We start from the raw sequence: 56,606 nt of genomic DNA on the forward strand, positions 1-56,606 counted from the left end.
TGGGGAAGTAGCCCGGACCCATGCGGCCGGCGGTGCCCATGGAATACTCCTGGCCGATCAGCACGGCGGCCAGGCCGAAGCCTATGAAGATGGCCCCTGACCAGAAGTCCTTGGGGTTACGGATGAACGATGCCACAGTAGTCTCCTCCTCGATCTTTGCATTCGTTGGTAAGGCGTTGTCTCAATTTTTGTATCTGCGTTGCGCCTGGAATTGCCGAGGCCGGACGCAACGCCGGATACCCATCCTAAGCACTGGGAGTGTCTTATCAGGATGTGGATGCATGATGGTCCCGTGGTTACGGGCATCAAAACACTATGCCTGCATCTGTTGATTCAGGCAACGTATATTATCAATCCGGCTTTCCGCAGAACAGCGTCCCGAATCATCGACATGCCCGGCGACTGCTGCGGGCGCCGGGCTATGGGACGCTGCCGCCAGGATTACTTGACCAGCACTACCGGAGCGTTGGCCAGATGGATGATCCGGCTCGCTACCGAGCCGACCAGCAGGCCGCCCAAGGCCGAAAGGCCGCGGGTACCGACCATGATTTCATCGCATTTCTGCTCGGCTGCAAAGCGGGCGATCACTTCCGCCGGCTGGCCCACGAACAGGTGCTGGGCAAAGGGCACGCCTGCGGCCTTGAGCGCGTCGGCGGCGCCTGCCAGCACTTTCATGCCTTCTTCATGATGGTACTGCTTCACCTGTTCCACATTGATGAAGCCGGCGACGCTGCCGTGCAGCGGATGTTGCACGTTGACCAGTTCGACCTGGTATTGGTCTTTGGCTGACGATGCTCTCCTGATGGCGTGCTGCACTGCACGCATCGCATTTTCAGAGCCGTCGACCGCCAATAGAATCTTGAACATTGCCCATCTCCGTCTAGTTGAGAGGACCGGTCGCAGCCGGCCACTCGCCGGGACGCCGCAGCGCCCCGTTGTTCTCGTTGTTATTTGTGTCCTGCTTCGCTGGAATGCTTGGTGTCGGCAAGGTCTTCCAATGCGGGCTCGCTGGCCTGAGCACGCGCCGCGAGCATCTTGCCGACGGCAACCACGAGCAGTGCGCCGACGACCGGGCCGATCCAGCTGGCTGCGGGCATGTTCGCATCGAACCATTCCTTGACTGCCACGTCGCCGACCGCCATGCCGCCGGCGATCCAGCCGAGCAGCGCGCCGCCGGCCACGATGACGACAGGGAAGCGGTCCATCAGCTTGATGACCAGCTGGCTGCCCAGCATGATGATCGGAATGCTGAGCAGCAGGCCGAAGACGATCAGAACCTTGCTGTCGCCTGCGGCGCCGGCGATGGCGATCACGTTGTCCAGGCTCATCACCGCATCCGCGACGATGATCGTCTTGATGGCTGCCGCGAGAGTCGCGCCGGCCTCGATGTTGTGGCCGCCCTCGTCAGGCTCGGGCAACAGCAGCTTGACGCCGATCCACAGCAGCAGTGCAGCGCCGACCAGCTTCAGGTAAGGCACGGCCAGCAGGGTGACCGCAAACAGGATGAGCACGACGCGCAGGCCGATCGCGCCGACCATGCCCCAGATGATGCCCAGCTTGCGCTGATGCTCGGGAAGACGGCGGCATGCGAGGCCGATGACGACGGCATTGTCGCCGCCCAGCACGATATCGATTGCAACGATTTGCAGAACAGCTACCCAGAACTGGGGGTTACTGAAGTCCATGATTACCTCTGGCGCTGAAGAGTTGTGGAAGACATGACGCTGGCCGGTGCCGGCTCTCCGCAGGGAAGATCATGTCGGATGGGCAAGAACGCCCGCCGAATAGTAGACGCGAGAGTATACAAGACGGCAACATCCGATTATTCGAGGACTTCCTGCGGAAAAAACTCAGCCTGCTTTCATGCAAGCTCCAGATTTCGACGAACGACATGCAGAGCCATTGCTTCGCGCTCATATCAAAATCCGACTTGCAAGCCCGCGCGCATTTCCGCGCCGGCACCCATTGATCCGGCCCAACATGTTCTCGGGCCGGACCCATAGGTTAAGGATAGACAGTCGGATCAGGTTCCGTCGAACTTGATGTTCTGCTTCTTCACCAGATTGCTCATCTTCTCCAGTTCCGCCTTGATTTCGGCGGCATGTTCCGACGGAGAATTGCCAACCGGCTCGGCGCCGCTCTGCAGCAGGCGCTCGCGCACTTCCGGCATCGCAAGCGCTTTCACCGCGGCGGCATTGATTTTCTTGATGATGTCGTCCGGCGTCTTCGCAGGCGCCACCAGGCCATACCATGCGGGATCGTTCACCTGCTTGAGGCCGAGCTCGGCGAAGGTCGGCACGTTCGGCAGGGCATCGAGGCGCTTGTTCCAGGCGATCGCAAACGGCTTGAGCTTGCCGGACTGGATATGGGACATCGACGAAGGCAGGTTGTCGAACATCATGTCGACCTGTCCGCCGAGCAGGTCATTGAGCGCCGGGCCCGCGCCGCGGTAAGGAATATGCAGGATGAATGTGCCGGTGGAAAGCTTGAACTGCTCGCCCACCATGTGCTGGATGCTGCAGGTGCCGGAGGTGGCGTAGTTGAGCTTGCCCGGATTCTTCTTCACGTATTCCAGGAAGCCTTTGAAATCCTGCGCGGGAAACTTGGGATTGACCGTCAGCACGTTGGGCGTGCGCGCAAGATTGGTGATGGGCGTGAAGTCGGTCAGCGGGTTGTAGCCGAGCTTGGGATTGCACGCCGGATTGACCGCATGCGTGGACACGGTGGAAATGCCGATGGTGTAGCCGTCGGGGTCCGCCTTGGAGATCGCGGTGGCACCGATGCTGCCGCCGCCGCCGCCGCGGTTCTCGATCACGACCGCCTGTCCGAGCTCCTTGCCGAGCTTGTCGCCGACCACGCGGGCGACGATGTCGGTCGTACCTCCCGGAGCGAAAGGCACGATCAGGCGGATCGGCTTGTTGGGATAGGACTGCGCGAATGCGGACGCCGCAACTGCAAATGATGCAACGACTGGCACGACTAGCTGGTGAAACTTCATTCCTGGTCTCCTGTTTTTAAACATCCTATGATCGACAGACTGCATGACGAGCCGATCATTCCTGCAAATGAAGATGCGAACATGCTCAACATGCGGACACGCCAGCGCCCCTGCGCCCGCGTGCGTGGTGCGAAGTATAAGCGCTTCAGGACATCGTCCTGTTGCTCCGCCTCCAGCATGCTGTCGATCTCCTCGTCAATTCCGGAAGAAACCGTCGGCTTGCCTTTCCTTACTTCAATGCTGCGCCGGCGATTTCCTTGTTGATCGAGGTAATCAGATCCTTGCCGATGCGGCCTTCCATTTCCTTCTGCACCGGCAGCAATGCCTTGCGCCACTCGTCGCGCTCCTTTTCATTGAGCACGTACACGACCGACTTTCCGCTCTTCCTGACCGCATCGAGAGCGGCATCGTTTTCCTGCTGGGAAATTGCATTGGCATAACGGGTCGCTTCCTTCATCGCTCCTTCCAGCGCGGTGCGAATGTCGGTCGGCAAGCCGTCCCAGAATTTCCTGTTGACGATGACCGCATACCCCAGGTAGCCATGGTTGGAGACGGTTACATGCTTTTGCACCTCGTGCATTCTCTGCGTATACAGATTGGACGGCGGATTTTCCGTGCCGTCCACGACGCCGGTCTGCAGCGCCTGGTAGACATCGGCGAAGCCGAGCACCTGGGGATTGGCGCCAAGCGCCCGCATCTGCGCATCCAGCACCTTGGATGACTGGATGCGCATGTTGAGTCCCTTGAAGTCGGCCGGCGTTCTCAGCGGCCGGTTGGCGGACATGACCTTGAAGCCGTTGTCCCAGTACGCCAGCCCGGTAATGCCCTTGGATTCCAGTTTCTTGAACAGGTCGCGTCCGACCGGCCCTTCCGTCACCCGGTACAAGGCTTCCTTGTTGGGAAACAGGTAAGGCAGGTCGAAGATTTCGAATTCCTTGATGCCGAAGGGGCCGAACTTGGCGAGCGACGGCGCCAGCATCTGCGCGGCGCCCAGCTGCAGGGCTTCCAGCTCTTCCTTGTCCTTGTAGAGCGTGCTGTTGGGATAGACTTCCACCCTGACGCGCCCTTTTGTTGCCGCTTCGGCAAGCTGCTTGAATCGCTCGGCCGCCTTCCCTTTGGGAGTGTCGCTGGCGACGACATGGCTGAACTTGATGACGATGGGCGCCTGCGCGGCCGCCTCGGCACTCATCGCCATTACGGCCGACAGGGCCATTACCAAGGCTTTGAAATGCTTGAACCGCATGAGTGTCTCCAGGAGCGCTGTGTTCGTCTAACCATCCGGAGAATTGTCATCAGACGATATACATCTGGCAAGTGTGGTTAACCACAACCGCTGCGGAAAGGGCCTTGATGCACTTCAGGCAAGTTTTGCCCGCGCAGGAATCGCGCCAAGCGCCCGATGTCGCCTTACAATATTCCCCAGCCCCCCTTCCCCGCTACCATGAGCCCCAAGCCATTTCGCCGGAAATTCAATCTCACATGGCCCAGCCGCCGCCAGGGCTGGCGCTGGGTGCTGCCCGTCCTGCTGGTGCTGCTTTTCCTGTCCACGCTGCTGTGGCTGCCGTGGCAGACGCAGCGCATGGAGTCCAGCGAGCGGCAGGAACAGCTCATCGCCGATACGCTGTGGGTGGAACAGACCATACGTTTCCAGCTTGGGCGCCATGAGGAAAACCTGCGCCTGATCGCCAATGAAATCGTTTCCGGCTACGGCTCGGAGAAACGCCTGCGCGACCGCCTGGTCACCATGGTGCGCGCCAACGGCGAGGTCGTGCGCATCGTGCAGTTCAGGGACGACGGTTCGGCCGCGATGTCTTCGGACGACACGCCGATACGTCTGGAAGAGCTGTCGGAGAACTCGCGCACCACCGCCGAGCGGGCGCGCAAGTCGAAGACGGCGCTGTACGCGCAGCCGGCGCCGGACCTGGCGACGCCGATGACGCTCGACTACCACGTGCCGCTCTATTCCGGCGACACCTATATCGGCATGCTGACGGCAAGCTATTCGATTTCCAGCATCCTCAGCGAAATGGTGCCGTGGTGGTTCGCCCAGGACAATGAAATCCTGCTGACCGACCAGGACGACAATGTCATCGACCAGCGGGCCGCCGGCGGACCGGGCCGCGGCGTCTATACGCACCGGCGCGCTCTCGACCTGCCCGGCGTCACCCTGACGCTGCGCACCAACAGCGTCAAGGGCGAGCCGAAGCTGCTGCCCAGCCTGCTGGTCGGTTCGGTGATTGCGCTGTCCCTCGGCCTCTTGTGGAGCCTCGGCGCATTGTGGCGGGACATCAACCGGCGCCTGGCGGCGGAAGGGGCATTGCGGCAGCAGGTGGCATTCCGGACCGCGATGGAAAATTCCCTGATGACCGGCCTGCGGGCACGCGACCTCACCGGCCGCATCACCTACGTCAATCCCTCGTTCTGCCGCATGGTCGGCATTCCCGCCGAGGAGCTGATCGGCAAGGCGCCGCCCATGCCCTACTGGGCGCCGGAAGCAATGAACGAATACAACCAGCGCTTTACCCGGGTGCTGGCAGGCACGGTGACGCCGCAGTTCGAGACTATTTTCCTGCGCGCCAACGGTGAACGCTTTCCGGTGCTGATCTTCGAATCGCCGCTGGTGGACGACAGCGGCAAGCAGACCGGATGGATGGGCTCGATCCTGGACATTTCCGACCGCAAGCAGGCCGAAGACCTGAACCGGCGCCAGCAGGAAAAGCTGCAGGCCAGCGCGCGGCTGGCCACCATGGGCGAAATCGCCTCCACCCTGGCGCACGAACTCAACCAGCCGCTGGCCGCCATCTCCAGCTACACCACCGGCGCGCTCAACATGATCCAGCAAGGCGCCGCCGATCCGGGCAAGCTCAATCTTGAACTGCTCAAGCCGGCGCTGGAGAAGGCCGGCACCCAGGCCCAGCGCGCCGGCCAGATCATCCGCAGCGTCCATACCTTCGTCAAGCGCCGGGAACCGAGCCGGGAACCGACTACCGTGGACACGCTGATCAACAACGTCATGCCGCTGGTCGAGCTGCAGGCGCGGCAGTTCTTCGTATCGACGCAGACCGACATCGACGCCGGCCTGCCGCCGGTGCTGGCCGACCGGGTACTGCTGGAACAGGTGCTGCTCAACCTGACCCGAAACGCCATCGAAGCGATGCAGGGCATTGCGCCCGAGCGACGCATCCTGAAAATCGTCGCCCGGCGCGCCGACGGATCGGCTTCGGGCCAGAACGTGGAAATCGCCGTCATCGACAATGGCCACGGCATTCCGGCCGAAGTCGCCGAACGGCTGTTCTCGCCGTTCTTCTCCACCAAGGCCGAAGGCATGGGCATGGGCATGGGCTTGAACATCTGCAGGACGGCGGTGGAATTCCACGGCGGGAAGCTGGTCCATGCCGACAATCCCGAAGGCGGCACCATTTTCCGCTTTACGCTGCCCGCGCTGACGGAGGGGGTGCCTGCCGACGGAGATTCGGCGATAATCCGTGAAACCTGAGCTTGCCGGATGACCGCGGACATCCGGAAAACAGCGGCCACAAGCGAACCAGCGAACGCCAGAGGAGACTGAATGCTGCATATTGTCGATGACGAAGAAGTGATCCGCGACTCGCTGACCTGGCTTGCGCAGTCGAGAGCCATCAGCGCAACCGCCTACGACAGCGGGGCCGCCTTTCTCGCGGCGCTGGACAACGCCGCCGGGTTCGACCCTGCCGGCGACTGCATCCTGCTCGATGTGCGCATGCCCGACATGAGCGGTTCCAGCCTGTTCGACACGCTTGCCGCACGCGGGCTGACCCGGCGCATTCCCGTCATCTTCCTCACCGGCCACGGCGACGTGCCCATGGCAGTCGACACGCTCAAGCGCGGCGCCTTCGATTTCTTCGAGAAGCCTTTCAACGACAACAAGCTGATGGATCGCGTCGAGGAAGCGCTGGCGGCATCGCGCGAAGCCGGCGCCAGCGCGCAGGTGCACGAGCGCCTCGCCACGCTGTCGGCGCGCGAACGCGAAGTGCTCGACCTCATCCTGGCCGGCAAGATGAACAAGATCATCGCCGATGAACTCGGCATCAGCATGCGCACGGTCGAAGTGCATCGCGCCCATATCTTCGACAAGATGAACGTGAAAACCGCGGTGGAGCTGGCGCGCCTGCTCAAGTAACGCACCGGTCGGATAAGGCACCGATGCGGGCGGCGGCGGCCGAACCTCTGTAACATTGCGTTTTTTTTCGCGTTGTCCACGTTGTCCGACTCTCCTGCCGCCCCATGTCCATCGTCACCATCCTGTTCCCCGATTTCGCGCTGATCCTGCTCGGCTTCCTGCTGATGCGCTATACCGATTGGGGCACGCCGTTCTGGAGCGGGCTGGAAAAGCTGATCTATTATTTCCTCTTCCCTGCCCTGCTGTTCTATTCCACCGCCCGCACCGCATTCGACTTCGCTGCCACCGGCACCATGCTCAAGGTGGCGCTGCTGACGATTTGCGCCGGCATCGCGCTGGGCTGGGTCGCCAAGCCGCTGTTCAACGTGCCGCCGATGATGTTCGAGTCCGGCGTGCAGACCGCATTCCGCTTCAATTCCTATATCGCCCTGGCGATCGCCTCGCGTCTGGGCGGCGAACAGGGAACCTCGATGATGGCGCTGATCATCGGCTTCGGCGTCCCGCTGTGCAATATGGCGGCGGTGCATGCGCTGGTGAAGAAGGGCGGCGGCCTGCTGCGCGAGATGGCGAAGAATCCCCTGCTGGTAGCCACCGCCTGCGGCATGGCTTTCAACCTTGCGGGCCTGCAGCTTCCCGAGGTCGTCGGCGCCACGTTGTCGCGCATGGCCAATGCCTCGATCGCGGTCGGCCTGATCGCGGTCGGCGCAGGACTGAGGCTGTCGGGAGTGCATGAAGCCAAGGGCATGGCGCTGTATTTCACGGCGGTCAAGCTGCTGGCGCTGCCGGCGGTGGCGCTGCTGCTCGGGCGGTGGCTGGAACTGGCGCCGCTGCAGCTGCAGCTGGTGGTGATATTCGCCGCCCTGCCCACCGCATCGAGCGCCTATGTGCTGGCTGCGCGCATGGGCGGCAACGGGCCTTTCGTGGCTGTCCTCATTTCCGGCGGCACGGTATTGTCGGCCTTGACCATTCCGTTCTGGCTCGCGCTGGCGAGGTAGACGGACGGCGAAGGCCGGGGATGAAGGGGATGATCAAGACCGCTCTTCGTCGCGGCCGCCCTCACCCCAGCCCTCTCCCGCCTGCGGGAGAGGGAGCGGAATACGTTCAGCTACCTGCGCCAGCGCCCAGGTCACATGTTCGCGCACCATCCCGGATGGATCGTTCTCGCGCGTCTTCAAGGCAGCGATCAAGGCTTCCGACTCCGGGGCGCCGCGCAAATCCCGCAAGCCATTGCCCAGGCCGACCGCCAGGTTGCGCAGCCAGCGCTCATGTCCGATGCGCCGTATCGGACTGCCTTCCAGCCGGCGGTTGAAGTCGTCCTCGGTCCAGGCGAACAGCTCGACCAGGGTCGGCGCATCGAGGCCGTTGCGAACGTCGAAATCCGCCAGTACGGACCGCTGCGCGAACTTGTTCCAGGGGCAGACCAGCTGGCATTCGTCGCAGCCGTAGACGCGGTTGCCGATCAGCGGCCGCAGCTCGACGGGAATGCTGCCCTTGAGCTCGATGGTCAGATAGGAAATGCAGCGCCGAGCATCGAGCCGGTAGGGTCCGAGGATGGCCTGCGTCGGACAGCTGTCGATGCAGGCATGGCATTGTCCGCAATGTCCGCTGGCCGGTTCATCCACCGGCAGCGGCAGGTCGGTGTACAGCTCGCCGAGGAAAAACATCGATCCTGCTTCGCGGTTGAGGAGCAGCGTATGCTTGCCGCGCCAGCCGATGCCCGACTTTTCGGCCAGCGCGACTTCCATCACCGGCGCAGAATCGGTGAAGACCCGGTAGCCGAAGTCGCCGACCTCGGCGCGGATGCGCTCGGCCAGCTGCTGCAGCCGGGCGCGCAGGACCTTGTGATAATCGCGGCCGCGCGCGTAGACGGAGATGACCGCAGCCTGCGGATCGCGGGCGCGCGTTTCTTCGGTAACGCGCCACCCCTCTTCGGCATCGCGCGGAAGGTAATCCATCCGCGCCGTGATGACGCGGATCGTGCCGGGAACCAGCTCCGCCGGGCGGGCGCGCTTCATTCCGTGGGCTGCCATATAATCCATCTCGCCATGGTGCCCTGCGTCCAGCCAGGCTTGCAGGCCGGCCTCATGCCTTGACAGATCGATATCGGCAATGCCGATCTCCGCAAAGCCGAGTTCGCGCCCCCATGCCTTGATAGCGAGGGCCAGCGTGGTCAAATTGTCATTGGAAACTGTCATGGCTATGGCATTTCCCGGCCGCTCCGCATCGCATGCGGGCCGGCCGGGAAACAGAATGGCGTCCAGGCGCCGTGTTCCAGCACCTTCAAAGAAGCCATTTTACGAGATGCAGCAATTTCAGACTCATTTACGCGACGAAGCCGACACCATCGCGCTCGGCAAGGCCCTCGCCCGGGTGCTGGCGCCGGGACTCACCATCTATCTGCATGGCGACCTCGGCGCGGGCAAGACCGCGCTCACCCGGGCCACGCTGCAGGCTGCCGGCCATGCCGGCAACGTCAAGAGCCCGACCTACACGCTGGCCGAACCTTATACCGTCAAGATTGCCGGAGCCCCGGTGGAAGTGATTCATTTCGACCTGTACCGTCTCGCCAGTCCCGAGGAATTCCTCGATGCGGGCTTCCGCGAATACTTCAACGCAGAGTCGATCTGCATCATAGAATGGCCGGAAAAAGCCGAGGGAGTGTTGCCCTCGCCAGACATCAACATGCATTTGAGCATTTCCGGCAATGGTCGTGATATAAAATGTGAGGCCTTGTCCGTCCAGGGTACTCAATGTCTCGATCGTCTGAAATTAGCGCTGAACTTGTAACTTCCTCCGCGAAGTCCAGACGCCGCCGCACCGTTCTGAAGGCCGGCGGCACCCTTCTCCTCTCCGTCTTCTCGTCCTTGCCCGCCCGCGCCGCCCAGATCATGGCGGTACGCGTCTGGCCCGCCGAGGACTACACGCGCGTCACGCTGGAGAACGACACCAACCTGAAAACCAGCCACTTCATCGTCAAGGATCCGGAGCGGCTGGTGGTCGACATCGAGGGTCTGGAGCTCAATCCCACCCTCAAGCAGCTGGTGGCCAAGATCCAGTCGAACGACCCGTACATCAAGCAGGTGCGCGTCGGCCAGAACCGGCCGAACGTGGTGCGCCTGGTGTTCGACCTGAAGGAAGAAGTCAATCCCCAGGTCTTTACCCTGGCCCCCGTCGGCGAATACAAGCACCGCCTGATCTTCGACCTGTATCCGGTCAATCCCGTCGATCCGATCGCGGCCCTGATCAACAAGGGCGAATGGTCGCGCGAGAAACCGGTGGAAAGCGTGCCGCCATTGGCCCAGGCCGGACCGGAACCCAAGCCGGCTGCGCCCGCGGCGCCTCCTCTGCCAAGCCTTCCCTCCGTTCCGCCGGTACAGGCGCAGCCCGAGCTGAAGCCGCCGAAGGCCGAGGCTAATGAAGAACCGTCAAGGCCTGCCACGCTCACCCGCATGATCACCATCGCCCTCGACCCCGGTCACGGCGGCGAAGACCCCGGTGCGCTGGGACGCGGGGGCAGCAAGGAAAAGGACGTGGTGCTGGAGATTGCCAAGCGCCTGAAAGCCAAGATCGAGACCCAGCCCAACATGCGCGTCATGCTCACGCGCGACGGCGACTTCTTCGTGCCGCTCAATATGCGGGTGCAGAAGGCGCGCAAGGTGCAAGCCGACCTGTTCGTCTCCATCCATGCCGACGCCTGGGTGGAACCGACCGCGCGCGGCTCGTCCGTCTTCGTGCTGTCGGAAAAAGGGGCTTCATCCACCGCCGCCCGCTGGCTGGCGAACAAGGAAAATGCCGCCGACCTGATCGGCGGCGTCAATATCAAGTCGCACGACCGGCAGCTGGCCAGCGTGCTGCTCGACCTGTCGACGACCGCGCAGATCAACGACAGCCTCAAGCTGGGCAAGGCGGTGCTGACGGAAATCGGCGGCATCAACCGGCTGCACAAGCCGGCGGTCGAACAGGCCGGCTTTGCCGTGCTGAAGGCGCCCGACATCCCCAGCATCCTGATCGAGACCGCCTTCATCTCCAATCCCGAGGAAGAAGCCAAGCTGGGCGACGACAAGTATCAGGACCAGATGGCCAATGCCGTGCTGCGCGGCATCCAGAAGTATTTCGCCCGCAATCCGCCGCTGGCCAAGAACCGCATGACCTGATCGGCAGCTTCCTTCGCCTGGATGCAGGGGCATCGCTCCCGCATCCAGGCGGTTTCCCGCATTACCTTCAAACATCCGCACCGAAGTGCCCAACTGCCGGCTTGAGGCTTGCCCGCGCATCAAAACAGTCGCTATCCCAAATCAAATCTGCTACTCTTTATTGCAACAAGGCAATTAAATGCCTCGTCGCCGCGTTTTCGATGCATCCTCAGATAAGGATCGATCATGATGCAAGCCACCACTACGGAATCCAGCCAGACCGCCATGTCGGCACATGAATTCCTGGCCTTCACTTTGGGCAAGGAAGAGTACGGCATCCATATTCTCAAGGTGCAGGAACTGCGCGGATACGAAGCGCCGACCCGCATCGCCAATGCGCCTGCCTTCATCAAGGGGGTCGTCAACCTGCGCGGCATCATCGTGCCGATCGTCGACATGCGCATCAAGTTCAATCTCGGCACGCCGACCTACGACCAGTTCACCGTCGTCATCATCCTGAACATCGGAGGGCGCGTGATGGGCATGGTGGTCGACAGCGTCTCGGATGTGATCACCCTGTCGCCGGAACAGGTCAAGCCGGCTCCTGAGATGGGCACCGCCCTGAATACCGACCACCTGATCGGTCTCGGCACCATCGACGAGCGCATGCTCATCCTCGTGGACATCGACAAGCTCATGTCCAGCGCGGAACTGGGGCTGATGGAAGAAATCACCGCCTGATTCCTGTCTCCCTTTCAAGCCTTCCTCCTGCCGCAAGCGGCTGATTGCGGCAGGGAAAGTCCGTCCCTGCGTCTGGCTGGCCCGCCCGGAAAGCAATCGGGCGCGACGGTATAATTTCGCAATGAATGCCCCGCACACCCCGCCCCGCCCGATCCAGGCGCTTCCCGACCAGCTGATATCGCAGATCGCCGCCGGCGAGGTGGTCGACCGTCCTGCTGCCGTCGTCAAGGAACTGCTGGAAAACGCGCTCGATGCGGGCGCGACGCAAGTCACCATACGGCTCGAGGAAGGCGGCGTGAAGCGCATTGCCATCACCGACAACGGGCGCGGCATTCCTCCGGACCAGATGCCGCTGGCGCTGGCCAGGCATGCAACTTCCAAGATTGCGTCGCTGGCCGATCTCGAGAACGTCGGCACGCTCGGCTTTCGCGGCGAAGCGCTGGCCTCGATCGCCTCGGTGGCGCAGGTCACGCTGACTTCGCGCACCGCCGATGCGCCCCATGCCTGGGAAATTTCGGGCAGCCAGGCCGGCCAGGTGACGCCTTCTTCCGGCGCCCTCGGCACCACGGTCGACGTGCGCGACCTGTACTACAACACGCCTGCGCGCCGCAAGTTCCTGAAATCCGACCAGACCGAATACGGCCACTGCGCCGAGGTAGTCCGCCGCATTGCGCTGTCGCGCCCGGATGTCGCCTTCTCGCTCTCGCACAACGGCAAGACGGTCGATCACTGGAACGTCAGCGAAATCGAGAAGCGCAGCGCGATGATCCTGGGCGGTGAATTCGCCACCGCCCGCCTGCCGCTCGACGAAAATTCCGGCCAGCTGCGCCTGCACGGCTTCGTCGGCTTGCCGACCGCGTCCAAGGCCCGTGCAGACGGCCAGTACTTCTATGTCAACGGCCGCTTCGTGCGCGACAAGCTGCTCGCCCACGCGGTGCGCGCCGCGTATCAGGACGTGCTGCACGGCGACCGCTATCCCTGCTATGTGCTCAGCCTGGAGCTCGACCCGGCGCTGGTGGACGTCAATGTCCATCCGTCGAAGATTGAAGTCCGCTTCCGCGACGGCCGCGCGGTGCACCAGTTCATCTTTCATGCGGTCAGCCGCGCGCTCGCGCAAACCTCCGCGACTTCGCACGGCGCCGCTCCGGCGCCGGTGACGGCAACCACCGGCGTGCTGCCCTGGCTGCGCGAGCAGAAGCAGACCGAATTCAGCATGCCGTTCGCCACGGGCAACGGTGGTAGTGGCGGCAGCAGCGGCGTGGCGCAATCAACCGCGGCCTATGGCGCCTTGTTCGCGCAGTCAGCTCCGCGGGAGGCTGCCATACCTGCCGGCGCGGGTTTGTCGCCGGCCAGCGGACCCTCGGCGCTGTTCGCCGCGACGGACACCGCATCACCCTACCAGGCGCAGGTCCAGGAACGGGCAAGCTTCCTGTCTGCGACGCCTTCACAATCCCTGCCCGAGCATGAGTTTCCGTTAGGCTTTGCGCTGGCCCAGCTGCACGGCATCTACATCCTTGCACAGAACAGGAAGGGGCTGGTGCTGGTCGACATGCATGCCGCGCACGAGCGCATCCTGTACGAGCAGCTGAAGAATGCGCTCGATGCCGATGCGCTGCAGATCCAGCCCCTGCTGATTCCGGTCAGCTTCTACGCCGATCCGGTCGAAGTCGGCACGGTGCAGGAAAACCGGGACGCCCTGCAGGCTCTCGGCTTCGACATCAGCGCGCTGTCGCCGACCACGCTGGCCGTGCGCGCGATTCCCGCGCTGCTCAAGAACGCCGATGCGCAGTCGCTGGCGCGCGACGTGCTGCGTGACATCCATGAATTCGGCGGCTCGCGCGTGCTGGTCGAACGCCGCAACGAAATGCTCGGCACCCTGGCCTGCCATACCGCCGTGCGCGCCAACCGCACGCTGACCATACCGGAAATGAATGCGCTGCTGCGCCAGATGGAAGCCACCGAACGCGCCGATCAGTGCAATCACGGCCGGCCCACCTGGGTGCAGCTTGCGCTGTCCGATCTCGACAAGCTTTTCCTGCGCGGGCAGTAATAACCTTGGACAACCGAACCCTACCGCTTGCGCAGTTCGCGCATGTTCCGCTGATGCCGCTGATCATTGCCTTCATGATGCTGCAGCCGCTGTCGACCGACCTCTACCTCGCTTCCCTGCCCAGCCTCGCATCCACCTTCGAGGTGCCGGCATCGACGGTGCAGCTCACGCTGTCGCTGTTCGTGATCGGCTTCGGCGCCGCCCAGCTCATCATCGGGCCGCTGTCAGACCGCTTCGGCCGGCGGCCGGTCCTGCTCTGCGGCCTGCTCCTGTACATGCTGGCCAGCGCGCTGTGCGCATTGGCGCCGTCGATCGCCCTGCTGATCGCGGCCCGTTTCCTGCAGGCGCTCGGCTGCTGCGCCGCGGTCATCATCGCACGCGCCATCGTGCGCGACGCCTATGCGCCCGAACACAGCGCCCGCGTCGTGGCGGCCGCCAGCACCTGGCTGTCGTTCGCCCCGCTGCTCGGCCCCATCCTCGGCTCCTACCTGCAGGTCACGTTCGGCTGGCGCGCCGCCTTCGTCACCCTCGGCCTGCTTTCCACGCTGGTGATGGCGGTGAGCGTCTGGCGGCTTCCGGAAACCAACATGCACCGCAATCCGCGCGCAACCGAACTCTCCGGCCTGATGGCCAACTACCGCATCGTGCTCGGCTCGCGCGAGTTCTGGGCGCATGCGCTGCCGGGCGCGCTGTCCTACGGCGCCATCTTTGCCTTCATATCGGGCTCCTCCTTCGTGCTGATCCGCGTGCTGAACGTGCCGACCGCCTGGTTCGGCTACTGCTTTGCCTTCGGCGTGAGCGGCTACCTGAGCGGCACCATCGTCTGCCGCCGCCTCCTGCCGCGCATCGGCGTCCACCGCGCCTTCCGCATCGGCAGCGCACTGTCCCTGATCACCGGCATCTTCTTCCTGGCGCTTGTCGGCACCGGCATTGCGCATTGGGGACTGATGCTGGCCGCCATGTTCCTGACCATGCTCGCCCACGGCATCAACTTCCCGATTGCACAGTCGGGCGCCGTCTCGCCGTTCCCACAGCAGGCAGGCACCGCGGCCGGGCTGATGGGCGCGCTCTACATGAGCATCGCGTTTGCAGTCGGCACGGTCGTCGCCAGCACTCTCGACGGCACGCTGTATCCGTTGGCCATCATCGTCTGCACCCTCGGCGCGCTCATTTTCATTTCGGTCCGCGCCCTGGCTTCCAGCGCGGCGAGAACGGCATGACGCGGCCCGCAGGCAAGCCGCTCGCGGTCGCCATCATGGGGCCTACCGCCTCGGGCAAGACCGCCGCCGCACTGGAGATCGCGCGCCAGATTCCTGCCGAAATCATTTCCGTCGATTCGGCTCTCGTCTACCGCGGCATGGACATCGGCACGGCAAAACCCACTGCGGCCGAGCGCGCCGCCGCGCCACATCACCTGATCGACATTCTCGACCCGGCCGAGTCGTATTCTGTAATGCAGTTCAGGCAGGATGCAATCAGGCTGGTCGGCGAAATCGCAGCCCGCGGCAAGCTGCCGCTGCTGGTCGGCGGCACCATGCTGTACTTCAAGGTGCTGCGCGACGGCATAGACAGCCTGCCGCAGGCCGATCCGGAACTGCGTGCGCGCCTCGATGAAGACGCTGCCCGCCTCGGCGTGCCGGCCCTGCATGCCAGGCTGGCAACCATCGATCCGGAAACGGCAGCACGCCTGAAACCCAACGATTCGCAGCGCATCCAGCGCGCGCTGGAAATCCACGCGCTCACCGGGCAGCCGATGTCGCAGCTGCTCGCCCGTGCGCCGAAGGAGGACTTGCCCTTCGACTTGCTGCCGCTGTCGCTGGAGCCATCGGACCGCAGCGTGCTGCATGCCAGGATTGCAACGCGCTTCGATGCCATGCTCTCGGCGGAGGGCGGACTGCTTGACGAGGTGCGCAGGCTGAGAACAAGAGACGACCTGCATCTCGGCCTGCCCTCGATGCGCTGCGTCGGCTACCGCCAGGCCTGGGAGTATCTGGACGGCGTCTACGGTTTTGCGGAGCTGAGGGAAAAAGGCATTGCAGCGACAAGGCAGCTGGCCAAGCGCCAGATTACCTGGCTGCGCTCGATGCCGGACCGGATCATCGTTGATTGCATCGCATCCGATGCCGGTTCGCAACTATTGGAATTGACCCGCCGCGCCCTGGCGGACCGGAAAAATCCGGCCGGCTGATATTTTCCAGCCGCCCAACTTGACAGAAGTAATCAATGTCAGCATAATTGCGGGCTTCTTGGTGATATAGCTCAGTTGGTTAGAGCACAGCACTCATAATGCTGGGGTCGGTGGTTCAAGTCCACCTATCACCACCAGAATTCAAGGCGGCAAGTCGTTAATCAATGACTTGCGGCCTTTTTGGTTTACGTTCGCTGCATACCCATCGTTCGATTCGCCTCGTCGTTGTGGTGAATCTGAACGGAAGAGCAAAATCAAAGGTCAGCGCGCGATCTGGTTACGAATCCACGCATACGCGGTTCGAGCATCGCAAGCATGAGCAGCAAAACCGTTATGGCCAATATGGCATAAAGTTCTTGAGGGGAATGTGATAGCGCGAGCGGCGCACGCGGGTCGTTGTAATTTGCAGGATAGGCGGCAATCGAAAACAAAGTAAAGCCGACGCATATCGACAGCGAAACGATGAGTATCCATCGCGCGGCGAACAAGCGCAGGGTCTGTCCAATCAAAAGCAATGCTGCCCCACCACACGCAATCCAGAAGAAGACTTGATACATGAAGAATGAACCCATCTTCATGCTCATCGTATCGACGACGTTTGCGTAACCAATGAAACAGAACACGGTAAGGACGCTGGTCGGCAAAAGAAGCACGAGAATCAATATCCAGCGCATGGAGCCCCCTAGATAAAGATTGCAAGAGGTTGCGCGGGTTGTTTCATCATCACGTCCGAAGGCATGAGATTGTCTCTGCGGACTACCCTCCTTAAAACCACCTGTCGTCCTTCAATCCAGCAAAAATTAAGAAAACAGCAATATATCACTGCAGACAAGCCGATTTCGCTCTGCCGCCGTTCTTCATGCGCTCTGATTCAAGCCGGCTGTCTCAATGCGTCCTGCCCGGCTCCTGACAGTCAAACCGATACACCCCCGCATCCACCCCATCCTTGCGCAGGCTGAGCTCCACGCTGCAGCTTTCCCGGTCCGTCATGCCGACCTTCACCTGCGCCAGCGGCATCGCCTGTGCCGCCGGCACATGCACCTGCCCCTGCTGGCTGACGCGGGAACTGCCGCCGCGCCCCTGCTGGACCACCTGCATCCTGAATTCCAGCAGCACATCCTTCATGCTTTTCACATACGGAATGATCCGCATCTGGCCCTGGTTGGCATGGGTATCCAGCCACACCTGGAGATCCGCGTCGGGCGTCATGGTCATCGTTTTTTCCTCATCACGTTCATGCAAAAAAGGCGGACAGCATCTGTCCGCCTTTGCGTTTCGGCTGCCCGGTCTTTCAACCGTTCAGCCACCAACCCGTTCGAAGCGCCGCGCCGCCGCTTGGGAGCGGTTGCGCGGCTATCCGATCAGTGCTGCCAGATGGCTGCGTGGTTGGTGTTGCCGGTCTGCGTGATCGCTGCGGCATGGCCGTTGCCGGTCTGCAGGATCGCGGCCGTGTTGCGCGCTGCATAGCTGACGCCGTCGCCAGCCTGGGCGATGGTCGCCAGATTGCCGTTGCCGGATTGAGCGATGTTCGCATAGTTCCAGTCGCCTGTCTGCGCAACCGACGCGGTCAGCAGGGAACCGCCCTGGCCGATGGAGGCATCATTGTTGGTGCCGCTCTGGGCGATCTTGGCCAGCGAGCTGGATGCGTTGTTCTGCGTGACGGATGCCAGGTTCAGCGAGCCGTCCTGGGCGATGATCGCGGTGCTGGTGTTGCCGCCGTTCTGGGACACGGATGCAGTCTGGAACGAACCGTTCTGCGTGACCGATGCCACATCCTTGTAGCCGTTGGTCTGGCTAACGCCGGCGATGTTGCTGCTGCCGGACTGGGTCACGGTCGCGTCGAACAGGCCCTGTACCACGCCGTTGCCTGCGGAAACGGTGCCGCCGCTCTGATGCACGGAGGCGACCTGGTTGTTGCCCGACTGCTCGACGGTGGCCTTGCTGAAGTCGGCCAGGCCGCCCTGGGTCACGTTCGCTGTCTGGACCGAGCCGGACTGTGTCACCGATGCGGTGCTCGACCAGGTGTTGGTCTGCAGGACGTTGGCGCTGCTGCCGTTGCCCGATTGGGTGACAGTGGCGCTGCCATCCTTGGCGCCGTTGTTCTGGGTGACGACCGCATTCTGGTTGTCGCCGGTCTGGGTAACGGTAGCCTGCTGGTTGAAGGTGCCGTTCTGGTTCACCAGCGCGGTGCTCTGGTAGCCGTTGGACTGGGTCACGGTTGCCTTGTTGGCAGCGCCGGCAGTCTGGTTCACGGTTGCCTGGAACTTGCCCTGAGAGATGGCGCCGCCCGGGAAGTAGGATGCGCCGCTCTGGCTGACGGTTGCAGCCTGGCCTGTGCCGGACTGGAACACGGTGGCGGAGCTGTAGTCGGCGAGGCCGCCCTGGGTCACGGAGGCTGTGTTGGAAGAATCCTGCTGCGTGACGGTAGCGTTGCTGAACCAGGTGTTGGTCTGCAGGACGTTGGCGGCATTGTTGCTGCCCGATTGCGTGATGGAGGCGCTGCCTTCGCGGCTGCCGGAATTCTGCGTCAGGGAAGCGGTCTGGCCATTGCCGAACTGGTTGACGTTGGCCGACTGGTTGGTGACGCCATCCTGCAGCACGGTTGCGGTATTGCCGGCAACGACGCCGTCAGCCTGGAATACGTTCACTTGGCCGTTGGTGGAGTTGGAGGTCGTCACGGTCGCGGTCTGGTTGGCGCCGCTCTGGATCACGGATGCCTTGTTGACGCTGCCCGACTGGGAGACCGAGGCGCTCTGGCTGTTGCCGGTCTGCGATGCGGCGGCTTCATTGCCGGTGCCGGACTGGGCGACGGCGGCTGCGCTGTTGGAAGCGGCGTCTTGCGTGATGCCGGCCACGTTGCCGTTGCCCGACTGGGTCACGGCAGCGGAGACGGATGTGCTGTTCTTTTGCAGGATGCCCGGTACGGAAGCCGGGTCGCTCGGTGTTGCGCCGGGCACGCCGGCACGGTTGTTGTTGCCGACCTGGGTGATCGACGCCGACGCGGACGACGATGCGTTCTGCTCGATGTAGGCGTCATTGCCGGAGCCGGTGGAAGAGATAGTGGCTTGAGCGAAAGCGGGGGATGCAGCGTACGCCAGGCTGATGCCGAGCGCGAGAGCAGTCAGTTTTGTTTTCAATTGTTTCTCCTAAATGGAAAGGGCTGTAAAAACGACGTGATCCGGCGCCCCTAATACTGGATCACCTTTGCAGCGAGACCGTTGCCGTGTTGCTGGACCAGCAGGTTCGGGCTGAGCGGCCCCTGCTGGATGTTCACTACGTTGGAATTGCCGGCCTGCTCGACGGCTGCGGCGTTGCCGCTGCCGGCCTGGGTGACATTGGCGCGGTTGTTGCGGCCGGCCTGCACCACGGAGACCTCGTTGCCGTCGCCGACCTGCTGGGAAAAGACGCGGTTGTCCCTGCCCTGCTGGATCGTCTCGACGCCGTTGCCGTAGCCGGACTGGCTGATCTCGCCGGTGTGCCGGTTGCCCTGCTGGCGCAGGACGGCTTCATTGAATTCGCCGGACTGCATCACGCTGGCCTGATGGCCCTGGTTGCCGTGGTTGGCCCCCATGCCGAATTCGGCGGGCCCGAGATCGGATTTGAGCGACATGTCCGCAGCCCCGGCGGCTGGGACGAAGCAGCAGGCAAAGGCAAACGGCAACAGCAATCCTGCCGCGCGCCGAAGCACGGCGGCGTTAGTCAGTAGTCTCACGATGGAATGACCTTTCAAGAAAGGGAAAATGACGCCCCTGCTCAGTGCCCCGCGGCGTGTAGTTGGGCATGTGCCTGCTCCTGCAGCGGCGTCTTCGCCTCGGGAAGTCCCAGGTACTCGGCGCTCTCCTGCAGGTAGGTGCGCAGTACCGGCGACTGCCAGTCGCTCTCGCGCTTGAGCGCCCAGATCTTGTCCTGCAGCCCCTGCACGATGAGGTGCCCGACCGCGGCTTCGATGGCTTCCCTGACGCAGAGCTGCGAGGGTTCGTTGCGGGTGTAGCCGCCTTCGAGTTCGAGCAGTTCCTTGAAATTGACGAAGCGGAAGACGCCGGTCGACAGCTCGTAGGAATAGATGGTCTTGGTGGTGGAGACGCTGTTGAGGATCTGTCCGCTGCGGATATCGACGCTGCGCAGGCTGATGGTCACCTGGTCGACCCGGTACTGGGTCTTGGCGCCGATGCCGAGATAGCGGGCGCCTGCGCCGCCGGTACGGACATTGGTTTCGTAGGCGACGATGCCGCCTTCGATGATGATGGTGGCCGGCACCAGCGCGGGCAGGTTGATCGTCTGGGCGCCCTTGTCCTGCGGCGTTTCCAGCGCGCGCACGATCTTGCGCTCGGTCAGCAGGTTCTGCAGGTTTTCACGTTCAACCGGGGTGAACCAGCCGGAATCCTTCAATGCCTTGACCAGCATCGTGGCCGCGCCCTGCGTCACCGCCGTCGAGAAGGAACTGTCCGGCGCCGGCTTGTACTGGCCGGTCTGGTCGCGGAAGCCGTAGACCGCGGCCACCACCTTGCCCTTGGGCTCGGGCAGGCGCAGCAGGTCGCGGGTGGCGCCGGTGGCCGGCGTCAGCTTCGCATTGGCGGCAACATCCGAGGGAAGCTGGGTCGATGCGCAGCCGGCCAGCGCCAGCAGCAGCGGAACGGCGAACAGGGACCGGAAAGTGCGGCCGCCGGGCACGCGGGAAAAAGAAAGCTTCATGGCTGTCCCACCTGGAAGGATGTGCTGGCGCCGGTCACCTTGTCGGTGGTGGTGACCAGCAGCAGGCCGCCGCCGAGATCGGAAATCTGGATCGAGAAATTGCCGGTGCTGACCGTGCCGGGCACCAGCTGGCCGTTGGCACCCATGATGCCGGACGTGGCGGCCGAAGCGAGGCGGCTGAGTACGGAGCGCTCGAGGATGTCGTTGAACTGCTGCAGGGAAGTCTGTGTGCTGCCGGTGGTCGGTTTCGGCGCATCGGGATCGGTGGTCTTGTTCTGGGCCTGCGCGGCGTTGAGAAGCACGGCGCCGTTCAGCGGGCTGCCGCCGAACGCCGGATTGACGGGCGTGTAGACAAGCTCGGTCGCATGGCATGCGGCTGCGCTCAACAAGGCACCGGATGCACCGAGCGCGCCCAGCAGCACGGCTGCGGAAAAGTGTTGCCTCGATCTGTTCCTGACTCTCATTCCACCCATCCCATGTTCATCAAAACTCGTCGGCGCCGAGATCGGCATCCCGAAACAGCAGCCGTTCGGCTTCGGTGTCGATGACCGTCTGGTAGACGAGATCGACCGCCTGTTCGCTCAGGCTCCTCAGCCCCGACCGCGCGCTGGACAAGGGCGCCTGGAATACCCGCCGTTGCGCAAACTCGACCCAGACCTGCCCGCCCCAGCGCGCCGAGGGCCGCTCGATCACCGTGATGGCGAAGCGCTCGCTCAGCTCGCGCTCGCGCCAGAGCGCCACGAAATACTGAAAGAATTCCTGGCCGGCGACGGTGATTGTCTGGTTGACCACCACGCCGCCATAGCTCTCGGCCAGCCCGCGCTCGACCTTGGCCGGCGCCGCAAACGCAGCGGGACATGCCGCCGTGATGCCTGCAAGGCAAACCATCGCCAAGGTCGAGAATGTCTTCAAAAAGCTTTCACCTGGAGTTACAAGTTGAAACAAAAACAACTGAATGGGGCGAATGATGATGGTCGAATTGACAATTGTCAATAACTCAATTGACCAATTTGAAACTTTTTGAGGAAGGTGTTGTCGCGAGCAGTGCAGCATCGGTTGCCTGCGCCGAGGAGGCGCTTTTGCGCAGTGGTATAATGCGCACGCTTGTCTGCGCCTCTCTTCGGCAACCATCGCGCCAATGCAGCATCGCTGGCCCGACCCTCGCTTCTGGCGGCAATGCAAGTCAGGGCTGTTTCCTTTCCTTCGTCCGCACACGTTTTTGATGAAACGGGGTCCGAGATGTGGCTTCGTCCCCTTCTCCTCTTGCTGCTTTCGCTGCTTTCCATTGCAACGCTCTCGACCGCGCATGCCTTCGAGCGGCCATTTCCCGCGCATGCAAAGCGCGGCAAGATGACGCCGGCCTCCTTTCCGGACATCGTGATCGAAGGCAAGACGCGCCAGCTCGCACCCGGCGCGCGCATCTGGAATGAGGACAACCTGCTGCAGATGCCGGCGTCGCTGCGAGGCAGCGGCCTGACGGTCAATTACACCGAAGACGCCAACGGCCATATCGACCGCGTGTGGATCCTGACCTCGGCCGAGGCAGGCGAGCCGATTACGAAACAAACGCAAACGCAACCGAACAGCAAGGCCCCTTAAGTCATGCCGAAAAAAGTATTCATCAAGACCTTCGGCTGCCAGATGAACGAGTACGACTCGGACAAGATGGCAGACGTGCTCAATGCCGCCGAAGGCCTGGTCAAGACCGACACGCCGGAAGACGCCGACGTCATCCTGCTCAACACCTGTTCGGTGCGCGAAAAGGCGCAGGAAAAGGTGTTCTCGGATCTCGGCCGCCTGCGCGAACTGAAGAAGACCAAGCCCGACCTGGTGATCGGCGTCGGCGGCTGCGTCGCTTCCCAGGAAGGCGAGGCGATCGTCAAGCGCGCGCCCTATGTCGACGTGGTGTTCGGTCCGCAAACCCTGCACCGACTGCCCGACCTGATCAGCCAGCGCCGCAGCAGCGGCCGCTCGCAGGTCGACATCAGCTTCCCCGAAATCGAGAAGTTCGACCATCTGCCGCCGGCGCGCGTCGAAGGCGCGACCGCCTTCGTGTCCATCATGGAAGGCTGCAGCAAGTACTGCAGCTATTGCGTGGTGCCCTACACGCGCGGCGAGGAAGTGTCGCGCCGCTTCGAGGACGTGCTGGCCGAGGTGGCCGGACTGGCGGACCAGGGCGTCAAGGAAATCACGCTGCTCGGCCAGAACGTCAATGCCTACCGCGGCGCGATGGCCGACGGCGAAATTGCCGACTTCGCGCTGCTGATCGAATATGTGGCGGAGATTCCGGGCATCGAGCGCATCCGCTTCGTGACCAGCCATCCGAAGGAATTTACCCAGCGCCTGATCGATACCTATGCGAAGGTGCCGAAGCTGGTCGATCATCTCTACCTGCCGGCGCAGCACGGCTCGGACCGCATCCTGATGGCGATGAAGCGCGGCTATACCGTGCTGGAATACAAGTCGGTGATCCGCCGCCTGCGCGAGGTGCGCCCGAACATTTCGGTGTCAAGCGATTTCATCGTCGGCTTCCCGGGCGAGACGGAGGCGGACTTCGAGGCCTTGATGAAGCTCATCAACGATATCGGCTACGACACCAGTTTCAGTTTCGTCTTCAGTCCCCGCCCCGGTACGCCCGCGGCGAACTTGCCGGACGACACGCCCTACGAGGTGAAGCTCAAGCGCCTGCAGCATCTGCAGGCCACCGTCGAAGCCAACGTGCGGCGCATCAGCGAAGCAATGGTGGGCAGCGTGCAGCGCATCCTGGTGGAGGGTCCGTCGAAGAAAGACCCGCAGGAGTTGCAGGGACGCACCGAAAACAACCGCGTGGTCAACTTCGCCGGCGGCCCGAATTCCGCAAGGCTGGTCGGCCAGCTGGTCGACGTGAATATCGTGCAGGCCTTCCCCTATTCGCTGCGCGGCGAACTAGTCATCAAACAATGAATCCTAGCGAGACGAACAACTCACTTTGAAACCCAAAATTCCTGCCCAAACTCAACAATTCATTCCCGAGCCGCTGGACAACAAGCGGCTCGCGCATCTTTGCGGACCGATGGACGAGAATCTGCGGCAGATTTCCGCCGCGCTCGACGTCACCATTTTCCGGCGCGGTGAAAAATTCGTCATCAGCGGCAACAATTCGCCGCGCGCCGTAGAGATTCTCGAAAACTTCTACCAGATCGCGGACAACCCCATTTCCGTGGAAGACGTGCAGCTTGCCCTCGTGGAACAGCGCGCCGTGGAACAGGAAGAAACCGCCAAGAAAACGCCGTCCGCTGCCGGCGACACCGATGTGGAAAGCGACGAGGCATCCCAGGTCGCGCCGGTCCTGAAGACGCGGCGCAGCGACCTGCGCGGACGCACGCCGCACCAGAACCAGTACCTGAAGGCGATCCTGGAGCACGACGTCACCTTCGGCATCGGCCCGGCCGGCACCGGCAAGACCTACCTTGCCGTGGCCTGCGCGGTGGATGCGCTGGAGCGCGACGCCATCAAGCGCATCGTGCTGACGCGTCCGGCCGTGGAAGCCGGCGAGCGCCTCGGTTTCCTGCCGGGCGACCTGACGCAGAAGGTCGATCCGTATCTGCGCCCGCTGTATGACGCCCTTTATGACCTGCTCGGTTTCGACCGCACGCAGAAGATGTTCGAGAAGCAAGTGATCGAGATCGCGCCGCTGGCCTACATGCGCGGACGCACCTTGAATCATGCGTTCATCATTCTCGACGAAGCGCAGAACACGACGCCGGAACAGATGAAGATGTTCCTCACGCGCATCGGCTTCGGCAGCAAGGCCGTCGTCACCGGCGACGTCACGCAGATCGACCTGCAGCGCACGCAGAAAAGCGGCCTGGTCGATGCCGCGCATATCCTGAGAAACGTACGCGGCATCGCCTTCACGCAGTTCACCAGCGCCGACGTGGTGCGCCATCCTCTGGTGGCCCGGATTGTTGACGCGTATGATGCGGCAACACCCAAAAGCGCAACCTTGAGAAATGTCGCAAAAAAATAAGCTGAGCCTGTCAGTCCAGTACCCCGATGCCCGCCTGAAAGAAATCGTCACCCGCGCCGACCTGAGGCGCTGGGTGCAGGCGGCGCTGTTTGCCCCGGCGGAACTGACCATCCGTTTCGTCGATGCCGAGGAAGGCCGCGCCCTCAACCGTGAATACCGCGGCAAGGACTACGCGACCAATGTGCTGACCTTTGCCTATACGGAAGACGAGGAAAGCGAAACGACGCAGGCCGACATCATTCTCTGCACCGATGTGCTGCAGCGCGAAGCCGACGAGCAGAAGAAAACGGTGCAGGCGCACACTGCCCACCTGGTCGTGCACGGCGTGCTGCATGCGCAGGGCTACGACCATGAAACGGATGAGGAAGCAGCCGAAATGGAAGGCTTGGAAATTGAAATCCTGGCAAGCCTGGGGCAGTCGAATCCCTACGTGAGTTAGATTTTAGACAATGCCGGGACGGGCTTTTTCCTCGTCCGCCGTCCCATTTGTTGTATCCTATAAGCCTTCCAACTACGGCTTCCAGCCATATGCAAGATCACCCTAGTGGTGCCAAATACCTTGACACCAAACCCCAGCGCTCCCTGTTCGAACGACTGAGCGCGCTCATTTCCCCCGAACCAGAGAATCGGTCGGAGCTTCTTGAAATCCTGCAAGATGCCCATGAACGCAACCTGATCGACGCCGATGCGCTGTCGATGATCGAAGGCGTGTTCCAGGTGTCCGATCTTTCCGCGCGCGACATCATGGTGCCGCGTCCGCAGATGGATGTGATCGACCTGAACAAGCCCATCGAGGAATGGATGCCGCTGGTGCTCGACACCGCCCATTCGCGCTTTCCCGCCATCGACGGCGACCGCGACAAGGTGGTCGGCATCCTGCTGGCGAAGGATCTGCTGCGTTATTACGCCGAGGAATCCTTCGACGTGCGCGACATGCTGCGCCCGGCCGTCTTCATTCCGGAATCCAAGCAGCTCAACGTGCTGCTGCGCGACTTCCGCGCCAACCGCAACCACATGGCCATCGTGGTCGACGAGTACGGCGGCGTTGCCGGCCTGATCACGATCGAGGATGTGCTGGAACAGATCGTCGGCGATATCGAGGATGAATACGATATCGATGAAGAGGAAGACAACATCATTCCCGTCAGCAACGGCTCGCTCGGCCTGCGCTGGCGCGTCAAGGCGCTGACCGAGATCGAGCAGTTCAACGAATCGATGGGCGCGAATTTCTCCAACGAGGACGTGGACACCATCGGCGGCCTGGTCGCCAACCACCTCGGCCGTGTTCCGCGCAAGGGCGACATTTTCGATATCGACCATCTCCGCTTCGAAGTTCTGCGGGCGGATGCGCGTCAGGTGCATGTGCTTCTGGTCGAGAAGCTGCCGGAAGCACGCGTGGAAGTGGTGTCCTGAAGGTGCTTTTGCCCACGGGACGGCATGGTTCGGCAGGCGCATCGGATGCCCCAGACATCCCGGTATACTGCGCTGCCGACGCGCAGGTTCCTCTGCGCGAAAAGCCGCCGACGAACCCACAAGAAAAACCCCGCGTGAACAACCGCCCCGCTTCGCTTTTTCCCGGACTGATTCCTCCTCTTGCCGCGCTGGCTGCCGGCGGCCTGACCGTGTTCGCGTTCGCGCCGTTCGGCCTGTGGCCGCTGCAGATCCTGACGCTGGCGGCGGTATTCCTGCTGACGCTGCGCGCCTCCGGCTTTGCGCAGAGCGCATGGATAGGCTGGGCCTACAGTTCCGGCGTCATGATTGCCGGCGTGCACTGGCTGTACATCAGCATGCACCGCTACGGCGGCATGCCGGGCTGGATGGCGGCGCTGGCCGTGGTCCTGTTGTCGGTAGCCTTGAGCACCTATGCGGCACTCGGCTTCGGTCTTGCCGGCTGGCTGAGGCGACGCGCCTCGCTCGGCGCTTCGGTCCTTGCCCTGCTGGTGTTGCCGTCGGTGTGGACGCTGGCGGAATGGCTGCGCGGCTGGGTATTCACCGGCTTTCCCTGGGTCAGCGCCGGATATGCGCACACCGGTGGGCCGCTCGCCGGCTATGCGCCCCTAGTGGGCGTCTACGGCCTGGCCCTGATTTCCGGCCTGGTTGCCGGCTGCATCGCACTGCTGTTTGCGGGCAAGCGCGCAGTTCCGGTCGGGCTTGCGCTGGCCATCCTGGCCGGCGGCATCATTCTCAAGCCCGTCCAGTGGACGACGCCGCACGGTGAGCCGATCTCGGTGCGCCTGCTGCAGGGCAATGTGCCGCAGGAAATGAAATTCGCGCCCGAACAGCTGCAGGCAAGCCTGGCGCTGTATCACGCGTCGATCACGCGCCGCCCCGCCGACCTGATCGCCACGCCGGAAACCGCGATTCCCCTGCTGTCGACGCAGCTTCCGCCGGATTATCTGGGTCTACTGGCGGAGTTCGCGCGCAGCTCGAACAGCCATATCGCGCTCGGCATACCGGTCAGCGACGGCCCGCGCCAGTATGCCAACAGCGTGCTGGGCCTGGGACCGGCCGCAGCGCAGCCGTATCGTTACGACAAGCACCATCTCGTTCCCTTCGGCGAATTCATTCCGCCCGGCTTCCGCTGGTTCGTCGACATGATGCATATCCCGCTGGGCGACTTCAATCGCGGCATCCTGCTGCAGAAGCCGTTCGCGGTGCGGGACCAGTGGGTGATGCCCAACATCTGCTACGAAGACTTGTTCGGCGAGGAGATCGCCGCGCAGTTGGCGGCAGGAAAAGATTCAGGCATGCCGCAGGCCACCATCCTGCTCAACATGTCGAACATCGCCTGGTTCGGTGACTCGATCGCACTGCCCCAGCACTTGCAGATATCGCAGCTGCGCGCGATGGAAACCGGCCGGCCGATGCTGCGCGCCACCAACACCGGCGCGACCGCCCATGTCGGCCCCGACGGCGCGGTGATTGCGCAGCTCGCGCCTTTCACGCAGGGCGAACTCGATGCGAAGGTGCAGGGCTACACCGGCCTGACGCCCTATAGCCGGCTTGGCAATTATCCGGCTGTCATTGCCTCGCTGCTGGCGTTGTGCGCGGCCGCATGGCGGCTCCGCAAGGGCGGCAAGAATGCGCCTGATGCCGGCAAAACCCGCTAGAATCTACGGTTTTGGCAAATTCCCCTCTTTGAATCCGGCGTGTCCTTCCCGCCGGTCACGACACGATGCTCACATTTCAACAAGTCATTCTCAAGCTGCAGGAATATTGGGATGCGCAAGGCTGCGCCCTGCTCCAGCCCTACGACATGGAAGTCGGCGCCGGCACCTCGCATACCGCGACCTTCCTGCGCGCGATCGGACCGGAACCCTGGCGCGCCGCCTACGTGCAGCCATCGCGCCGCCCCAAGGACGGCCGCTACGGCGAAAACCCGAACCGCATGCAGCACTATTACCAGTATCAGGTGGTGCTCAAGCCGGCGCCGGAAAACATTCTCGACCTGTATCTCGGCTCGCTCGAAGCGCTCGGCCTGGACCTGAAGCAGAACGATGTGCGCTTCGTCGAGGACGACTGGGAAAACCCGACGCTGGGCGCCTGGGGCCTGGGCTGGGAAGTCTGGCTCAACGGCATGGAAGTCACCCAGTTCACCTATTTCCAGCAGGTCGGCGGCCTCGACTGCAAGCCGGTGCTCGGCGAAATCACCTACGGCATCGAGCGCCTGGCGATGTACCTGCAGGGCGTGGAAAACGTCTACGACCTGGTCTGGACCGAGTGGCAGGAAAACGGCGTGACCAAGCGCCTGACCTACGGCGACGTGTTCCACCAGAACGAGGTCGAGCAGTCGACCTTCAACTTCGAGCACTCCAACACCGAATTCCTGTTCTCGCTGTTCGGCAACTACGAGTCCGAAGCCAAGCGCCTGATGGAAGTGCCGCTGGCCCTGCCCGCCTATGAAATGATTCTCAAGGCCGCGCATACCTTCAACATGCTCGATGCGCGCGGCGCCATCTCGGTGACCGAGCGCGCCGCCTACATCGGCCGCATCCGCAACCTGTCGCGCGCGGTCGCGCAGGCTTATTACGAATCGCGCGAGAAGCTCGGCTTCCCGATGTGCGGAGACACGCGCAAGGCAGCGTAAGCGCGCGCCGTGGCGCCGCACGGCGGCGTCATGGCGTCCCGAGAACCGTATAGATACGACAGGCCGGCAACGCGCCGGCACGACGGCAAACATATGAACCAAACACTCTTAGTCGAACTGCTCACCGAAGAACTGCCGCCGAAGGCGCTGGCAAAACTGGGCGAGGCTTTTGCCGCAGGCATCCTCAACGGCCTGAAGGCGCGCGATTTCATCGAATCCGATTCCACGGCGACCGCCTACGCGACGCCGCGCCGCCTCGCCGTCTCGATCACCAAGGTGCGCGCCACCTCGCCGGACAAGTCCATCCGCGAAAAGGTGCTGCCGGTCTCGGTCGCGCTCGACAAGGACGGCAATCCCGCCGCGCCGCTGGCCAAGAAACTGGCCGCGCTCGGCTTTCCCGACCTCAAGGTCAGCGATCTGGAGCGCGCCTCCGACGGCAAGGCGGAAAGCTTCTTCTACACCTACACCGCACCCGGCTCCAACCTGCAGGCAGGCCTGCAGGCCGCGCTGGAAGACACGCTGGGCAAGCTGCCGATTCCGAAACTGATGAGCTACCAGCGCCCCGACGGCGAGACCGTGCAGTTCGTGCGCCCCGCGCACAAGCTGATCGCGCTGCACGGCGCCGACGTGGTGCCCGTCGCCGTGCTCGGCCTGGCCGCCGGCCGCGTCACCCTCGGCCACCGCTTCCTGTCGGCCGGCGAACTGCAGATCGACCATGCCGATGCCTACGCCGCCACGCTCGAAGCCAGGGGCCGCATCGTTCCTTCGGTGGCCGCGCGCAAGGAGCGCATCCGCGCCTCGCTGCAGGACAAGGCCAACGGCGACCAGGTGCTGATGCCGGAATCGCTGCTCGATGAAGTGAACGCGCTGGTCGAATGGCCGGTGGTCTATGAATGCCGTTTCGAGGATGCCTTCCTGAGCGTGCCGCAGGAATGCCTGATCCTCACGATGCAGACCAACCAGAAATACTTCGCCCTGACCGACGCCGCCGGCAAGCTGCGCTCGCGCTTCCTGATTGTGTCCAACCTGGAAACCAGCGATCCGCAGCACATCATCGGCGGCAACGAGCGCGTGGTTCGCCCGCGCCTGTCCGACGCGAAATTCTTCTTCGAGCAGGACAAGAAAAAGAAGCTGGCCGACCGCCTGCCCGGCCTGGGCAACGTGGTCTACCACAACAAGCTCGGCACCCAGGGCCAGCGCACCGAGCGCGTGAAGGCGCTGGCCGGCAAGATCGCCGCCGCGCTGGGCGCCGACGTGGCGCTCGCCGAACGCGGCGCGCTGCTGGCCAAGGCCGACCTGCTGACCGACATGGTGGGGGAATTCCCGGAACTGCAGGGCATCATGGGCACCTACTATGCGCGCCATGACGGCGAGCCGGAAGACGTTGCGCTGGCCGCCTCCGAGCACTACCAGCCGCGTTTTGCCGGCGACGCCTTGCCGTCGACGCAGACCGGCACCGTGGTCGCCCTGGCCGACAAGCTCGAAACCCTGGTCGGCATCTGGGGCATCGGCCTGCAGCCGACCGGCGACAAGGACCCGTTCGCGCTGCGCCGCCACGCGCTCGGCGTGCTGCGCATGCTGGTGGAAAAGCGCCTGCCGCTGTCGCTGAACGATCTGCTGCGCGATGCCGCCCAGCTGTTCGCCGGCAATGCCAACTTCAAGGATGCCGCCGGCGACGTGTTCGCGTTCATGCTCGACCGCCTGCGCGGCCTGCTTCGCGAGCGCGGCTATGCGCAGAACGAGATCGAAGCCGTCGTCGCGCAGAACCCCGACCGCCTCGACAACATCCTGGAACGCCTCGATGCGGTGAAGGCCTTCGCCGCGCTGCCGGAAGCCGAATCGCTGGCGGCCGCCAACAAGCGCATCGCCAACATCCTCAAGAAGAACGACGGCGAAGCCGCGGCTGCCTCCGTGCAAAGCGATCTGCTCAAGGAAAGCGCCGAGGAAGGGCTGTATTCGGCGATGTCGCAGCTCAGGCCGCAGGTCGATGCCGCTTTCGCCCAGGGCGATTTCGCCGGCACGCTCAAGTCGCTGGCCCGGCTGCGCAATGACGTCGACGCCTTCTTCAACGACGTCATGGTGATGGCAGAGGACGAGCAGCTGCGCAGGAACCGCATCGCGCTGCTGTCGGACCTGCACGGCATGATGAACCAGGTCGCCGACATCTCGAAACTGGCCGCCTGACCATGAAACTGATCATCCTCGACCGCGACGGCGTGATCAACCACGACTCCGACGACTTCATCAAGTCGCCGGAGGAATGGGTGCCGATTCCCGGTTCGCTGGAGGCGATTGCCAGGCTCAACCAGGCCGGCTACCGCGTGGTGGTGGCGACCAACCAGTCGGGCATTGCGCGCGGCCTGTTCAACATCGTCACGCTCAATGCCATCCACCAGAAGCTGCATACCGCGGCGCACCAGGCCGGCGCCGACATCGACGCCATCTTCTTCTGCCCGCACCTGGCCGATGACAACTGCGACTGCCGCAAGCCCAAGCCGGGCATGCTGCAGGATATCGCGGCGCGCTTCGACGTCAACCTGAGAGGCGTGCCGACGGTGGGCGATTCGCTGCGCGATTTGCAGGCGGGCTTCGTGGTCGGCTGCGTTCCCTATCTGGTCCTGACCGGCAAGGGGGAGAAGACGCGCGACAAGGGCGGCCTGCCGCCGGGCACCACCATTCACGCCGACCTCGCCGCCATGGTCGATTATCTGCTCAGGACAAGCGCGGACGTTGCCGCCGCCGCATGAGCATTGTTGGTGAAAGACTGTAATAAAAAGGCCGTCATCACCGGCCGCTTCTGGTTTCTGGAGAGTTGATGTCACATCCCGTTCTTTTCCTGCGTTCGCTGGTCTTTGCCCTGCTGATGCTGGTCGCCACCCTCGTCTGGGCGCCGCTGTGCTTCCTGTTCGCGCCGCTGCCCTACAACCAGCGCTATTTCATGACCGGCCTCTGGAACAAGTTCATCATCGGATCGGCGCGCGTGGTCTGCGGCATCCGCTACCAGATCAAGGGCGCGGAAAACCTGCCCGACAGCCCGGCCATCCTGCTGTCCAAGCACCAGTCGGCCTGGGAAACGATCTTCCTGTTTTATGCGATGCCGCGCCCGCTGGTCTATGTCTTCAAGAAGGAACTGCTCTACATCCCCTTCTTCGGCTGGGGCATCGCCCTGCTGCGCATGATCCCGATCGACCGCAGCAAGACCAAGGATGCGTTTGCCCAGGTGGTCGAGCAGGGCAAGAAGCGCCTTGCCAGCGGCCAGTGGATCATCATGTTCCCCGAAGGCACCCGCTCGAAGGTCGGATCGAAAGGCAAGTACAAGAGCGGCGGCACCCGGCTCGCGGTCGAGACCGGCGCCGTCGTGGTGCCGATCGCATTGAACGCCGGCGAATGCTGGCCGAAGAATTCCTTCATCAAGAAGCCGGGCCTGATCACGGTTTCGATCGGCAAACCGATCTCCTCCGAAGGACGCCATCCGGCCGAGCTCATGCAACAAGTTGAAAATTGGATAGAATCCGAGATGCGGGTGATTTCCTCGCCCGGCACTTACGCCAACCACAAGGTCACCGACTCCTTTGAAGCTGCTACGCCAGACTCCGCCTGAACCCCAACAGCTTGCGCTGCAGCTCGACTTCTTTTCTTCCGATGCATCGGCCCGGCCGGCGGTAGACCAGCCGGCGCCGAAGCATGTGCCGGGGTCCGGCAAGATGCCTCAGGCCCCGGCAACCGAATCCTTCCTTACGCCCTCCGAACCGGCGCCAGCCGGCAAGCCGTCGTCATCGGGACATCGCCGGCTGCAGGTCGGCGATCATCTGCTTGAATACCGGCTGCAGCGCTCCAAGCGCCGCACCATCGGTTTCCTGATCGATGAAGACGGATTGCGCATTACCGCGCCGCGCTGGGTGCCGCTGGCCGAGATCGAAAGCGCGATCCATGAAAAGCAGCGCTGGATCCTTGCCAAGCTGCGCGAACGACGCGAGCGTTCCGCGCGCCGGCTGCAGCCGCAGATGCAATGGTGCGACGGCGCGACGCTGCCCTATCTCGGCAACGACATCACGCTGCGCATCCTCGCCGCGCAGTCGGCCGGCGTGGCTTTCGATGCCGACGCGCGCGAACTCGCGGTCAGCCTGCCGCCGGGCGCCGGTGAACAGCAATTGAAGGACCGGGTGCAGGGCTGGCTGCAGACGGAAGCAAAGCGCATCTTCGCCGAGCGCCTGCCTGTCTATGCCGAGCGGCTGGGCGTGGTCTACAAGTCCTTTGCGCTGTCTTCCGCCACCACGCAGTGGGGTTCCTGCACGGCCGAAGGGAAGATCAGGCTGAACTGGCGGCTGGTGCACTTCGCCATGCCGATGATCGACTATGTGGTCGCGCATGAACTGTCGCACCTGCGCGAGATGAACCACAGCCCGCGCTTCTGGGCGACGGTGCAATCGGTGTTTCCGGAATTCCAGGCGGCAAAGCGCGTGCTGCGCGAAAGCGGGCCGGACACTTTGCCGGTATTCTAGAGTCTGGTGCCTTTGATTCGGGATTGGCAGCCGCGCTGCCATCCAAACGCATCCATCACTCGATTTTCAACAAAAGCCAAGTAGCCGCACTGCCAACGGCGCGGTGCGCATCATTCATCAAACGGAGCAACCATGCGCATTCTTCACACCATGCTGCGAGTCGGCGACCTGCAGCGTTCCATCGATTTCTATACCAAGGTCCTCGGCATGAAACTGCTGCGCACCACCGACCGGCCCGAGCAAAAATACACGCTGGCCTTCGTCGGCTACGGCACCAATCCCGATCATGCGGAGCTGGAGCTGACCTACAACTACGGCGTAGAGAAGTACGACCTGGGCACAGCCTACGGCCATATCGCACTTCAGGTCGAGGATGCCTACAAGGCCTGCGATGCGGTCAAGGCCCAGGGCGGCACCGTGACGCGTGAAGCCGGCCCGGTCAAGGGCGGTTCCACCGTGATCGCATTCGTGCAGGATCCGGATGGGTACAAGATCGAGTTTATTCAGCGGGATTGAGGGTTTCTGGGAGCAGAGGCAGCAGGAGTTTTGCGGTGTATGCTTGTGCCTGCGGATAAAGAACACTCCTTCCCCTTCAAGGGCGGCCGGCGAGGTGGAAGGCTGGGATGGGGATGGGTTTAGCAACATGCGTTTAACCCATCCCCACCCCCAACCCTCCACCTCGCCGGCCGCCCTTGAAGGGGAGGGAGCGAAGGGCACAAGGCGTGCGCCACGCATACAAACTTGGAGCCGCTTGCAAGCGGTGAGGTGAAGGGAGCACGAAATCACTATCTCCTCTACATCGACCCTACGTTGAAAGCCGATTCGCCAACGCCACAAACTGCTCCACCGGCACCGCCTCAGGCCGCGCCTGAGGATCCACTCCCGCATCGATGAGATCGTTTTCCGTGAACATGCCGGCCACGCAGTTGCGAATCACCTTGCGCCGCTGCGAAAACGCCTTGGTCACCACCTGTTCCAGTTTCCGTTCGTCGCAGGGGAGCGGGTTCGGCAACGGAATCATGCGCACGATCGCCGAATCCACCTGCGGCGGCGGATCGAAGGCCGTGGGCGGCACCACGAACAGCAGCTCCATGTGATAGCGCCACTGCAGCATCACCGACAGGCGGCCGAAGCTCTTGCCGCCCGGCTCGGCCACCATGCGCTCCACCACTTCCTTCTGCAGCATGAAATGCTGGTCCTGTACCTGCGGCGCGATGGCGGCCAGATGAAACAGCAAGGGGCTGGAAATGTTGTAAGGCAGATTGCCGACGACACGCAGCTTGCCGCCTTCGGCCACCGGGATCGAGGCGAAGTCGAACTTCAGCGCATCGCCCTCGTGCACGATCAGGCGCGCGGGATCGAAATTCTTCTTCAGGCGGGTGACCAGGTCGCGGTCGAGCTCTACCACATGCAACTGGCGCAGCGACTCCAGCAGCAGGCTGGTCATGGCCGCGAGGCCGGGGCCGATTTCCACCATCGTGTCGTCAGGCCGAGGATCAATCGCGCGGATGATGTCGTACAGCACCGTTTGATCGGTAAGAAAATTCTGGCCGAAGCGCTTGCGTGGAATGTGTTTCATTGAATGCCGAATGAATGGGAAGATTGACCGCAGGCTCTCAGGCCGCCGCGGCCTTTGCCATCTGCGCCGCGACATTGATGGCCACGACCATGCTGCCATGGTCGGCCTTGCCGACGCCGGCGGCAGCCAGGTCGAGCGCAGTGCCGTGATCGACCGAAGTGCGGATGATGGGCAGACCGAGCGTGATGTTGACGCCGCGGCCGAAGCTCGCATGCTTGAGCACCGGCAGGCCCTGGTCATGGTACATGGCCAGCACGCAGTCGGCGTCCTGCAGGTACTTGGGCTGGAACAGGGTATCGGCCGGATAGGGGCCGGTAGCATCAATGCCCTTTTCCTGCGCCGCCTTCAGCACCGGCGTGATCACGTCGATTTCCTCGCGGCCGAGATAGCCGCCCTCGCCCGCGTGCGGATTCAGGCCGGTGACCAAAATGCGCGGTTGCGCCAGGCCGAACTTGCGCCGCAGGTCGGCATGCACGATGTCGATCGTGGTCATCAGGCTGTCGAAGGTGATGGCTGCGGAGACGTCCTTCAGCGGCAGATGGGTGGTGGCCAGCGCCACCCGCAGCAGGGGTTCGCCGCCCGCCAGCATCATGACGACCTGCGGCGTGCCGGTCTTCTCGGCCAGATATTCGGTGTGGCCGGTGAACGGCACGCCGGCATCGTTGATGGTGCTCTTCTGCAGCGGCGCGGTGACGATGGCATCGAAACGGCGCTGCATGGCGCCTTCGATCGCCACGTCGAGCGTCTGCAGCACCGCATGGCCGTTGCGCGCATCGAGTCTTCCGGGCACGGCTGGCTCGGCGAGCGGACAATCGATTACCGCGATGCGGTCGGTTCCGAGATTGGGCAGCCCGCCGTGGCCGAGCGCCATGGTCGACAGCGCCGTCAGCCGGATCGCCGGATCAATGTCGCCGGCGATCATGGACAGCAGCGCGGCATCGCCCACGAGCACGCTGCGCACCTGCTCGCGCAGCTCCCAGGCGGCCCGGATGGAGATTTCCGGACCGATGCCCGCGGGTTCGCCGCAGGTGATGGCGATGGTCGGCCTGGTCTTCATCCGGAATCAGGAACGGGAATCGGCGTTGTCGAAGCGGTATTCGACATAGGCGCGGTCGCGCAGCTGGCGCAGCCAGTCCTGCGTGGCTTCTTCCAGCTTGCGCTCGCGGATGGCCTGGCGCGCGATCAGGCGCTGGCGTTCCTTCGATACGTCGTCCTTCTTGCGTTCCACCACCTGGATCAGGTGATAGCCGAACGGCGACTCGACCGGCTCGCTCACTTCGCCCGGCTTCAATGCATCCATCGCGCGCTCGAATTCGGGCACGGTATCGCCCGGATAGATCCAGCCGAGGTCGCCGCCGCGCGAGGCGGACAGATCGTTGGAGAACAGCTTCGCCAGCTCTTCGAAGGTGGCTGCCTTGTTGTCCAGGCGCTGCTTCAGTTCGGTCAGCTTGCGGCGCGCCTCGGACGGCGTCACGATCTGGTTGGTCTTGATCAGGATGTGGCGCACATGGGTCTGCTGCACCGATGCTGCTGCGGCAGCGCCGCCTTTCATCACGCTGGGGGTACGTTCCGCGGTCAGCTTGACGATATGGAAACCGGTATTGCTCTTGAGCAGCTGCGACACTTCGCCCTGCTTCATGGAGGACAGGGCATCGACGAACAGCTGCGGCAGGCGCTCCGGGCCGCGCCAGCCGAGGTCGCCGCCGGTCAGGGCATCGGTGGCATCCGAATAAGTGGCTGCCAGCTTGGCGAAATCGCCGCCGCCCTGGACCTGGCGCAGCACTTCCTCCGCGCGGCGCCGGCGCTCGGCGCTCTGCTCGGGCGTGGCATTTTCCGGAATGCGCACCAGGATGTGCGATACGTTGTATTCCTTCTGGCTGGCCGCCGCGCTCTGCTCCGCCGCGAGGTAATTGTCGACCTCGGATTCGGAAATCTGGATCTTGTTGTCGACTTCGCGCTCGCGCAGCCGCTGCATGATGATGTCTTCGCGGATGTCTTCGCGGAAGCGCGCATAGGGGGTGCCGCCCTTCTCCAGCTCGGCGCGGAACTGCGTCAGGCTCATCTTGTTCTGTTCGGCGATGCGCGCGATCGCCCGGTCCAGCATGGTGTCGTCGACGCGGATGCCGACTTCCTTTGCCAGTTGCAGCTGGGCGCGATCGACGATCATGCGTTCGAGCATCTGCCTCTGGAACTCGGGCTGCGGCGGCAGGGCGATATTCTGGTTGCGCATGCGCTGCTCGACCTGCCGCAGCCGCTCGACCAGTTCCTGGCGCGTAATGACTTCATTGTTGACGACGGCGATGATCGCATCGGCCAGGTAGATGCGCGGTGCGCTCTGGGTCTGGGCCGCCGGTGCGGGTGCCGGAGCAGTCATGCCCCCCGGAGGAGCGACCTTGAACTGGGCATGGGCCTGCGGCAGCAGGCCGGCGCCGCAGACCAGTGCCGCCGCCAGCGCAATGCTGCGGACCGGGTTCTTTGCAACTCGCAGTGTCGGTAATGTCTTCATGGTTCGCGTACTTCGTTAGGGGTTACTGGGTTGATTCACCAACTGGTAGCCGGGGATGTTGGCCCGCAGCGCATCCAGCGGATTGGAGCCGAGCCGGGTCAGGCCGGTCAATTCCAGCTGGAAGAAGAGAGAGGTGGTGGCCGCGGTGGTCGCGGTCGGGGTGCGCTGGCCGACGATGCGGAAGATCCAGCAGTCGGCCTTGTATTCGAGACCGAGCAGGCCTTCGGCGACCTTGCTGTCCGGGATCGAATAGTTGACCCGCGCCACGCCGTACCAGCGGTCGGAGATGGGCCATTGTCCGGACACGTCGACCTGCTTGAGTTCGTTGACCAGATCGTTGACGCGGTCGAGCCGGTACTTGACGTTGAGCACCTTTCTCGGCGCCGGGCTCCACTGCATGCCGTAATTGGCGCGAATGACGGAGTTCAGCGTCTGGCTGTACTGCAGGTTGGTGTCGACGCTGATGGCCGGGGAGACGCGGCCGTAGATCGACAGCAGCAGGTCGGAGCGGCTCTGGCTGCGCGGGGTGCCGAGGTTGACGCGCTGCTCGTTGAGATAGAAGCGCTGGCCGACGGCAAAGCGCATGCGCTCGGTGCCCGAAGGTTCGATGTAGCGCGAAACTGCCGCCGCGGTGACCTGGTTGGCGTCGCTGATGCGGTCGTTGCCGATGAAGCGGTTCTCGCTGAACAGCTGGGCGAAGCTCAAGTCGGCCAAGGCCGTGTCGAACAGAGGAAATGCGCTCTGGTCGCGGTACGGCGTATACACATAGAACAGGCGCGGCTCGAACGTCTGGGTCATGCTGTTGCCGAGGAAGTTCGCATCGCGCTCGAACACCATGCCGCTGTCGACCGATACCGTCGGCAGGAAGCGCGACAGGCTGTCGGGCGCACCGGGCGCGGTATTCTGCAGGCTGTACTTGGTGCCGTGCAGCGACACCCGGGGCGTGATGAAATAGCCGGGACGGATGATCGGATACGAGAGCCGCGGATTGATCAGCAGGCGGTCGCCGCGCACCAGGTCCGGATGGTAGAAATTCGTGAATTCCGCATCCGCGTTCCAGTCGAATCCCTTGATGTCCTGGCGGCCGCTCTGGAAAGTAAGCTGCGGCAGGCGGTCGTAGGGACGCCCGATCGGCACGATCGGATCCTGCAGTATCTGAAAGCTCGATGCGCGCGCCGACGCGGTCCAGAACGAGCCGTAGTAATTGAAGGACAAGTCGCGCGGCAGCAGGCGCTGGCTGGCCGCCGTGCGGGTACGCGTAATGTCGTCCGGATACTGGTCGTCGGAGGCGCCGTTGAGATTCCAGTTGAAGTTCAGGCTGGGCGTCAGCGACTGGGAATGGATCGAGGAATACGCATAGCGCGTGGTGCCGGTGCGCCTGTCGTCGGGCAGGTATTCGACGCGCGTCTGGCCGGTATAGGTTTCGCCGAGGTAGCGCGCTTCCGCGCCCAGCTGCAGCCCGCGCCGCGCGAACAGCCGCGGAAACAGCGTCAGGTCGCGGTTGGGCGCGATGTTGAAGTAGTAAGGCACCGTCACGTCCAGGCCGCCCTTGTTGGTCGTGCCGATGGTCGGCGGCAGCACGCCGCTCTTGCGGGCATCCGACAGCGGGAAGGACATCGCGGGTGCGGCCAGGATGGGCACGCCCTTGAAATAGAGGACGGGACTGCGCGCCAGGCCCTCTTCGCGGCCGGCATCGAGATTGAGCTTGCTCGACTTCAGGTACCAGTCGGGATCGGGCGCCTCGCAGGTGCTGTAGGTGCCTTCGGTGACGGTGGCGCGGTCCTCGCCTTCGAAATCGATGCGTTCGGCGCCGCCCCGGGCATTGTTGATCTGCAGCCGGTAGGTCGGATGGGTGACATAACCCTCCTGGGCTTCCAGCCGCAGGCGCATTTCATCGCCGGTATAGGTATCGCCGAAGCGGCGCATGCGGATATTGCCGGAAGCCTCGACCTCGTCCTCGACGACGCGGTAAGTGGCGCGGTCGGCATTGACGGTGGTCGGGCCGCGGATGATTTCGACATCGCGCTCGAGAATCACTTCCCGGTCGGGCCGGCCGCTCATCTGTTCGGCGCTGACCGTGGCTGGCGCATTTTTCTCATCTTCCGCCGCCCGGCCGGCAGCGGCCTGCGCCGATGCGAGCGTCGGCGTTGCGGCAACGGCAATGGTGGCGGCCAGAAGCCGAAGCAAAAGTTGCGAAGGGGGAATTGCGGGATACCGGTTCATGAAAAGAGAGGTCGGCGGGCGCTTTTTCGAGATGAATCCCTTATTATATGGGAACTCGTATGCCCTAACGGATTGATTCCGGATTGTATCCACTCCCAGGTTGTTTCATGTCTGTAAATATTCCCTCCGATATTCGACTTTCCGAAGTAAAACAATGGCTTGCAACACAGCCTGACCTCAAGGTTTCTCCCGAAACGATCCGCCCGGCGTCTTCCGACGCCAGCTTCCGCCGCTATTTCCGCGTCGATGGCGAAGATGGCAACACCTATATCGTGATGGATGCGCCGCCGCCCCAGGAAGACGTGCGCCCGTTCATCCATGTCGCCGAAGTTTTCGGAGAATCCGGCGCGTCGGTGCCGAAGATCCTGGCGCGAGACGTCGAACGCGGCTACCTGCTGCTGAGCGACCTCGGCAACACTACCTACCTGCACCAGCTCAACCACGACACCGCGCACAAGCTCTATCTCGACGCGATCGAGTCGCTGGTGCTGATCCAGACCCAGAGCAAGCCGGGCGTGCTGCCGGAATACGACCGCGCCCTGCTGCACCGCGAACTGATGCTGTTCCCCGACTGGTATGTGGGCAAGCATCTCGGCGTCACGATGACGGAGAAGCAGACAGAGAGCCTGAACAAGGTCTTCGACGTCCTGCTGGCCAACAACCTGGCCCAGCCGCAGGTCTACGTGCACCGTGATTATCATTCCCGCAACCTGATGGTGGTCAGCCCGGGCAATCCCGGCATCCTCGATTTCCAGGATGCGGTGTACGGACCGATCACCTATGACCTGGTGTCGCTGCTGCGCGACGCCTACATCCAGTGGGACGAGGAAATGGTGCTCGACTGGGCGATCCGCTACTGGGAACGGGCGCGCCGCGCCGGCCTGCCGGTGAGCCACGACGTCGATGCCTTCTACCGCGACTTCGAATTCATGGGCCTGCAGCGGCATCTGAAGGTGCTCGGCATCTTCGCCCGGCTCTATCACCGCGACGGCAAGGATGGTTACCTGAAGGATTTGCCGCTGGTCATGGAATACACCCGCAAGGCCGCCGGCCGCTACAACGCGCTGGCGCCGCTGATCCGCCTGCTCGACGAACTGGAAGAAAAAGGTCCGTCGGTCGGCTATACCTTCTGACGTGCGTCCTCTTCCGCAACTGCAACTACCGATAGAATAGGCGGCAGGCGCTCTGCTTCGATCCTGCTTCGACGCGGGCCTCCGCCGCCATCCATGCATTGAAGAAAGTCATCGAATGAAAGCCATGCTCTTCGCCGCCGGACGTGGCGAGCGGATGCGTCCGCTGACCGATACCTGTCCCAAGCCGCTCCTGACGGTGCGCGGCCGGCCGCTGATCGTCTGGCACATTCTCAACCTGGTGCGCGCCGACATCCGCGACATCGTGATCAACCATGCGCATCTCGGCCACATGATCGAGGAGGCGCTCGGCGACGGTTCGAAGTTCGGCGCGCGCATCAGCTACTCCGCAGAAGGCACGGCGCTGGAAACGGCAGGCGGCATCGCCAAGGCGCGCCATCTGCTCGGCGAGGAACCTTTCGTTGCCATCGCTGCCGATACCTATTGCCCGCACTTCGATTTCGAGCAGGTCAGGGAAGCGCTGCAGGACAATGACATGTGGGGCAACCCGCATCCGGCCGACAAGCGGGACGTGGCCTGGCTCTACCTGGTGAAGAACCCGGCGCACAATCCCAAGGGCGATTTCGCGCTCAACAGCTTTTCGATCGCCAATGAAGGCGACCAGACATTCACGTTTTCCGGCATCGGCGTCTACCGCACCGAAATCTTCGATTCCATCGAACCGGGCCAACCCGCCAAGCTGGCGCCCATCCTGCGCGACTATGCGTCGCGCGGCCAGGTCGGCGGCGAGGTCTACCGCGGCGACTGGACCGATGTCGGCACGCCGGAACGGCTGGCGCAACTCAACGGGGAAAGGACCACATGAATACCTATGCAGCACGGCGCGCCGCACTATTGGCGCAGATGCGGACCAGGGGCGGCGGCGTGGCCGTCATTCCGACCGCGCCCGAAGTCATGCGCAACCGCGATGCCGACTATCCCTACCGGCACGACAGCTATTTCTACTACCTGTCCGGCTTCACCGAGCCGGAAGCGGTGATCGTGCTGGTGGCCGGCGTGAACGGACAAAAGGAGCAGAGCATCCTGTTCTGCCGGGAAAAGAACCTCGAACGTGAAATCTGGGACGGCTACCGCTACGGCCCGGAAGCCGCGCGGGAAACCTTCGGCTTCGATGCTGCCTATCCGGTTGCCTCGCTCGACGCCGAAATGCCCAAGCTGATGGCGAACGCACCCGCGCTGTTCTATGCGCTCGGCAGCGACAGCAAGCTCGACGCCCAGGTGCAGCAATGGCTGCAGGCGGTGCGCATGCAGGCGCGCGCCGGCGTCACGCCGCCGACCGCCGCGCACGACGTGCGCGTGCTGCTCGACGACATGCGCCTGGTCAAGGATGCGAGCGAAATCGGCATCATGAAGAAAGCCGCCGAGATTTCCGCCGAAGCCCATCGGCGCGCGATGCAGATCTGCCGCCCGGGCTTGCGCGAATATCATCTCGAAGCCGAACTGCTGCATGAATTCCGCCGCAACGGTTCGCAGTTTCCCGCCTATGGCTCCATCGTCGCCACCGGGGCGAACGCCTGCGTGCTGCACTACCGCGCTAGCGATGCCGAGATCAGGGACGGCCACCTGGTGCTGATCGATGCCGGCTGCGAACTCGACAGCTATGCCTCCGACATCACCCGCACCTTTCCCGCGAACGGCAAGTTCAGCGCGCCGCAGCAGGAATTGTATGAGCTGGTGCTGGCCTCGCAAGAGGCGGCCGTCGCCGCGACGAAGCCGGGCATGCGCTTCATGGATGGCCATGACGCCGCCGTGAAAGTGCTGGCCCAGGGCATGCTCGACACCGGTTTGCTCGACAGGAACAAGGTCGGCTCGCTGGACGACGTGATCGCCAAGAACGCCTACAGCCAGTTCTACATGCACCGCACCGGCCATTGGCTGGGCATGGATGTGCACGACGTCGGCGACTACCGCGATCCGGCCGCGCCCGACGGCAGCAAGCCGTGGCGCACGCTGCAGCCCGGCATGGTGCTGACCATCGAACCCGGCATCTATGTCCGTCCCGATCCTGCCGTGCCGGAGAAATACTGGAACATCGGCATCCGCATCGAAGACGATGCGCTGGTCACGGAAAGCGGCTGCGAACTGATCACGGCCAACGCGCCGAAGACGGTGGCCGAGATCGAAGCCGTGATGAAGCGCTGACCAGGTGACGGACTTACCGGAACAATCGATGACGGCAAGCGGCTACGACATCGCCATCTGCGGCGCCGGTCCGGTGGGGCTGACGCTGGCCCTGCTCTTGGTCCGGCGCGGCGTGGCGGCAGAGCGCATCGCGCTGATCGATGCCAAGAGCGCCGAGCAGGCCGCCGCCGACCCGCGCTCGATCGCCCTCTCCTACGGCAGCCGGCAGATCCTGGAAGACGTGGGCTGCTGGCCGGTAGCGTCCGACCCCATCCACCAGATCCATGTCTCGCGGCGCGGCCATTTCGGCCGCACGCTGATCGACCGCGACACCTACGGCCTGCCGGCGCTCGGCCATGTCGTCCGCTACGGCGCGCTGGTATCCGCGCTCGGCACGGCTGCCGGTAAGACCGGCGTCGCCATGCTGCGGCCGATGCAGGTATCGTCCTCGATGGAGCACGCCGACGAAGTTGAACTGCAGTTCGCCGACGGCCGCACGATCACTGCCGGCATCATGGTGCAGGCCGAAGGCGGCGTGTTTTCGGAGCAGGCGGCAAAGGCCGTCCGGCGCGACTATGAGCAGACGGCGCTCATCGCGCATGTGAGCTCCGACGCGCCCATTGCCCATCGCGCCTTCGAACGTTTCACCGATGAGGGCCCCCTGGCCCTGCTGCCGCAGGAAGGCGGCTATGCGATGGTCTGGTGCATGCGGCCCGAGACCGCATCCCGGCTGCAGGCCTTGCCGGAGCAAAGCTTCCTGGCCGAACTCGGCAACGCCTTCGGCACCCGCGTCGGCAATTTCACCAAGGTATCGCCGCGCGCCGCCTACCCGCTCGGCCTCAATGCCAATCCCGCCGCGACCGCGCGCACGGTCGCCATCGGCAATGCGGCGCAGACGCTGCATCCGGTGGCGGGACAAGGGCTCAACTTGGGCATGCGCGACGCCGTGGTGCTGGCGCGGCTGCTCGCGGCTGACCTCTCCTCGTCCGCGCTGCAGCGCTTTGCCGCCGAACGCCATGCCGACCGCAGCCTCACCATCCGCCTCACCGATACGATGGCGCGCCTGTTCGCCAATACGGGCGGCGGCTCCTTCTCGCAAGGCGTGCTCGGCCTGTCGCTGGGACTGCTCGACCTGGTGGATCCGGCGAAGAAACTGCTGGCCGACCAGATGATGTTCGGCCGGCGGTAAGGGAGCGGATTTCAAGCGCGACATAAAAACAAAAGCCCCGGACTGTCCGGGGCTTTTGCATGGAGGCGCCTGCAGCGATCAGGCCGTCTTCAGCACGCCGAGCACTTCATCCAGCATTTTCTTCGCATCGCCGAACAGCATCCGGTTGTTGTCCTTGTAGAACAGCGGATTGTCCACGCCCGCATAACCGGAAGCCATGCTGCGCTTCATGACGATGGAATGCTTGGCCTTCCAGACCTCGAGCACCGGCATGCCGGCAATCGGGCTGGTCGGGTCGTCCTGCGCCGCCGGGTTCACGATGTCGTTGGCGCCGATGACCATCGCCACGTCGGTGTCGGCGAAGTCTTCGTTGAGCTCGTCCATCTCCATCACGATGTCGTAGGGCACCTTGGCTTCGGCCAGCAGCACGTTCATGTGGCCTGGCATGCGGCCTGCCACAGGATGGATGCCGAAGCGCACGTTGACACCCTTCTCGCGCAGCAGCCGGGTGATTTCATACACGGTGTGCTGGGCCTGGGCGACCGCCATGCCGTAGCCGGGCACGATGATCACGTTCTTCGCGTCACGCAGCATTTCCGCGGTTTCCGCCGCGGTGACCGGCACCGCTTCGCCCTCGGGCTGCGCCGCCGTGCCGCCGGCCGGCTTGGCCTTGCCGGTGTCGCTGCCGAAACCGCCGGCAATGACGCTGATGAAATTGCGGTTCATCGCGCGGCACATGATGTAGGACAGGATGGCGCCGCTGGAGCCGACCAGCGCACCGGTCACGATCAGCAGGTCGTTCGACAGCATGAAGCCGGTGGCCGCCGCCGCCCAGCCGGAATAGCTGTTGAGCATCGATACCACCACCGGCATGTCGGCGCCGCCGATGGCCATCACCATGTGGATGCCGAACAGCAGCGCAATCACCGTCATGATGATGAGCGGCGTCATGCCTTCCTGGATCGAGCCGGCGCGCACGAACTGGATGCCGAACCAGATCACGATCAGGAGGCCGATCAGGTTCAGGATGTGCCGGCCCGGCAGCAGCAGCGGCTTGCCGCCGATGCGCGCCGACAGCTTGCCGAAAGCGATGATGGAGCCGGAGAAGGTCACCGCGCCGATCAGCACGCCGACATAGATCTCCACTTCATGGATCAGCTTTTCGGCGCCGCTGAAGTTGGCCGACGCCGCCGGATCGATGAAGCTGGCGTAGCCGACCAGCGTCGCCGCGAGGCCGACCAGGCTGTGCATCAGCGCGACCAGTTCGGGCATCTGCGTCATCTGCACGGTACGCGCCGCATACAGGCCGATCGCCGCGCCGACCACCATGGCGCCGACGATCCAGGGAATGCCGGCGGCGGTCACATGCGGTCCGATTACCGTGGCCAGCACGGCCAGCGCCATGCCGATGATGCCGTAAAGGTTGCCGCGCCGCGAGGTTTCCGGATTGGACAGGCCGCCCAGACTCAGGATGAACAGGATGGCCGCACCGAGGTAAGCGACTGTTGTGAGACTTTCAGACATTCTCGCTCCCCTTATTTACGGAACATCGCCAGCATGCGGCGGGTCACGGCGAAGCCGCCGAACATGTTGATGGTTGTCAGCACGATGCCGATCACGGCCAGCCAGCGGATCCAGTCGGCCGGACGTTCGACGCCGGCCGTCAGGGGCGGCGCGATCTGCACCAGCGCGCCGATGGCAATGATGCTGGAAATCGCATTGGTGACGCTCATCAGCGGCGTATGCAGCGCCGGCGTGACGTTCCAGACCACCATGTAGCCGATGAAGCAGGCCAGCACGAAGACGGTGAAGTGTCCGAGGAAGGCCGCGGGCGCATACGCGCCGATGAGCCAGAACAGCACGGCGGCGACGCCGAACAGTACGGCGATGCGGGTGCCCGAAGCCGGTGCGCTCGGCGCGCCATGTCCATGCGCCTTGGGCGGCGCGACGGCAGGCTTGGCGGCCGCCGCAGCCGGCGCTGCCGAGAGCTTGGGCGGGGGCGGCGGCCAGGTGATGCTGCCTTCCTTGATGACGGTGGTGCCGCGGATGACTTCATCGTCCATGTTGACGTTGATGGTGCCGTCCTTGTTCTTGCACAGCTCCTCGGTCAGCCGCAGCAGGTTGGTCGCATACAGCGTGCTCGACTGCTTGGACAGGCGGCTGGGCAGATCGGCATAGCCGATGATGGTGACGCCATGCCTGACCACGACTTCGCCAGGAACGGTCAGCTCGCAGTTGCCGCCCTGCTCGGCGGCGAGATCGACGATCACGCTGCCCGGCCGCATGGACTGCACCATGTCCGCGGTGATCAGCTTGGGCGCCGGCTTGCCCGGAATGAGGGCAGTGGTGATGATGATGTCGACGTCTTTTGCCTGCTTGGCGAAGGTTTCGCGCTGGGCTTTCTGGAAGCCTTCGCTCATGACCTTGGCATAGCCGCCGACGCCGGAGCCTTCCTCGGTATAGTCGACGCCGACGAATTCGCCGCCCATCGACTTGACCTGGTCCGCCACTTCCGGGCGAGTGTCATTGGCGCGCACGATGGCGCCGAGGCCGGAAGCCGCGCCGATGGCCGCCAGGCCGGCGACGCCTGCGCCGATCACGAAGACCTTGGCGGGCGGCACCTTGCCTGCGGCAGTGATCTGGCCGGTGAAGAAGCGGCCGAAATGGTGCGCCGCCTCGATCACGGCGCGGTAGCCGGCGATGTTGGCCATGGAACTCAGCGCATCCATCTTCTGGGCGCGCGACATGCGGGGCACGCTGTCCATCGCCAGCACGGTCACGCGTTTCGCCGCCAGCTGCTGCATCAGTTCCGGGTTCTGCGCCGGCCAGATGAAGCTGACCAGTGTGCTGCCTTCGCGGATCAGCCCGACCTCTCCGGGTGCCGGACCGCGCACCTTGAAGACGATATCCGATGAAGACCACAACTGCGCCGCGCCGTCGACGATCTGCGCGCCGGCAGCCCGATAGGCATCATCGCTGAAGTTTGCGGCATCGCCGGCGCCGGACTCGACCTGCACCGAAAAACCGAGCTTGATCAGTTTTTCGACGACATCGGGCACCGTCGCCACGCGCTTTTCGCCGGGAAAGACTTCCCGGGGCACGCCAATGACTAGAGACATACGCTTCCCCTTCGTTATGAATTATGAAATCCGCAGTCCGAAACAAGCCCGCCGCCCCGGCGTACCGCATGTCACGGCAAAATCATTCCAGTTGATTAAGACTTGCGACGATCTTACACGCAATCCAAAAATAAGCACAACCGTTCTTTTTTGTGGTTTTCCTCGAAAACTTGCCGGAATCCTGTAATTCATTGCTTTCCTCGACCGGTTTTCGGCACAGAGGAAGCAAGAGTCAAGAAGTGAATGTAGCAGCTTTTCATGCCATTTTTACACTTCGGAAGACAGTTGTGAAAAATCAAGATCGTCCATTGCCGGGAAAGCGATCATTCCGCCAATCAACAACTTGCTCGCCGGCCTCCTTGCCGCGAGGCGAGGCGGCCTTGCTGCATGCGAGGTAAAATGTCGCCCTTCTCAAGGAATCCCATGTCTGAAGTCTGGAAACCCTCCGTTACCGTTGCCGCAGTCATCGAGCGCGATGGCCGGTTCCTGCTGGTTGAAGAAGAAACCAGCGATGGCATCCGTTTCAACCAGCCCGCCGGCCATCTCGACCCGAACGAATCACTGATCGAGGCAGTGGCGCGCGAAACCATGGAAGAAACCGCGCATGAGTTCTCGGCCACCGCCATGGTGGGCGTGTACATGTCGCGCTATATCTCGGCACGCACCAACAAGGAAGTGACCTACCTGCGCTTTGCCTTCTGCGGCCAGGTCGGTGCGCAGCATGACCGTCCGCTCGACGAAGGCATCCTGCGCGCCGTCTGGATGACGCGCGAGGAAATGCTGGCCTGCGAAAGCAAGCACCGCAGCCCGCTGGTCCTGCGCTGCGTCGACGACTATCTCGCGGGACAGCGCGCGCCGCTGTCCCTGATCTACACCCATCCCAGCGTGATCGGAGCAATCAGTGGCTAGGAAGCGCGTCGTGATCGGCATGTCGGGCGGCGTCGATTCCTCGGTGTCGGCCTGGCTGCTGAAGGAACAGGGCTATGAAGTCATCGGCCTGTTCATGAAGAACTGGGAAGACGATGACGATTCCGAATACTGCTCCACGCGGCAGGACTGGATCGATGCCGCGAGCGTGGCCGACGTGGTGGGCGTCGACATCGAGGCGGTCAACTTCGCCGCCGAGTACAAGGACCGGGTGTTTGCCGAGTTCCTGCGCGAATACCAGGCAGGGCGCACGCCGAATCCGGACGTGCTCTGCAACGCCGAAATCAAGTTCAAGGCCTTCCTCGACCATGCGATGAAGCTGGGCGCCGACCTGATCGCGACCGGGCATTATGCGCGCGTGCGTCAGGCCGACAACGGCCGCTTCGAACTGCTGAAGGCGCTTGATGCCAGCAAGGACCAGAGCTATTTCCTGCACCGGCTGAACCAGGCGCAGCTTTCGAAGACCCTGTTCCCGCTGGGCGAAATCCCCAAGACGGAAGTACGAAAGATTGCCGAGAAAATCGGCTTGCCGAATGCAAAGAAAAAGGATTCCACCGGCATCTGCTTCATCGGCGAGCGGCCGTTCCGGGAATTCCTGAACCGTTACCTGTCTTATAAGCCCGGACCGATGATGACGCCGGACGGCACCGTGGTCGGCGAGCATGTCGGCCTGAGCTTCTACACGCTCGGCCAGCGCAAGGGCATCGGCCTCGGCGGCATCAAGTCCTACCAGAGTGCCGACGGCAGCAGCGACGCCTGGTATGTCGCGAAGAAGGATGTCGCCGGCAACGTGCTGTATGTCGTCCAGGGGCATGATCATCCCTGGCTGCTGTCGGCAGCACTGGAATCGGCCCAGGCCAGCTGGATCGCCGGCGAACCGCCCGGCATCGAGCAGATCGCGGCGAAGACCCGCTATCGCCAGGCCGATGTGCCCTGCTCCATCTCGGTCAGCGACGCCGAACGCTTTTCGCTGAGCTTTGCAACGCCGCAATGGGCCGTCACTCCCGGCCAGTCCGCCGTGCTGTACGACGGTGAAGTCTGCCTCGGCGGCGGCATCATCAATTCGGCAGCCGCCTGACCTGATTTCCCTCCTCCGCCGGACGCTGCGGTAAGCCGCGTCCGGCAGCCCTCCCCTCCCTGTATTTCCGAAGCGTGCGGTGTCCTGCATCCGGGCATCGTGCCGTCTATCCGATGTGTTTTCAGCAGTCCTGCATGCTTGCGGAAGTCGTTGAATTTCCTGAGTTAATTGCCTTGACACAACTTTCTTCCCAAGCCGTCTCCTCTTTCCCACAGCGGCATCAAATCTTCATAGAAAAACCCTTGCAATCCCGATTAAATTAGCCAATAATCTAAATAAGAATAGTTCGCATTTACATAGGAACAAGGTCATGAACCATTTCACGCAGCAGAAAGAAAGCGTTGCCGTGGCGTCAGAGGCCGATCCTGACCCTGGTAAACGCGTCATCAGAATCAAGAGTGAAGACCTGCTGCAGCAGCAGCGTGAAGTCGAGATCGACCATCACGGCCGGATTTACCGGCTGAGGCTGACGCAGCTGAACAAATTGATCCTGACCGCGTAACTCCATCCGGGAACAGACGCCAAGCATGACATTCAGCCAGCCGATCGCTCATCGTGGGGTAGCCAGCAAATAACGAAGGAAAGGAATAGTTGATGGCAACCGAAACAATCGATCCCCTGCTCTTCGAACCGGCCAGCATGCCGGCCCAGCCCGAGCTGCTGGTTTCCGCGGTGCTGCATCTGATGTCGCACTACACGGCCAACAGCCAGGAGTCGAGGGCGTGCACCAAGCTGGCATCGGTGATTGAAAGGCATTTGAAGGCATTGGCCGACCTGCCCGAACTGGCTCCCGTACTGCGGGCAACCTGCCAGCAGCTGTCGGAACAATGGGCTCTGGTCGTCGAACGCACCATGGCATCGACGACGCAGCGCCAGAACCGTTTTTTCCGCCTGGTGACAGGCAGCAGGGCAAATTGACGCTGCGTCGATTGCCCGAAGACCCGAAAGCTGCCCTGGTCATGCAAGCGAATGCACCGACCGGGCGGCCGAACAAAGCAATAGAAGCAATGACAGGCCTTGCCGCCTCGTCAGCAAGACCACTGGAAGACAACCACAAGGTGTATGAATGATCGTTTGCGTTTGCCACAATGTTTCTGAACGAAAGATCCGTCAAGCCGTCGACAAGGGCTTGACCACCATGCCGCAGCTGCGCGAGCAGCTCGGCGTCGGTACCTGCTGCGGCAAATGCCACTCCTGCGCCAAGACCGTCCTGCGCGAATGCATCGAGGAACGCGAGATGGAAGCGCAGCCCATGCTGTTCCGCCCGGCGTTTGCCGCCTGAACGTCACGGACCGTCCGTCGCGATAGCAAACGCATGTCCGGCTGCCCTGCCCTCCTTCGGCAGGACAGTCGACGGTGCCATCGGGACCAATAAGTGCATGTTCCGGCCGGAGCTGTACATGAGCCGTGCCGGACGCATCCAATCAACTTCCCTCTGCCCTGGCCCCCGCCTTTACTTTCACCTTCGCTTCCTTGCCCACTGGCACGCCGTACGGCATCCCATCAAATGCAGTTCTTAGTGCGAATGATTCCCGCTAACGAAATGCAGGCCTGTTGATGGAAAAAACGACATCGTGCGTTATCATTCGTGTACTTCCCGGGATGACTGGCAGCGGCAGGTCCATCCCTTTATGACACCAATGCAGAGGACCTCATGAAAGGTGACCCCAATATCATCAGACTGCTCAATGCGCAGCTGACCAACGAACTCACCGCAATCAACCAGTATTTCCTGCATGCCCGCATGTACAGGCACTGGGGTTTCGAAAAGCTCGGCAAGAAGGAATACGACGAGTCCATCGGCGAGATGAAGCATGCCGACAATCTGATCAACCGCATCCTGATGCTCGACGGCCTGCCCAACCTGCAGGCACTGCACAAGCTGATGATCGGCGAATCGACGCCGGAAATGCTGGAATGCGACCTCAAGCTGGAGCAGGCTTCACAGCAGACGGTGAAGGACGGCATCAAGGCTTGCGAAGCGGCTGGCGACTTCGTTTCCCGCGAAATCCTGGTCGACATTCTCGACGACACGGAAGAACACATCGAATGGCTCGAAACCCAGCTCGACCTGATCAGCAAGATCGGCCTGCAGAATTACCTGCAGTCGCAGATGGGCGAATAAGTTTCCGTTAGTTTCGGTCAGCCGGCTTCGGCCGGCGCAATAAAAAAGGGCAGCCTCGAAGACTGCCCTTTTTTATTGTCGTTGCTGTCCCGGCCTGCCTTTACATTTACCCGGAGACAGGCGGCCGCAGCACAGACTTACTGCGGAATCGAATCCTTGAAAGACTGCCGCTCGGACAACTTGTCGAACAGCTTTGCCAGATTGGGATATTCGCCGCGCCAATCGATTTCGGGGAAGCGGAACGACAGCCAGCCGAGTGCGCAGCCAACCGCCACGTCCGCCAGCGAGTAATGCGTGCCGGTGCAGAACGGGGTGTCCTTCAGGCCGGCGCCCATGGCTTTCAGGCCGGCATGCACCTTGTCCATCTGGCGCTTGATCCATTCTTCGCTCTGCTGCGCCTCGGGACGCTGGGTGCGTTCGAGGCGCACCGCCACTGCGGCGTCCAGCACGCCGTCGGCCAGCGCTTCCCAGCATTTGACCTCGGCCCGCTCGCGGCTGTTGGGGGGAATCAGCTTGCAGACCGGCGTCAGCGTGTCGAGGTACTCGACGATCACGCGGGAGTCGAACATCGCGCCGCCGTCTTCCATCACCAGGCAGGGCACTTTCCCGAGCGGGTTGAACTGCATGATCTTGGTTTCCGGCGCCCAGACGTTTTCCAGAATGAGTTCGTAGTCGAGCTTCTTTTCCGCCATGACGACACGAACTTTGCGAACGTAGGGGCTGGCGGTGGAACCGATGAGTTTCATAGATGCATATGGTATGAAGTGGACACGATTATAACATTGAGCAAGCTCACGGAATCCGCCGGGCTTACGGCAAGAGCGTACGGCGGAGCCGGCTTTCGGGCCGGGCGAGAATGGTAAAATGCCGGATTCCGCTGATTTGGCGCATCAATGTCTTCGATTGCGCGCACTTTTACTCACTTCTCCGCATTTCATATCATGTCGCTTTCCGCTCTCTCCGCCCTTTCTCCGTTGGACGGCCGCTACGCCGCCAAGACCGACAAGCTGCGCCCCATCCTGTCCGAAGCCGGCTTCATGCACCACCGAGTGAAGGTGGAGATCGCCTGGCTGCAGGCGCTGTCGCAGGCAGGTTTCGAGGAAATCAAGCCGTTTTCGGCGGCCGCCAATGCGCTGCTGGACAAGCTGGCCAATGAATTCAGCGAGACCGATGCCGAGCGCATCAAGGCCATCGAAGCGGTCACCAACCATGACGTGAAGGCGGTCGAGTACTGGCTCAAGGAAAGGGTTGCCGACGTGCCGGAACTGGTCGCCGCAACCGAATTCATCCACTTCGCCTGCACCTCGGAAGACATCAACAACACCTCGCACGGCATGATGCTCAAGGCGGCGCGCAATGATGTGCTGCTGCCGTCGCTGCGCGCGGTGATCGCCAAGCTGACCGAACTGGCGCATGACAACGCCGCCCTCCCGATGCTGTCGCGCACCCACGGCCAGCCGGCCAGCCCGACCACGCTGGGCAAGGAAATCGCCAACGTGGTGGCCCGCCTCAAGCGCGCCGAGCAGCGCATCGCCGGCGTCGAGCTGCTGGGCAAGATGAACGGCGCGGTCGGCAACTACAATGCCCACCTGTCCGCCTACCCCGAGTTCGACTGGGAAAGCTTCTCGAAGAGCGTCATCGAGCAGCGCCTCGGCCTGACCTACAATCCCTACACCATCCAGATCGAGCCGCATGACTACATGGCCGAACTGTTCGACGCCATCGCGCGCGCCAACACCATCCTGCTCGACCTGAACCGCGACATCTGGGGCTATATCTCGCTCGGCTATTTCAAGCAGCGCACCAAGGCGGGCGAAATCGGTTCGTCGACCATGCCGCACAAGGTCAACCCGATCGACTTCGAGAACTCCGAAGGCAACCTCGGCCTGGCCAATGCGGTGCTCAAGCACCTGTCGGAAAAGCTGCCGGTCTCGCGCTGGCAGCGCGACCTGACCGATTCGACCGTCCTACGCAACATCGGCGTGGCCTTCGGCTATGCGGTGCTGGCCTATGACAGCTGCCTGCGCGGCCTCAACAAGCTGGAAGTCAATCCCGCGCGCCTGGCCGAAGACCTGGACGCTACCTGGGAAGTGCTGGCCGAGCCGGTGCAGACGGTGATGCGCCGCTACGGCATCGAAAATCCCTATGAGCAGCTGAAGGAACTCACCCGCGGCAAGGGCATTTCACGCGAAGCGCTGCGTGAATTCATCAACGGCCTGGCGATTCCCCAGGACGCCAAGGATCACCTGCTGGCAATGACGCCCGCCAATTACATCGGCCATGCGGAAAAGCTGGCGCGCGCCATCTAAACGATCCGGCGCTTATCCCCGCACATCTGGCGGCAGCAAAGGCACAGCGTGCCCGACGCTGCCGTCACACCAGTTCTCCCATTTCCTCGCAGATTGAAGGTACAAATTCGTACCCAAGCATGGCGAGCGCCAAAATGTTTTGTGGTACATTTAGTCCTAACTCGAACTAGTTGCAATCAGAAAAACAATGCCGCGCTATACTCTTCCCGCCATCGTGCTGCACTGGCTGATCGGCCTGCTCATCATCGGCGCCTTCGCCCTGGGCGTCACCATGGTCGATATTCCGGGCATCACGCCGACCAAGCTCAAGTATTTTTCCTGGCACAAGTGGATAGGCATCACGGTGCTCGGCCTGGCCTGTCTCCGTTTGCTCTGGAGACTCGGCAACAAGGCGCCGACCTATCCCGCAAGCATGGCGGGCTGGCAGCAACGCGCGGCGCACGGATTGCACGGGCTGCTCTACGTGCTGATGTTCGCCATCCCGGCATCCGGCTATTTCTACAGCCTCGCGGCCGGTGTCCCGGTGGTCTATCTGGGCATTGTGCCCATGCCGGCCCTGATCGGACCCGATCCCGAACTGAAGCCGCTGCTCAAGGCGGTTCACTACTGGCTCAACATGACGCTGCTCACCCTGTTCGTGCTGCATGTCGCGGCCGCGCTCAAACATCAATTCATTGACCGGGACGGCGTGCTCAAGCGCATGCTGCCCTGACGCCTTTACCTCCACAAGGACCTTACGATGCAGATTTCCCCTGCCCTGCGCCGCACTGCCACGGCCGCTGCCCTGGTACTCGCACTGCCGGCCTTCGCGGCCGTTCTCAAGACCGACCCGGCCAAGAGCAGCGTTTCCGCCGTCTTCAAGCAAATGAATGTGCCGGTGGAAGCCAAGTTCAAGAAATTCAATGCCCAGATCGACTATGACGCCGCCAAGCCCGAGACCGCCAAGGCCAGCCTCGATCTCGATATTCCCAGCTTCGATCTCGGCGATGCCGAATACAACAAGGAAGTGCAGAAGAAGGAATGGTTCAACGGCGCGCAATTCCCGAAGGCCAGCTTCGTGTCGACCGTGATCAAGCCTGGCGCCGCCGGCAAGCTGGACGTGACCGGCAAGCTGACCATCAAGGGCAAGACCGCCGACGTCGCTTTTCCGCTCACCGTGAAGAAGGAAGGCGCGGCTCAGGTTTTCGAAGGCGCGCTGCCGATCAAGCGGCTGGCCTTCAATGTCGGCGAGGGTGAATGGAAAGACACCAGCATGGTCGCCGATGAAGTCGTGATCAAGTTCCGCGTCGTTGCGGCGCAGTAAATACGTTCAGCAAACGCAGTCAAACCATCCATTTCAAGGAGTTTCCATGACACTGAAGCATCTTGCCGCCGCCCTGCTGGCGATCGGCGCCACCTCCGCATTCGCCCAGACCTACAACATCGAGCCCAATCACACCTACCCGAGCTTCGAAGCCGATCACATGGGCATTTCGGTCTGGCGCGGCAAGTTCACCAAGACCAGCGGCACGATCAACCTCGATCGTAAGGCCAAGAACGGCACCATGGACATCACCATCGATGCCAACTCGATCGACTTCGGCCACGCGAAGATGAACGACCATGCGAAGAACAAGGACATGTTCAACGTGGCCCAGTATCCGACCATCACCTACAAGGGCAAGTCGATCAAGTTCAACGGCGACACCCCGGTGGCCGTCGAAGGCGAGCTGACCATGCTGGGCGTGACCAAGCCGGTGAACCTGACGATCAACAAGTTCAAGTGCATCCAGCATCCGATGCTCAAGCGCGAAGTCTGCGGCGCCGACGCTTCCGGCGAATTCAAGCGCACCGACTTTGGCCTGAATTACGCCACGCCGATGTTCTCCCCGGACGTCAAGCTGGCCATCCAGGTGGAAGCACTGATCGCCGACTGATAGCGCAAGGTTTTCCGCGCAAGCCGGCTGCAAAAGCGCCGGCTTTTTTTATTGTTGAATGATTCATCCACCGAGCAACCCATGAAAAAAGAACGCTACCTGCGCAGCATCCGCCTGCTCGCGGAATGCTTCCATGCCTTCCAGCGGATCTCGGATGCCCATGTGCGCACCCTCGGCCTGACGTCGCCGCAGTTCGACATCCTGGCGACGCTCGGCAATACCGACGGCATGTCGTTCAAGGAACTGGGGCAGAAGACCCTGATCACCAAGGGCACGCTCACCGGCATCGTCGACCGTCTGGAGGAAAAGCAGCTGGTGGCGCGCACCTGCTGCCTCGAGGACCGGCGCAGCATCATCGTGCGGCTCACCGACCAGGGCCAGGCCGAGTTCGAGCGGCTGTTTTCGCCGCACATACAATTTTGCAAGCAAGCCTTTTTGGGCTACAGTGACGAAGACTTTGCCGCGCTCGACCGCGAGCTGGCGAAGCTGAAGAGTCACCTGGACGCCAGTATTGCCAAACCGGATTGATGTCCGTCCGTTCCGCCGTCCAGTAGGGAAGCCAGCCTTTCATCCGTTCACAAGGAGAGTGTATGAAATTTGCGTTAGCCAGCATCACCCTGACTGCCATGCTCGCCGTGCCGTTCGCCGCGCAGGCCCAGTTCGCCAAACCCGAAGATGCCGTCAAATACCGCCAGGCGGCCTTCACCCTGATGGGTGCGCATACCGGACGCATCGGTGCGGTGGTCAAGGGCGAAAAACCCTATGACAAGGCGGCGGTCGAGGCTGACGCAGCCGTGCTGGAAATGGTGTCGAAGCTGCCGTGGA

At 62.8% G+C, this 56,606-nt stretch carries 55 protein-coding genes, 1 tRNA gene and 1 pseudogene (1 of these 57 running past the window's edge); 38 read left to right on the forward strand and 19 right to left on the reverse strand.

What is annotated here, in order from left to right; all coding sequences use genetic code 11:
- Window positions 1-441: 441 nt before the first annotated feature.
- The 4 genes from IGW03_RS21175 to IGW03_RS21190 all read right to left on the reverse strand — a co-directional run bounded on the left by IGW03_RS21175 (window position 442) and on the right by IGW03_RS21190 (window position 4,241).
- On the reverse strand, window positions 442-867 hold the full coding sequence (locus tag IGW03_RS21175) for a universal stress protein (protein WP_194724518.1): 426 nt from the start codon (window positions 865-867) through the stop codon (window positions 442-444).
- An 80-nt stretch (window positions 868-947) separates the two neighbouring features.
- On the reverse strand, window positions 948-1,688 hold the full coding sequence (locus IGW03_RS21180; protein ID WP_438943668.1) for a TerC family protein: 741 nt from the start codon (window positions 1,686-1,688) through the stop codon (window positions 948-950).
- Window positions 1,689-2,023: 335 nt separating this feature from the next.
- Window positions 2,024-2,998, reverse strand: coding sequence for a tripartite tricarboxylate transporter substrate binding protein BugE (locus IGW03_RS21185; RefSeq protein WP_194724520.1), 975 nt, complete (start codon window positions 2,996-2,998; stop codon window positions 2,024-2,026).
- A gap of 229 nt (window positions 2,999-3,227) precedes the next feature.
- A complete protein-coding gene (locus IGW03_RS21190) occupies window positions 3,228-4,241 on the reverse strand; it encodes a TRAP transporter substrate-binding protein (RefSeq protein WP_194724521.1) in 1,014 nt (337 codons plus the stop codon).
- A gap of 198 nt (window positions 4,242-4,439) precedes the next feature.
- Here IGW03_RS21190 and IGW03_RS21195 point away from each other — a divergent pair, with 198 nt between their 5' ends.
- From IGW03_RS21195 to IGW03_RS21205, 3 genes are all read left to right on the forward strand, one after another.
- Window positions 4,440-6,494, forward strand: coding sequence for a sensor histidine kinase (locus IGW03_RS21195; protein WP_194724522.1), 2,055 nt, complete (start codon window positions 4,440-4,442; stop codon window positions 6,492-6,494).
- Window positions 6,495-6,566: 72 nt separating this feature from the next.
- Window positions 6,567-7,157: a response regulator transcription factor gene (locus IGW03_RS21200; RefSeq protein WP_194724523.1), complete on the forward strand. Its 591-nt coding sequence runs from the start codon at window positions 6,567-6,569 to the stop codon at window positions 7,155-7,157.
- 104 nt (window positions 7,158-7,261) lie between these two features.
- Complete coding sequence (locus IGW03_RS21205; RefSeq protein ID WP_194724524.1) at window positions 7,262-8,152, forward strand: AEC family transporter; 891 nt, start codon at window positions 7,262-7,264, stop codon at window positions 8,150-8,152.
- Between the two features lie 111 nt (window positions 8,153-8,263).
- Here the strand turns inward: IGW03_RS21205 and queG are convergent.
- A pseudogene (gene queG / locus IGW03_RS21210) lies at window positions 8,264-9,352 on the reverse strand (tRNA epoxyqueuosine(34) reductase QueG); the annotation flags it as partial.
- A 106-nt stretch (window positions 9,353-9,458) separates the two neighbouring features.
- On the opposite strand from queG, the gene tsaE reads away from it, so the two are divergent.
- From tsaE to IGW03_RS21245, 7 genes are all read left to right on the forward strand, one after another.
- Entirely contained in the window at window positions 9,459-9,944 is a 486-nt protein-coding gene (gene tsaE, locus IGW03_RS21215; protein WP_194724526.1) for a tRNA (adenosine(37)-N6)-threonylcarbamoyltransferase complex ATPase subunit type 1 TsaE, read from the forward strand.
- Entirely contained in the window at window positions 9,908-11,311 is a 1,404-nt protein-coding gene (locus tag IGW03_RS21220; RefSeq protein WP_194724527.1) for an N-acetylmuramoyl-L-alanine amidase, read from the forward strand. The genes tsaE and IGW03_RS21220 overlap by 37 nt, the downstream gene beginning before the upstream one ends.
- A 225-nt stretch (window positions 11,312-11,536) precedes the next feature.
- Window positions 11,537-12,031, forward strand: a complete 495-nt coding sequence (locus IGW03_RS21225) for a chemotaxis protein CheW (protein WP_194724528.1) — start codon at window positions 11,537-11,539, stop codon at window positions 12,029-12,031.
- A 121-nt stretch (window positions 12,032-12,152) separates the two neighbouring features.
- Entirely contained in the window at window positions 12,153-14,081 is a 1,929-nt protein-coding gene (mutL, locus tag IGW03_RS21230) for a DNA mismatch repair endonuclease MutL (RefSeq protein WP_194724529.1), read from the forward strand.
- Window positions 14,082-14,086: 5 nt separating this feature from the next.
- Window positions 14,087-15,301, forward strand: coding sequence for a multidrug effflux MFS transporter (locus IGW03_RS21235; RefSeq protein ID WP_194724530.1), 1,215 nt, complete (start codon window positions 14,087-14,089; stop codon window positions 15,299-15,301).
- The gene (miaA, locus tag IGW03_RS21240; protein WP_194724531.1) at window positions 15,298-16,269 is read left to right on the forward strand and encodes a tRNA (adenosine(37)-N6)-dimethylallyltransferase MiaA; all 972 of its coding nucleotides are present in this window, start codon (window positions 15,298-15,300) and stop codon (window positions 16,267-16,269) included. The genes IGW03_RS21235 and miaA overlap by 4 nt, the downstream gene beginning before the upstream one ends.
- Before the next feature lie 60 nt (window positions 16,270-16,329).
- A tRNA-Met gene (locus tag IGW03_RS21245) sits at window positions 16,330-16,406 on the forward strand.
- 117 nt (window positions 16,407-16,523) lie between these two features.
- Here IGW03_RS21245 and IGW03_RS21250 read toward each other — a convergent pair.
- The 7 genes from IGW03_RS21250 to IGW03_RS21280 all read right to left on the reverse strand — a co-directional run bounded on the left by IGW03_RS21250 (window position 16,524) and on the right by IGW03_RS21280 (window position 21,873).
- Window positions 16,524-16,943: a hypothetical protein gene (locus IGW03_RS21250; protein ID WP_194724532.1), complete on the reverse strand. Its 420-nt coding sequence runs from the start codon at window positions 16,941-16,943 to the stop codon at window positions 16,524-16,526.
- Window positions 16,944-17,154: 211 nt separating this feature from the next.
- On the reverse strand, window positions 17,155-17,484 hold the full coding sequence (gene csgH / locus IGW03_RS21255) for a curli-like amyloid fiber formation chaperone CsgH (protein ID WP_194724533.1): 330 nt from the start codon (window positions 17,482-17,484) through the stop codon (window positions 17,155-17,157).
- A 146-nt stretch (window positions 17,485-17,630) separates the two neighbouring features.
- Window positions 17,631-19,406: a beta strand repeat-containing protein gene (locus IGW03_RS21260; protein ID WP_194724534.1), complete on the reverse strand. Its 1,776-nt coding sequence runs from the start codon at window positions 19,404-19,406 to the stop codon at window positions 17,631-17,633.
- Between the two features lie 50 nt (window positions 19,407-19,456).
- Entirely contained in the window at window positions 19,457-19,981 is a 525-nt protein-coding gene (locus IGW03_RS21265; RefSeq protein ID WP_194724535.1) for a hypothetical protein, read from the reverse strand.
- Between the two features lie 41 nt (window positions 19,982-20,022).
- Window positions 20,023-20,961 carry a CsgG/HfaB family protein gene (locus IGW03_RS21270; RefSeq protein ID WP_194724536.1) on the reverse strand — a complete coding sequence of 313 codons (939 nt, stop codon included), beginning with the start codon at window positions 20,959-20,961 and terminating at the stop codon, window positions 20,023-20,025.
- Window positions 20,958-21,425 (reverse strand): curli assembly protein CsgF, encoded by a 468-nt coding sequence (locus IGW03_RS21275; RefSeq protein ID WP_194724537.1) that lies wholly within the window; start codon window positions 21,423-21,425, stop codon window positions 20,958-20,960. Before IGW03_RS21275 ends, IGW03_RS21270 begins: the two co-directional genes overlap by 4 nt.
- 19 nt (window positions 21,426-21,444) lie before the next feature.
- Entirely contained in the window at window positions 21,445-21,873 is a 429-nt protein-coding gene (locus IGW03_RS21280; RefSeq protein ID WP_194724538.1) for a CsgE family curli-type amyloid fiber assembly protein, read from the reverse strand.
- Window positions 21,874-22,200: 327 nt separating this feature from the next.
- Between IGW03_RS21280 and IGW03_RS21285 the strand changes: the two genes are divergently transcribed.
- The 12 genes from IGW03_RS21285 to gloA all read left to right on the forward strand — a co-directional run bounded on the left by IGW03_RS21285 (window position 22,201) and on the right by gloA (window position 34,075).
- Complete coding sequence (locus IGW03_RS21285) at window positions 22,201-22,560, forward strand: hypothetical protein (protein WP_194724539.1); 360 nt, start codon at window positions 22,201-22,203, stop codon at window positions 22,558-22,560.
- A gap of 3 nt (window positions 22,561-22,563) precedes the next feature.
- Entirely contained in the window at window positions 22,564-23,904 is a 1,341-nt protein-coding gene (miaB, locus tag IGW03_RS21290; protein WP_194724540.1) for a tRNA (N6-isopentenyl adenosine(37)-C2)-methylthiotransferase MiaB, read from the forward strand.
- A 25-nt stretch (window positions 23,905-23,929) separates the two neighbouring features.
- Window positions 23,930-24,970: a PhoH family protein gene (locus IGW03_RS21295; RefSeq protein ID WP_228535890.1), complete on the forward strand. Its 1,041-nt coding sequence runs from the start codon at window positions 23,930-23,932 to the stop codon at window positions 24,968-24,970.
- Window positions 24,954-25,409 carry an rRNA maturation RNase YbeY gene (gene ybeY, locus IGW03_RS21300; RefSeq protein WP_194724541.1) on the forward strand — a complete coding sequence of 152 codons (456 nt, stop codon included), beginning with the start codon at window positions 24,954-24,956 and terminating at the stop codon, window positions 25,407-25,409. The genes IGW03_RS21295 and ybeY overlap by 17 nt, the downstream gene beginning before the upstream one ends.
- A gap of 89 nt (window positions 25,410-25,498) precedes the next feature.
- Entirely contained in the window at window positions 25,499-26,383 is an 885-nt protein-coding gene (locus IGW03_RS21305; RefSeq protein WP_194724542.1) for a CorC family transporter, read from the forward strand.
- 134 nt (window positions 26,384-26,517) lie between these two features.
- A complete protein-coding gene (gene lnt, locus IGW03_RS21310) occupies window positions 26,518-28,080 on the forward strand; it encodes an apolipoprotein N-acyltransferase (RefSeq protein WP_194724543.1) in 1,563 nt (520 codons plus the stop codon).
- A gap of 65 nt (window positions 28,081-28,145) precedes the next feature.
- Window positions 28,146-29,057, forward strand: a complete 912-nt coding sequence (glyQ, locus tag IGW03_RS21315; protein ID WP_194724544.1) for a glycine--tRNA ligase subunit alpha — start codon at window positions 28,146-28,148, stop codon at window positions 29,055-29,057.
- Window positions 29,058-29,150: 93 nt separating this feature from the next.
- Complete coding sequence (glyS, locus tag IGW03_RS21320; RefSeq protein ID WP_194724545.1) at window positions 29,151-31,241, forward strand: glycine--tRNA ligase subunit beta; 2,091 nt, start codon at window positions 29,151-29,153, stop codon at window positions 31,239-31,241.
- Window positions 31,242-31,243: 2 nt separating this feature from the next.
- Window positions 31,244-31,804, forward strand: a complete 561-nt coding sequence (gmhB, locus tag IGW03_RS21325) for a D-glycero-beta-D-manno-heptose 1,7-bisphosphate 7-phosphatase (RefSeq protein WP_194724546.1) — start codon at window positions 31,244-31,246, stop codon at window positions 31,802-31,804.
- Between the two features lie 68 nt (window positions 31,805-31,872).
- A complete protein-coding gene (locus tag IGW03_RS21330) occupies window positions 31,873-32,658 on the forward strand; it encodes a lysophospholipid acyltransferase family protein (protein WP_194724547.1) in 786 nt (261 codons plus the stop codon).
- Window positions 32,630-33,559: a M48 family metallopeptidase gene (locus tag IGW03_RS21335; protein ID WP_194724548.1), complete on the forward strand. Its 930-nt coding sequence runs from the start codon at window positions 32,630-32,632 to the stop codon at window positions 33,557-33,559. Before IGW03_RS21330 ends, IGW03_RS21335 begins: the two co-directional genes overlap by 29 nt.
- A gap of 132 nt (window positions 33,560-33,691) precedes the next feature.
- Window positions 33,692-34,075, forward strand: a complete 384-nt coding sequence (gene gloA / locus IGW03_RS21340; RefSeq protein ID WP_194724549.1) for a lactoylglutathione lyase — start codon at window positions 33,692-33,694, stop codon at window positions 34,073-34,075.
- A gap of 289 nt (window positions 34,076-34,364) precedes the next feature.
- Here the strand turns inward: gloA and rsmA are convergent, their stop codons facing one another.
- From rsmA to IGW03_RS21360, 4 genes are read right to left on the reverse strand one after another with little or no spacing between them, the layout of a single operon-like run.
- Entirely contained in the window at window positions 34,365-35,138 is a 774-nt protein-coding gene (rsmA, locus tag IGW03_RS21345) for a 16S rRNA (adenine(1518)-N(6)/adenine(1519)-N(6))-dimethyltransferase RsmA (protein WP_194724550.1), read from the reverse strand.
- Window positions 35,139-35,175: 37 nt separating this feature from the next.
- Entirely contained in the window at window positions 35,176-36,195 is a 1,020-nt protein-coding gene (pdxA, locus tag IGW03_RS21350; RefSeq protein ID WP_194724551.1) for a 4-hydroxythreonine-4-phosphate dehydrogenase PdxA, read from the reverse strand.
- Window positions 36,196-36,201: 6 nt separating this feature from the next.
- Window positions 36,202-37,644 carry a peptidylprolyl isomerase gene (locus IGW03_RS21355; protein ID WP_194724552.1) on the reverse strand — a complete coding sequence of 481 codons (1,443 nt, stop codon included), beginning with the start codon at window positions 37,642-37,644 and terminating at the stop codon, window positions 36,202-36,204.
- 15 nt (window positions 37,645-37,659) lie between these two features.
- Window positions 37,660-39,867, reverse strand: coding sequence for an LPS-assembly protein LptD (locus tag IGW03_RS21360; protein ID WP_194724553.1), 2,208 nt, complete (start codon window positions 39,865-39,867; stop codon window positions 37,660-37,662).
- A gap of 107 nt (window positions 39,868-39,974) precedes the next feature.
- Here IGW03_RS21360 and IGW03_RS21365 point away from each other — a divergent pair, with 107 nt between their 5' ends.
- From IGW03_RS21365 to IGW03_RS21380, 4 genes are all read left to right on the forward strand, one after another.
- On the forward strand, window positions 39,975-41,000 hold the full coding sequence (locus IGW03_RS21365) for an aminoglycoside phosphotransferase family protein (protein WP_194724554.1): 1,026 nt from the start codon (window positions 39,975-39,977) through the stop codon (window positions 40,998-41,000).
- 115 nt (window positions 41,001-41,115) lie between these two features.
- A complete protein-coding gene (gene murU / locus IGW03_RS21370) occupies window positions 41,116-41,823 on the forward strand; it encodes an N-acetylmuramate alpha-1-phosphate uridylyltransferase MurU (protein ID WP_194724555.1) in 708 nt (235 codons plus the stop codon).
- Window positions 41,820-43,160: a Xaa-Pro aminopeptidase gene (gene pepP, locus IGW03_RS21375; RefSeq protein ID WP_194724556.1), complete on the forward strand. Its 1,341-nt coding sequence runs from the start codon at window positions 41,820-41,822 to the stop codon at window positions 43,158-43,160. Before murU ends, pepP begins: the two co-directional genes overlap by 4 nt.
- Before the next feature lie 28 nt (window positions 43,161-43,188).
- A complete protein-coding gene (locus tag IGW03_RS21380; protein WP_194724601.1) occupies window positions 43,189-44,328 on the forward strand; it encodes a UbiH/UbiF/VisC/COQ6 family ubiquinone biosynthesis hydroxylase in 1,140 nt (379 codons plus the stop codon).
- A 78-nt stretch (window positions 44,329-44,406) separates the two neighbouring features.
- On the opposite strand, the gene pntB is transcribed toward IGW03_RS21380, so the two are convergent.
- Both pntB and IGW03_RS21390 read right to left on the reverse strand, forming a co-directional pair.
- The gene (gene pntB / locus IGW03_RS21385) at window positions 44,407-45,831 is read right to left on the reverse strand and encodes a Re/Si-specific NAD(P)(+) transhydrogenase subunit beta (protein WP_194724557.1); all 1,425 of its coding nucleotides are present in this window, start codon (window positions 45,829-45,831) and stop codon (window positions 44,407-44,409) included.
- 11 nt (window positions 45,832-45,842) lie between these two features.
- Window positions 45,843-47,426 (reverse strand): Re/Si-specific NAD(P)(+) transhydrogenase subunit alpha, encoded by a 1,584-nt coding sequence (locus tag IGW03_RS21390; protein WP_194724558.1) that lies wholly within the window; start codon window positions 47,424-47,426, stop codon window positions 45,843-45,845.
- Between the two features lie 423 nt (window positions 47,427-47,849).
- On the opposite strand from IGW03_RS21390, the gene IGW03_RS21395 reads away from it, so the two are divergent.
- From IGW03_RS21395 to bfr, 6 genes are all read left to right on the forward strand, one after another.
- Entirely contained in the window at window positions 47,850-48,335 is a 486-nt protein-coding gene (locus tag IGW03_RS21395) for an NUDIX hydrolase (protein WP_194724559.1), read from the forward strand.
- Entirely contained in the window at window positions 48,328-49,431 is a 1,104-nt protein-coding gene (gene mnmA / locus IGW03_RS21400; RefSeq protein ID WP_194724560.1) for a tRNA 2-thiouridine(34) synthase MnmA, read from the forward strand. The genes IGW03_RS21395 and mnmA overlap by 8 nt, the downstream gene beginning before the upstream one ends.
- Window positions 49,432-49,741: 310 nt before the next feature.
- Window positions 49,742-49,933 (forward strand): hemin uptake protein HemP, encoded by a 192-nt coding sequence (gene hemP / locus IGW03_RS21405; protein ID WP_194724561.1) that lies wholly within the window; start codon window positions 49,742-49,744, stop codon window positions 49,931-49,933.
- A 92-nt stretch (window positions 49,934-50,025) separates the two neighbouring features.
- Entirely contained in the window at window positions 50,026-50,349 is a 324-nt protein-coding gene (locus IGW03_RS21410; RefSeq protein WP_194724562.1) for a hypothetical protein, read from the forward strand.
- A 148-nt stretch (window positions 50,350-50,497) separates the two neighbouring features.
- Complete coding sequence (locus tag IGW03_RS21415; protein ID WP_194724563.1) at window positions 50,498-50,713, forward strand: (2Fe-2S)-binding protein; 216 nt, start codon at window positions 50,498-50,500, stop codon at window positions 50,711-50,713.
- A 372-nt stretch (window positions 50,714-51,085) separates the two neighbouring features.
- Complete coding sequence (gene bfr, locus IGW03_RS21420; protein ID WP_194724564.1) at window positions 51,086-51,556, forward strand: bacterioferritin; 471 nt, start codon at window positions 51,086-51,088, stop codon at window positions 51,554-51,556.
- Between the two features lie 137 nt (window positions 51,557-51,693).
- Here bfr and IGW03_RS21425 read toward each other — a convergent pair whose 3' ends face one another.
- Entirely contained in the window at window positions 51,694-52,302 is a 609-nt protein-coding gene (locus tag IGW03_RS21425; RefSeq protein WP_194724565.1) for a glutathione S-transferase C-terminal domain-containing protein, read from the reverse strand.
- Between the two features lie 195 nt (window positions 52,303-52,497).
- On the opposite strand from IGW03_RS21425, the gene purB reads away from it, so the two are divergent.
- The 6 genes from purB to IGW03_RS21455 form a co-directional block, all read left to right on the forward strand.
- Entirely contained in the window at window positions 52,498-53,865 is a 1,368-nt protein-coding gene (gene purB / locus IGW03_RS21430; RefSeq protein ID WP_194724566.1) for an adenylosuccinate lyase, read from the forward strand.
- A 187-nt stretch (window positions 53,866-54,052) separates the two neighbouring features.
- Window positions 54,053-54,577: a cytochrome b gene (locus IGW03_RS21435; protein WP_194724567.1), complete on the forward strand. Its 525-nt coding sequence runs from the start codon at window positions 54,053-54,055 to the stop codon at window positions 54,575-54,577.
- 27 nt (window positions 54,578-54,604) lie between these two features.
- Entirely contained in the window at window positions 54,605-55,168 is a 564-nt protein-coding gene (locus IGW03_RS21440; RefSeq protein WP_194724568.1) for a YceI family protein, read from the forward strand.
- Window positions 55,169-55,214: 46 nt separating this feature from the next.
- Window positions 55,215-55,781, forward strand: coding sequence for a YceI family protein (locus IGW03_RS21445; RefSeq protein WP_194724569.1), 567 nt, complete (start codon window positions 55,215-55,217; stop codon window positions 55,779-55,781).
- An 81-nt stretch (window positions 55,782-55,862) separates the two neighbouring features.
- Entirely contained in the window at window positions 55,863-56,309 is a 447-nt protein-coding gene (locus tag IGW03_RS21450; protein ID WP_194724570.1) for a MarR family winged helix-turn-helix transcriptional regulator, read from the forward strand.
- 62 nt (window positions 56,310-56,371) lie between these two features.
- Window positions 56,372-56,606, forward strand: the 5' portion of a protein-coding gene (locus IGW03_RS21455; protein WP_194724571.1) for a c-type cytochrome. 218 nt of this gene lie beyond the right edge of the window; 235 of the gene's 453 nt are visible here — the first part of the coding sequence; the start codon lies at window positions 56,372-56,374; its stop codon lies off the right edge, out of view.

The organism is Noviherbaspirillum malthae (assembly GCF_015352985.1).
Lineage (GTDB): Bacteria > Pseudomonadota > Gammaproteobacteria > Burkholderiales > Burkholderiaceae_D > Noviherbaspirillum > Noviherbaspirillum malthae.

Bases quoted from the DNA above. Each gene is read 5' to 3' on its own strand.
- IGW03_RS21175 (WP_194724518.1), bottom strand. From the start codon at position 867: ATGTTCAAGATTCTATTGGCGGTCGACGGCTCTGAAAATGCGATGCGT.
- IGW03_RS21185 (WP_194724520.1), bottom strand. From the start codon at position 2,998: ATGAAGTTTCACCAGCTAGTCGTGCCAGTCGTTGCATCATTTGCAGTT.
- IGW03_RS21190 (WP_194724521.1), bottom strand. From the start codon at position 4,241: ATGCGGTTCAAGCATTTCAAAGCCTTGGTAATGGCCCTGTCGGCCGTA.
- IGW03_RS21195 (WP_194724522.1), top strand. From the start codon at position 4,440: ATGAGCCCCAAGCCATTTCGCCGGAAATTCAATCTCACATGGCCCAGC.
- IGW03_RS21200 (WP_194724523.1), top strand. From the start codon at position 6,567: ATGCTGCATATTGTCGATGACGAAGAAGTGATCCGCGACTCGCTGACC.
- IGW03_RS21205 (WP_194724524.1), top strand. From the start codon at position 7,262: ATGTCCATCGTCACCATCCTGTTCCCCGATTTCGCGCTGATCCTGCTC.
- tsaE (WP_194724526.1), top strand. From the start codon at position 9,459: ATGCAGCAATTTCAGACTCATTTACGCGACGAAGCCGACACCATCGCG.
- IGW03_RS21220 (WP_194724527.1), top strand. From the start codon at position 9,908: ATGTCTCGATCGTCTGAAATTAGCGCTGAACTTGTAACTTCCTCCGCG.
- IGW03_RS21225 (WP_194724528.1), top strand. From the start codon at position 11,537: ATGATGCAAGCCACCACTACGGAATCCAGCCAGACCGCCATGTCGGCA.
- mutL (WP_194724529.1), top strand. From the start codon at position 12,153: ATGAATGCCCCGCACACCCCGCCCCGCCCGATCCAGGCGCTTCCCGAC.
- miaA (WP_194724531.1), top strand. From the start codon at position 15,298: ATGACGCGGCCCGCAGGCAAGCCGCTCGCGGTCGCCATCATGGGGCCT.
- IGW03_RS21250 (WP_194724532.1), bottom strand. From the start codon at position 16,943: ATGCGCTGGATATTGATTCTCGTGCTTCTTTTGCCGACCAGCGTCCTT.
- csgH (WP_194724533.1), bottom strand. From the start codon at position 17,484: ATGACCATGACGCCCGACGCGGATCTCCAGGTGTGGCTGGATACCCAT.
- IGW03_RS21270 (WP_194724536.1), bottom strand. From the start codon at position 20,961: ATGAAGCTTTCTTTTTCCCGCGTGCCCGGCGGCCGCACTTTCCGGTCC.
- IGW03_RS21275 (WP_194724537.1), bottom strand. From the start codon at position 21,425: ATGAGAGTCAGGAACAGATCGAGGCAACACTTTTCCGCAGCCGTGCTG.
- IGW03_RS21285 (WP_194724539.1), top strand. From the start codon at position 22,201: ATGTGGCTTCGTCCCCTTCTCCTCTTGCTGCTTTCGCTGCTTTCCATT.
- miaB (WP_194724540.1), top strand. From the start codon at position 22,564: ATGCCGAAAAAAGTATTCATCAAGACCTTCGGCTGCCAGATGAACGAG.
- ybeY (WP_194724541.1), top strand. From the start codon at position 24,954: ATGTCGCAAAAAAATAAGCTGAGCCTGTCAGTCCAGTACCCCGATGCC.
- IGW03_RS21305 (WP_194724542.1), top strand. From the start codon at position 25,499: ATGCAAGATCACCCTAGTGGTGCCAAATACCTTGACACCAAACCCCAG.
- glyQ (WP_194724544.1), top strand. From the start codon at position 28,146: ATGCTCACATTTCAACAAGTCATTCTCAAGCTGCAGGAATATTGGGAT.
- glyS (WP_194724545.1), top strand. From the start codon at position 29,151: ATGAACCAAACACTCTTAGTCGAACTGCTCACCGAAGAACTGCCGCCG.
- gmhB (WP_194724546.1), top strand. From the start codon at position 31,244: ATGAAACTGATCATCCTCGACCGCGACGGCGTGATCAACCACGACTCC.
- IGW03_RS21330 (WP_194724547.1), top strand. From the start codon at position 31,873: ATGTCACATCCCGTTCTTTTCCTGCGTTCGCTGGTCTTTGCCCTGCTG.
- gloA (WP_194724549.1), top strand. From the start codon at position 33,692: ATGCGCATTCTTCACACCATGCTGCGAGTCGGCGACCTGCAGCGTTCC.
- rsmA (WP_194724550.1), bottom strand. From the start codon at position 35,138: ATGAAACACATTCCACGCAAGCGCTTCGGCCAGAATTTTCTTACCGAT.
- pdxA (WP_194724551.1), bottom strand. From the start codon at position 36,195: ATGAAGACCAGGCCGACCATCGCCATCACCTGCGGCGAACCCGCGGGC.
- IGW03_RS21355 (WP_194724552.1), bottom strand. From the start codon at position 37,644: ATGAAGACATTACCGACACTGCGAGTTGCAAAGAACCCGGTCCGCAGC.
- IGW03_RS21360 (WP_194724553.1), bottom strand. From the start codon at position 39,867: ATGAACCGGTATCCCGCAATTCCCCCTTCGCAACTTTTGCTTCGGCTT.
- IGW03_RS21365 (WP_194724554.1), top strand. From the start codon at position 39,975: ATGTCTGTAAATATTCCCTCCGATATTCGACTTTCCGAAGTAAAACAA.
- murU (WP_194724555.1), top strand. From the start codon at position 41,116: ATGAAAGCCATGCTCTTCGCCGCCGGACGTGGCGAGCGGATGCGTCCG.
- pepP (WP_194724556.1), top strand. From the start codon at position 41,820: ATGAATACCTATGCAGCACGGCGCGCCGCACTATTGGCGCAGATGCGG.
- IGW03_RS21380 (WP_194724601.1), top strand. From the start codon at position 43,189: ATGACGGCAAGCGGCTACGACATCGCCATCTGCGGCGCCGGTCCGGTG.
- pntB (WP_194724557.1), bottom strand. From the start codon at position 45,831: ATGTCTGAAAGTCTCACAACAGTCGCTTACCTCGGTGCGGCCATCCTG.
- IGW03_RS21390 (WP_194724558.1), bottom strand. From the start codon at position 47,426: ATGTCTCTAGTCATTGGCGTGCCCCGGGAAGTCTTTCCCGGCGAAAAG.
- IGW03_RS21395 (WP_194724559.1), top strand. From the start codon at position 47,850: ATGTCTGAAGTCTGGAAACCCTCCGTTACCGTTGCCGCAGTCATCGAG.
- hemP (WP_194724561.1), top strand. From the start codon at position 49,742: ATGAACCATTTCACGCAGCAGAAAGAAAGCGTTGCCGTGGCGTCAGAG.
- IGW03_RS21410 (WP_194724562.1), top strand. From the start codon at position 50,026: ATGGCAACCGAAACAATCGATCCCCTGCTCTTCGAACCGGCCAGCATG.
- IGW03_RS21415 (WP_194724563.1), top strand. From the start codon at position 50,498: ATGATCGTTTGCGTTTGCCACAATGTTTCTGAACGAAAGATCCGTCAA.
- bfr (WP_194724564.1), top strand. From the start codon at position 51,086: ATGAAAGGTGACCCCAATATCATCAGACTGCTCAATGCGCAGCTGACC.
- IGW03_RS21425 (WP_194724565.1), bottom strand. From the start codon at position 52,302: ATGAAACTCATCGGTTCCACCGCCAGCCCCTACGTTCGCAAAGTTCGT.
- purB (WP_194724566.1), top strand. From the start codon at position 52,498: ATGTCGCTTTCCGCTCTCTCCGCCCTTTCTCCGTTGGACGGCCGCTAC.
- IGW03_RS21435 (WP_194724567.1), top strand. From the start codon at position 54,053: ATGCCGCGCTATACTCTTCCCGCCATCGTGCTGCACTGGCTGATCGGC.
- IGW03_RS21440 (WP_194724568.1), top strand. From the start codon at position 54,605: ATGCAGATTTCCCCTGCCCTGCGCCGCACTGCCACGGCCGCTGCCCTG.
- IGW03_RS21445 (WP_194724569.1), top strand. From the start codon at position 55,215: ATGACACTGAAGCATCTTGCCGCCGCCCTGCTGGCGATCGGCGCCACC.
- IGW03_RS21450 (WP_194724570.1), top strand. From the start codon at position 55,863: ATGAAAAAAGAACGCTACCTGCGCAGCATCCGCCTGCTCGCGGAATGC.